The following is a 57,671-nucleotide window of genomic DNA, read 5'->3' on the forward strand; positions in this document are numbered from 1 at the left end:
TGTAGTCAGCGTGAGCAATACACTTGCAATACATAAAGGTTTAAAATACTTCATCTCTATTTTTATTTAGAATAAGGAAAGGGTGTACGTGTAAGTATACTCTTTATCTTCCAGACGATATTCTCTAAAAGGATATTGCCCCCAGCTGTTGAGACCGCCTAAGCCTCTTTGCTTTAAGTCAATATGTAAAAATACCTCATCCTCTACCGTAATGTCTGTTGGATGCTTTTGATCTTTAGACATTCCGGGATCTAAGTCTTCGGTTGAAACATGCAATGCGCTAAATCCTAAAGGTTGTGCTCCGGTGACTTTTAAACCTTTGCCACTTCCGTTAGCAAGACTTAACCAGCGCGTATCGGTATGATATCCTGATTCTTGTGGTCTGATATACGTCCACGTAAATTGATTCTTCACATCATCTTTATACGTACCAAAGAAAGCTGCTTCTTTTCGGTCTGAATAGTTTTCTAAAGGTCCGCGACCATAATACTGTAATTGATCGTAGGCTTCATTCAGTACCATACGCATTCCAAAACGTGGCATTTCTGCAGTTTTTTCATCATTGATTTTGATCGAAGCGGTAACTTTTATGTCTCCTGAATTTTCTATAAAATAGTCTACAGTATAGGCTGCATCAATTTCCGGAAGTTGGTAATGAACAGTAATAGGAAGTCCTTCAGCTGTTTGTTCACCCAACTCACTTTTAGTCACTACAGCATTTGCGGTTGCATCTTTCCAAACCTTTAAACGACCCGGCATACCGTTTCCAAAATCATTATCTGTTGGAGCACGCCAAAAATAAGGCTGCGGAAATTGAGCGATCACTGTAGAAGCGTCTGCCAATTGATATTTACTTAATTTTCCGGTCTTGAGGTCGAATACGCCGGAAACCGCTGAAGCATTGAAAATGATTTGATCATCCTCTTGCTCAAAGCTTAAACGCTCTTCAGTTTCTGAATCCTTGCTTTCAGCAAAATAATCGGTTTCTCCAACTTTAAATTGTTCCTTGGCCAATTCATATCCTGCCGGAACTAAAGCTGAAGCCTCCTTTGTAGTAGCGTAAACATTCAAGAAATATTCGCCACCAGAAGTCTCCGGAAGGTCTAAGCCAATGAGCTCATAAGCATTAGGTGCTACGCTAGTCTCAAAAGTTCCTGTTTCTGTTACCTTTCCATCTTGTAAAAGTTCCCATTTAAAATCGAACTGATCTAAGTTGGTATAATTGTATTTATTCTCGATTCTGAGATTGCTTCCTACCCATTCAAAATCTATATTTTGATAAACTTTTTTCACTTCAACTAAAGAAGGGTGTGGAACACGATCTGCAGTTACAAGTCCATTGGCAAGAAAGTTCTCATCGTTCGGTTGATCCTCTGCACCAAGATCACCACCATAAGCCCAGAACTCGCGACCATCTTCGGTTTCTGCTCGTAAACCTTGATCTACCCAATCCCAGATAAATCCACCTTGCATATGCGGACTGCTATCAATTATATCCCAATAGGCTCTAAAGTTTCCGCTACTGTTCCCCATGGCATGAGAATATTCACACATAATGAACGGTCGCGTCACATCGGTACGTTCTGCATATTCTTTCATATGTCTAATTCCGGGATACATGGGTGCGACTACATCGGTGTTTCGGTTTTGGCCTGCCTGTTCAAAAGTTACAAGACGGGTAGGATCGGTTTCCTTTAACCAGTCGTAGGCATCGTAAAAAACAGGACCATTACCACACTCGTTACCCATAGACCAGAGGATAATTGATGCGTGATTTTTATCCATCTCATACATTCTTTTTATGCGATCAAGATGCGCTGCATACCATTCTTCAGAATACGCCGGATGCTTTGATTTATCAAAATTACCTTGCCATTCTGCTCCCATTCCATGCGTTTCGATATTCGCTTCATCTACAATGTAAAAACCAAATTCATCAGCCAGATCATAAACCTGTTGCCCATGTGGATAGTGACTCATACGCACTGCGTTGATATTATTGCGCGCCATCAACTCAAAATCTTTACGTGTAATTTCAAGATCGGGTACGTGACCTTTGTCTGGATGATGCTCGTGTAGATTTACGCCGTGTACGGTAACTGGTTTTCCGTTTACGAGAAGTTGCGCGTTTTTAAGCTCTACTTTTCTAAAACCGGTACGGCCGGAAGTAGCTGCCAGCGGATTTCCCTTTTTGTCTTCTAGAGTAAGCGTGTACGTGTAAAGTGTAGGAGTTTCTCCGCTCCATTTTTGAATCTTAGGAAGCGATCGCTCAAAAGAAATTGTCCCACCTTTTTTAGGTACTTCTTTTTTTTCTGCGAAAACTAAATTGTCATTTTCATCAAAAAGGGCTACTTCTAATCGTGCCTTTTTGATTTTGCTTTTTTCAAAAGTGCGCATATCAACTTCTGCTGAAAATAAACCGGACGTAAAATCTGCGGTCAAATCACTCACAACTTTGTAGTCCCAAATGGTGGTTTTGGGCATCGCTTGAAGAAAAACATCACGTTCAATTCCGCTTAAGCGCCAGAAATCCTGATCTTCTAAATAACTCCCATCATGCCAGCGAAAAACCTGAACTGCAAGTAGATTTTCTCCTTTCTCCAAAAATTGAGTGATGTTGAATTCAGCCGGAGTTTTTGAAGCTTTGGTCATCCCTACTTCTTCCCCGTTGACAAAAATGCGGGCATATCCTGAAATAGATCCAAAACTCAATAACACTTCTTTATCCTCCCATTTTTCAGGAATACTGAATTGTGTGCGGTAACTCCCAACAGGATTATACTCTTGATCAATTTTAGGAATATCTTTTTTAAAAGGGTATTGAACGTTTGTGTAAATGGGTAGATCAAAACCTTCAGTCTCCCAGTTTGACGGTACTGTTATGTCGCTCCACGAACTGTCGTCAAGATCGGTTTTATAAAAATCGGTAGGACGTTCAGCCGGAGTTTTTACAATGTCAAATTTCCATACGCCATTGAGACTCTTGTAAAGTTCAGATTGTGCCGCATCTCGGGTTTTAGCTTTTTGAGTTTTTTCAAAAAGCACAAAAGATGCACGACCTTCTTCTTTGTTTCGGTCGATAATTTTGGGGTTTTCCCATTCATTTTGTTGTGCGTAAGAGGTCAAAAGACAAAAAACGCTAAAAAGGCTTAAAGCAATTTTTTTCATTAGTTTCATTGAATATTTAGTAGGGGTGATTAGTTTTTTGTGGTTAATTGGTCAAGATTCACTTCAAGGACTTCTACAGGTGTTGCTTCATTTTCTTTGAGTCCTTCTCCATCGATCTGGATTACTTGTTGTTTAAATAAATGCAATTGCTTCTGTGTTTTAAAAAGCTCTTTATCAAAGTTAGGTTCCCAGGCGCCAACACTCTCTACAGTGATATCCTGAACGCTCCAAGCTGTTTCAGAGGCTAACTGTTTTGAGGCTATGCTAATTTTGCTTCCGCGCAGGTCATCTCTAAAAATTAAAAATGCGGTGGTTTTATTGGCTTTTTCCGTTAAAATGATTTCTGGTCTTGAGATCGGAATTTTCTTAGTACCTCCTCCTCCAAGCGTAAAACCTGTTGTTCTAAACCCTGTATTTTCAACCTTCCATACATCATCTTTTTTATAAACCAGATGATATTGTGTCGTTCCTTCGGTATTCCAGTAATTCACGATATACGGATTCCCATCCTGATCTGCGGTCATCGCTGTTTGATTGATCAAACTACTATTCTGTGGAATTTCCCAAGCATATTCTGCAGAGCTTGCTGTGATGGGCAATGCATATGGCTTTTCTGTTGAGGTTACCCAAGTTTTACCGCCATCTAAAGATTTGGCATAAGCGATATCGTGATTGGTCTCTACATCCCAAGTCTCCCGCCAAACCCAAGACAGATGAACGGTCCCCTGTGTATCTACATAGGCTTGCCAATAGGCATTACGCGCATCTTCGCCATCAATAAGATTGCTATGCAATTGCGACCATTCCTTTTGAGCTGTGTCATATTTATTTAGAACTAAAGAACCTCTACCCGATTCACCGGAGCGATACATAAATAACAGATCACCAGACGGAAGATTATAAAATTGAGGGTATGAAATTCTACTTTCTAAATTTCCTGTCATCGGCATTTTTTCGCCTAACTCTAGCGATAATGGTTCTTTACTGCGTGCATAGCGCAATTCATTATTATGGTGATCCCAGCTCACATGCAAATACCCTGCTCCATCAACAGCAATACTTATCGCATTATGCGCATCTGCAGTATTTCCTTTATATGCTGTTTGCTGTGTTTGCCAAATACCATCAGGTAATGTTCGTTGTGCTAAAACCAAAAAGGAATCGGCATCATAATACGCCGTAAACTGTGTGTTTTTATAAGTAGTTATGGCATTCTGTCTAAAAATCACCGTATTTACCGAGTTAGAAGACCATCCAAGACCAACTTCGGTAGTTTTTAAAGGTGTAATTGATTTTGAAGAATTGCAGGAAAAAAGCAGAAAAGCAAAACTTAAAATCAATAGCGTTCTGTAAAAAAGTATTTTCATAAATTCGTTTATAAATGTATTGAAAACATTTATGGTTTTAATACATGTTTTCAAAATAGGCTTTACCAATAAAACAGAATAGCCGTATATTATCACACTATGATTTCTTGTAACTCGTTTTGGGGTTTTACGAAATCGAAATAGTTTGTCGAGTTATTTTACAATTTTCTTAAAACCTTTTCGCTAATTAAGGGTAGGAATTGATTTTTTATAGGGGGCTTACTGTTCAGACCGCTCTGGAACAGGCTTACTTTGTTAAAATCAATTTTAGAAAACAAGGTGGTTAAGTCAATAGAAAAACGATTTATGATTAAAAAAACTGCTTTTATTCTCTTTCTGTTGGTACAAATAAGTATTGGTCAGGAGCTTCCTATAGACCGCCAACTTACCTTTTATAAACTAGATACAGAAGACGGTCTTTCTAATAATCTGGTGCGTGTTATTGAACAAGATGCATTAGGCCTTATGTGGATCGGGACCGCTGATGGGATCAACAGATACGATGGTAATGATTTCAGTGTTTATAGAAAAGAGAATTCGGGACTTACAGACAACTATCTTCAAAATATCGTACACAATACAAACACTGGCAACCTATTAATTGGTAGTGACGGAGGTTTTGATCTTTTTGATCTAGAAAATAATGCTTTTGAGCATTTTAGTGCCGAAAATGCAATCTTATCTAATAGTGTCAATTCATTTGCATTTACTTCCGCAGGTACAATTTATGCAGGAGATTTTGGTATAGGCATTCGTGTTTTCGAGAATCATAAACAAACGCATATTTATAAGCACAATGCTGATGATTCTAAGTCTTTATCCTCTAATGAAATTATTGCTTTAAAAATTCAAAACGATTCTCTGCTTTGGGTAGGAACGCGTAACGACGGTCTTAATAAAATAAATCTTTTAACCGATGAAGTTACTCGTGTTGCACTTAATAATAGATCAGATTTTAGAGTTAATACCCTTTTCATAGACAGTCGTGATCAATTATGGATAGGTACCAATGAAGGGATTAAAATTCTAAACCAAGACCAAGATCTTATAACGCTTAAAAAAAATGCAGCCTATGGTTTATCTGGAAATGACATCACCTGCTTTGAAGAGGACACCTACGGAAGAATCTGGGTAGGCACCTATGATGGTGGCTTGAATCTTATAAACGCCACTAAACAAATTAAAAGTGCCAGCGATCTTAAAATCGAACATTATTTACCTAAAGAAGATGGAAGCAGCGTTTTTAATGCCACGATTTTCTCGCTGAAAAAAGACCGAAACGGTAATATGTGGTTGGGTACTTATGCAGGGATTAATTTTGTTAATCCACGAGGTGAACCGGTAAACCTGATCACCAATAGTCTAAATGGAACAGCACGAATAACGCATAATCGCATCAATGCTATTGCTGAAGATCCTTCAGGAAAACTTTATATAGGTACTGACGGGGGTGGCGTAGATCGCTATGATCCAAAATCAAAAACCTATGATTATTCCGTTTTTGATGAAAATAAGGGCCTCCAAAGTAATCATATTCTTAGCCTGCTCTCAGACCAAAATAAGCAGATTTGGATAGGCACGTATTTAGGCGGTTTGAGCAAATTCAATTTCGGCACCAAGCGTTGGAAGCATTACCTACAGGGCGAACAAAAAGATGGAAATGACGTTCGAGTGCTATTTCAGGCTGAAAACAGTGCGATCTATGCAGGTACCAACAGAGGTGGCCTATTTGTTTACGATAAAGACAAAGATGTATTTGAGTATATTTCAAGTTTAGGTAAAATTGATGTTCGCGATATTGCTCAAGACACTGAGGATAATTTATGGCTCGCTACTTATGGGAACGGCGTTATTCAATACAATCCAAAATCTCAAAAAATTACGCACTACAACACCGAAACTCTTGCCGGACTCACAACCAATGTGATCTTTAGTATTTTGATTACCGAAGAAAACACCATCGTTGCCGGGACAAAACACGCGGGACTTATTCAGTTTCAACCTGGGGCACAAAAGGCTTTAAATCTTAGAGAGGAAGATGGTTTGAGCAATAATACCATCAACAGTATCATAAGCTACGAGGATGAGACCATCTGGCTAGGTACTTTTAAAGGCATTTCCAAATACGATCCTCAAACTCACAAGATCGAAAACCTCACCAAATTTAATAACATACATAAGAGTGAATATAACGCGGGAGCTGTTTTGGCATCAAGTTCTGGCGAACTGTATTTCGGAAGCAATAAAGGACTTAATCAATTAAGACCTGAAAACCTACTCAACACGAATAGTACACAATCTCTGATCATAAAAGACCTTTTAGTTTTTAACGAGTCAGTTGCGATTGATCCTCATAATAGCAAAGCGACCTTGCAAAAAGCAATGCCTTTTAATAAAGATATAAGTCTCGATGCAAACAAAACCGTATTCTCTATAGACTTTACAACGCTTGATTTTCCATTTGCTAATAACACCAATTATTCATACATCTTGGAAGGTTTTAACGAGCATTGGATCGATTTAAAAAATGCAAATCGCATCAATTTCAGTAATATTCCTCCCGGAGATTATACGTTAAAGATCAAAGCTGAAAATGCATCGAGTGGTCCGCTGTACAAGGAGCTTAATATTCATATGCTGCCGCCCATTTGGCAAACCGTACCTGCTTACATTTTCTATCTGCTGAGTATTGTTCTTTTAATCTGGGCCGGACTACGATATTATTCAGAGCATATCAAACTCAAAAACTCGCTTATTCTTGAGAAAAATCAACGTAAGCTGGAGCACGAACTCAATGAAGAACGCATACGCTTTTATACCGGTTTTTCTCATGAACTAAAAACCCCGCTCACCTTAATTCTTGCCCCGCTAGAAACATTGCTTCACGAGATTCAGCATAAACAACATCACAAAAGCCTGAAGCTGATCAAACGTAATGCAGACAGCTTGTTGCAATTCATCAACAAACTATTGGAATTCAGAAAAAGTGAAGAAGGCTTAAGCGAATTGAAATTAAATCAATTCAATTTATCAAAAAATATTTCCACTTGGCTCGCCTCGTACGACCCCTTACTCAAGAAAAAAGAGATCGAGTTGGTAATCACGATGCCTCAGCAGCCCATAACTATTTATTGCGATCTGGAAAAAATACAGGTAATCGTAAACAATCTTTTGAGCAATGCGATCAAATACACGAATCCAAAAGATCAAATCACTATCGAGCTTGCTCAGGATGACATTCAAGTTTATTTAAAAGTCAAAGATTTTGGTCCCGGAATTAAATCTAAAGACATAGAACACATCTTTGAATGGTATTATCAATCTAACTCTTCTATTAAAAAAGATGGAAGTGGGATTGGTCTCGCCCTGTCTAAGCGTTTTGCACAACTGCATATGGGTAATCTTGAAGTCGTGAGTAGAGTAAATCAAGGAAGTACGTTTACTTTGACGCTACCTAAAGATGATCGCTTGTTGAATGAATATCTTCAAAATGATCAAAAAGCATTAAGCAATGCCAAGGTAATAGAAAATCATGTCAACCGCTTCACTAAAGAAGAAAATGTAAAAACAGATATAAATACCCTTATCATAGAGCCTGAATCAAAACGGAAATTGATTTTGCTTATTGATGACAACCCTGATATTTTAGAATTATTAGATTCTGCTCTGGCTCAGGAATATGATCTCATACACGCTGAAGACGGTGAAGCTGGTATCGCACAAGCTTGTAAATATGTTCCCGATTTGATCATCAGTGACGTGATGATGCCGATCAAAAACGGTATAGATCTATGTCATTTTATAAAGCATAAAAAGGAAACCTCACATATTCCAGTGATATTGCTTTCGGCAAAAAGCAATTTTGAAATGATCGAAACCGGCTATACCGAAGGTGCAGACGATTATATGCTCAAACCTTTTAACATCAAGGTACTTCAGGCGCGTATCAAAAATCTTATCGAGAGTCGCGCGCACTTACTACAAACAGCAACTCCTAAAGAAGACGAGACTGAACTTTTGGCCACAGACCAAAAGAAACTTATAGAAGTTGAAAAAGAATTTTTAGCTGAATTTCACCAGATTGTATTTCAGAATATGCAACAGGGTATTAAAACCGTAAGTGTTGTAGCCGAAGAAATTGGGATGAGCCGATCGTCACTTTACCGAAAGATCAAAGCGATTACCGGTAAAAATATCAATGAATATATTAGAAATATTAAGATCGAACACGCAGCTTATTTGATCGAAAAAGAAAAATTTACCATTTCTCAAGCGGCATATGAAGTTGGTTTTGGAGATGCTAAGTATTTTAGGAAGATCTTTAAAGAGCGCTTCGGGAAAACACCATCGGCCTTCAAACCGAATTAATACATTTCAATATCCTGCCTCAGGAAATCCTAAACCTATTGAAGTCTTTGGCGCTATCTGTAAACTACCTCAGGGCAAGCCTCTCTGCCGACAAAGGCAGGCCCAAGACAGTGCAACGAACTTTCAATTTCGAGGTATCCCGATAATTATCGTGACGGAGTATTAAACCCCTTGGCGGTACCAATAAAAAAAGCTCCGCTTCAAAAGAAACGGAGCTTTTTTTACACTCAAATCTGTTCTCATTCTACCGGAATAGTCACCGGAGCTATTCCTTCAAGTGTAGGTGTTACTTCGATAATGGAACCATCTTCAGCGAAGGTTAATTTATCGATACAAACTTCTCTATGAAAGCCTGCCGGTCTTCCCATTGTAATGCCTTTAGGTCTGGTAAAACGGTGATAAACAATATACCAGTCATCTGTTCCCGGCACATTAATAACCGAATTATGACCGGTACCATAAATCTCGTTATCCTCATCTTTTTCAATCACCATATTCTCTTCAGGAATATTGAGCGGCCCCAACGGACTCTCTGCAGTGGCGTAACGCACGCGATAATTAGGGCTTCTGGTGTCATCCTCAGACCACATAAAATAGTATTTTCCGTCTCTAAAAAACACTTCTGTTCCTTCTCTAAAAGTTCCGTCAGGTGTTAACTCGGCTAAAGTTTCTTCCTTATACGAAATCATATCCTCATTAAGCTCTGCTCCTGCCATATAGCCATTTCCCCAATAGAAGTAAGCTTTTCCATCATTAGGATCTATAAATACATCAGGATCGATAATTTGACCTCCTCCTCTTTTGATCGCCTGGGGCTTAGTACCTACAAATGCTTCTCCAGAATCTGTGAAAGGACCAGCAGGATCGTCTGCCGTTGCCAAACCTATAGTTTGTGCCGCAGAGAAATAATAAAAGTATTTCAGCGCACCGTCGATTTCCTTTTCTGCAATACAAGGAGCCCAAGCATTGCGATTGGCCCAAGAAACATCTTTCTTTAGGTCTAAGATAACACCTTCATCCTCCCAGTGTACAAGGTCTTTAGAAGAAAATGTTTTAAAATAGGTTCCGCTCCAGCTATCAAAACCATCACTTGTGGGATACAAATAAAACTTTTGATCCTTTTCTGAATAAATAATTTCAGGATCGGCATAGAATCCGTCAAGTACCGGATTATTTGCTAGGGCAGCTTCAACAGTATATGTCTTTGATGTTCCGTCAGGAAGGCTAAGGGTATAGCTATGAGCATTGGAAGAAAAGTCCTTTGTTCCGGTTTCTAATAATGAAACACCCGGAAAAGTAACTAACTGTGGATCTAAATCTGTCAAACTACTATCAGCATAAACCGGTAAATACATTGTAGCCGTTTCCGCATCAGTTACTATGTTTTGCTGTCTTATGGCTTTTGCTCTAGCTCCTACAAGAAGTGGTAATTCTTCAGAAGGAAAAGCTTTTAAAAGTTGTGCAGCCTCTGATTCGGTCACCGGAATGATCGTCCCGTGACGCGGATGAAAATTCATAGAAACCTTATCTGCGCCCAAAGCTTTAAAGTTTAATAAATCGGTTGACTCTGCGAATTGATATTTCCCATCAACGTACATGTCATACATCAAAATATACTTATCACTATCAATCATTTTAAATACTGAAGAACCTTCTACTGCGCGATCAGTTTGATCTTTATAGCCCTCTTCAGGCACATAACCAGATGTTAAACTGTCTGAAACAGCCACACGAATTCCTTTGGTCGCGGTTCCTTCTGTTTTATAGAACATATAGTATTTATCGTCCTTTTTAATGATGTCTGCATCGATACAGGATTTCTCATCCGGACTGTAAAAAAGTTGTTTGGGAGTGCTCTCTAACGCTGTAAAATCTTCATTAGCGTACGCGTAATAAATGATATCATATCCGCCCGGTTGTAACATAGAGAAATACACCATATACTTACCTGCTTCTGCATCGTAAATGGTCTGCGGAGCCCAAGCTCTACTAATATCACTAAACTCAGAAAATTCTTCAGCAAGATTGATTTGCGACGTTTCCCAGTTTAATAGATCTGTAGATTTTGCCAAAATAATTTCGGTATTGCTCCAGCCGTTATCGGTTTTCAAATCGGTTAAAACCATATAGAAATTTCCATCCTCTCCTCTTAAAATATGCGGATCGCGAACACCACCGGTAGTACTTATACTGTCTGTACTCACAATAGGTTTGTCATCATTTAAGGCGTAATAATCAAAGCCATTTCTACTTAAAGCATAATGCACAGCTTCTTCCCCAGCCCTATTACCAGTGAAGTAAACAAAAAGATACGCGGTGTAATCGTCAGCAGTCTTTGTAGTATCGCAAGAATAAAAGACTTGAGATGAAACGAGCAGCGCGAGGATAAAGACCAATCGAAATTTAAACATGTTATAAAATTTAGAGTGTTTGTATACGTCTCAGAAAGTTCTGAAACCAAATTCAAGCCAATTTTCAAAATTCTAGAATCGGCTTTACAAATAAAATAAAAATAAATGTGTTTTATACATTTATAATGCGAAAATTTAAATTTCCCGTTTTTTATTCCTCATCAAAAGGACTCTAAAAGTTTATTTATAACAAAAAATTTAGGTTTAAAATAGCAAATTCTTAAAGCTCATTTTCATCAATGATGTATTTCAAATGCATAGAATTAGGGCCAAAAGTCCCCATTATACCTATCCTGCACCATCAACCCCCTATTATTAATTGATAAGCCCCCGATTCACAAAACGCATTTTATAGAACATTGAACTCTGATTAAACGCTTATAAACAATTAAACACATTAAGCTAGATGTTCAACTAATACTTATTCTATGAAACAAAACATGTTACAATTAAAATCAATTGCGATTTGCAGTCTTGTAATGTTGTTGTTAGGCTTTTCTTTTGATGTTAAAGCTACAACGATATCGCAACCGCAACAGACTGTTTCCGGTACAGTTACAACAGCGGCAGATGGTATGCCACTTCCCGGAGTTACAGTTGTTGTAAAAGGTACTTCTAACGGTACCACAACTGATTTTGACGGAAACTACGAACTTGAAGTTGCTGCAGACGCTGTGCTCTCTTTTTCTTATGTAGGAATGAAAACGATTGATATTCCTGTAAACGGTCAATCTACGATTAATGCCCAGCTAGAAGAAGATCTAGGGGTTTTAGACGAAATCGTTGTCGTTGGGTATGGTAGTCAAAAGAAGTCTGATGTAACGGGCTCTGTGGCTTCGGTTCCTGAAGAACGTCTAGAAAACCTACCGGTGACTAACGTAACCCAAGCTATTCAAGGTACTACTGCCGGACTAAATATAAGTCAAGGTTCTTCGGTGCCAGGTTCTACCGGATCTATTCAAGTGCGCGGTATCAATTCAATCACAGGAAGTACGAGTCCATTTATTGTTTTAGATGGTGTTCCATTTACAGGTACTTTAAACGATATCAACACTAGAGATATTCAGTCTATTCAAATTCTAAAAGATGCTTCTGCCGTTGCAATTTACGGTACACGTGGTTCTAACGGAGTCATCCTTATTCAAACTAAAAGAGGAACCAGCGGTGATCCTGTGATCAATTACAGCACGTATGGCGCGATTGAAGAATTTGCAAATGTGCTTGAACCTTTAGGTCCTGATGCTTATGTGCAGAAATACGCAGATTTTTTCAGCCAAAATAATCCTGGAGCAGAACAAGATCGTATTCTTGAAAATCAGTCTGAAATCGACAATTACAATGCCGGGATCACTACAGATTGGTTTGATATTGCGACCCGAAGCGGTGTTATTCAAGAGCATAACTTAAGTATTCGCGGTGGAAGCGAGAAAACCAAGTATTTTGTATCCGGAAGTTATTTGGATCAAAAAGGGGTTATTGAAGGTTATGATTATCAAAAATTCACCCTGCGTTCTAATATAGACGTTCAACTCACCGACTATTTAAAGGTTGGCCTTAATGCATTTTTTGCTAATAACAATTTTGATGGTGGTCGCGCAAATTTACTTCTGGCAACCGCTATGAGCCCCTACTCTGTTCCTTATGATGAGAACGGCGAACTCATAATCAACCCTATGTTGCCAGAGTTGCTTTATGAAAATCCATTGTTGGGCTTAACTACAGACCGCGTACAGCGCGAGCGTACTTTATCAGGTAATGTTTTTGCTGAAGTTACTCCGGCCTTTGCCGAAGGTTTGAGCTATAGAATTAACGCTTCGTACACGTTTAATCCGTATTTATATCGCAACTATACCGGTCGTGCTGCAAATAATAACAGAGGTACAGCAAATGTAGGGGGTGATGAAGAAAAAGTATGGATTATTGAAAATATCCTAAAATACTCTAAGAGCTTCGGGAAACATAATTTTGATTTAACCGCTTTATATAGTGCGCAAGCCAATGAGTTTTTCCAAGAGTCTCTTACAGGTACCGGTTTTGTAAACGACCAGTTATCGTACAATAATATTTCGGCAGCAGAAAATATCACCGGTGATACTTATAGCAGTAGATCTACGCTCTTATCACAAATGGGACGACTAAATTATAATTATGACAGTCGCTACCTGCTTACGTTTACGGTACGTCGCGATGGATATTCAGCCTTTGGTTCAAATACCAGTAAATATGGTGTATTTCCATCTGCAGCATTAGGGTGGAATATTCACAAGGAAGCATTTATGGAAAATGCTGATGTCATTAACAATTTGAAGCTAAGATTTTCTATTGGTGAAACGGGTAACCGTGGGGTAGGAATTAACCAAACTCAAACCCGTGCAGGTACATTGCTTTATCCATTTGGTGGGCAGTCCTATACCGGGACTTACATCGCCGGTTTAGGTAACCCAAACTTAAAGTGGGAAACTACGGTTTCTGGAAACCTTGGTGTTGACTTTGGCTTACTAAATAACCGCATTAATGGATCGTTTGAAGTCTATAAATCAAAAACCGAAGATCTTCTTCTTAACCGAAGCATCCCGGCTCTGACAGGTACTACTAGTATTATTGAAAACATAGGTGCGGTAGAAAATAGAGGTTTTGAATTTACTATAAACAGCACCAATATTGACACCGGTGATTTTAGATGGGAGAGCAACATCAACTTCTCTACCTATAAAAATGAGATTCTTGACCTTTATGGCGATGGCGAAGATGACATCCCAAGTAGATGGTTTATTGGTAAATCACTAGGTGCTATTTATGATTACAAAATGGTTGGTGTATGGCAAGAAGGTGAAGACACAGGTAGCTTTAATGCCAATCCAGGAGATTTAAAATTTGAAGACATTAATGGTGATGGAGTGATTGAGCCAGAAAACGATCGCGTATATTTAGGTTCAAGCCTTCCTAAATGGACCGGCGGTTTAACAAATACCTTCTCTTACAAAAACTTTGATTTATCGTTCTTTATTCAGACCGTTCAAGGAGTTTTAAAAGGTAATCCTGATATCAACTATGGGGATGAATTATCAAGACGTAACACCCCTTCTAACGTAGGGTACTGGACACCAGAAAATCAAAGCAATGAATTTCCTTCTCTTGTTTATCGTAATACTTTGGGCTACGGCTATCCTAGAGATGCAAGTTACGTAAGATTAAAAGATGCGCGTCTCAGCTACAGATTTCCTATTGAAAAAATTGAGCGTTTTGGCCTAGATAATTTAATGATCTACGTAGCCGGAAGAAATTTATATACCTGGACAGATTGGATAGGCTGGGATCCAGAAAGTAGCCAATCGTATAGAGGGTCTGGAGATTGGACTAACAACTACCCAGTTGTGAGAACATACTCTATAGGACTTAATGTTTCGCTTTAAAATGGCTAATCGAAAAAAGATACACTTTATGAAAAATATATCTAAACTTACACTTATACTGCTTAGCCTAAATATCTTCATATTTAGTTCTTGCGGTGATGACTTTCTAGAAGAAGAAATTCGTTCTGACTTTACTCCAGAAACACTTAACGATGAATTGGGGTATCAAGCCCAGCTCGTGGGACTTTATCAAATGCTGAGTACTTTTTATACCCGAAGCGGGCAACAAGGTTGGTTATCTGTATGGCAAGCCGGTACAGATATCGTATGGCCTACAGCACCGCAAGGAGTTGAAGTACCGTATTACAAGTACAATCAATTAACTACAGATGATAGTGCAGCATATCAAAGCTGGGAGCTTTGGTACAATATGGTTGAAAATACAAACAGTATTATCGCCAGCATTGAGGCCAATACTTCAGAAGAACTTTCTCAAGAAGAAAAAGATGCAATTAATGCCGAAGCTCGCTTTTTTAGAGCCTATGCGTATAATAATTTGGCAACGCTTTTTGGTGGAGTTCCTCTTATTACAGAGCCGGTTACTGAAGCTCGTTTTGATTACACCCGGAATTCTCTGGAAGAAATAAATGCTCAGATTGAAACAGATTTGCAATACGCTACCGCAAATCTTGCAGATCCTACAAACGCTCCTCAATTTGAAGCACGCGTGCATAAATATGTAGCGCATCAATTATTTGCAGAATTCTACCTAAGATCTGGACAACCTGATTTGGCTGAAGATCAAGCCGATATTATTATAAATAGCAATGCCTTTCAATTAGTTACAGAACGTTATGGTGTGAAAGCAGGTGAAGAAGGAGATCCTTTTTCTGATATGTTCTTTAAAGGAAATCAGCGCCGTTCTCAAGGCAATACCGAAGCTATTTGGGTCTTAGAAAATGAGAACCCTGCAGACGTGCGTGGTGGTTCAAGTGGTTCTCCTCAACAACGTCGTATTTGGGGTGCTGGCTACCATAACGTAAATGGTATGATCCCGGCAGATTCGTTAGGTGGTAGAGGAATTGCACGTATTCGTCTTAACAACTGGGTCATCTATGATCTATATGATGAAGGAGACATGCGTAACTCTAAACATAACATCCACAAGCGATTTAGATACAATAATCCAGATCCTAATTTTTCTGATATTTATGGCGAACTCGTGCCTTATGAAGGGATTGATACGCTTGCCAGAATTCAACCTTATTCGTTAAAATGGGGGCATTTTGATCCTGCAGATGTATTTGGTTTTGGGATGTGGAAAGATTTCATGATTATGCGTTTAGGTGAAACCTATTTACTAAAGGCTGAAGCGCAAGTGGCTCAGAATAATCCGGGTGGTGCTGCAACTACTATTAATATTTTAAGAACACGCGCAAATGCTCCTCAAGTAACTGCAGGAGAAATGAGCCTTGATTTTATACTCGATGAGCGCGTACGTGAATTGCTCGCTGAGGAAAACCGGAGAATGACCTTAATGCGAACCAAAATGCTCGTAGAGCGTGCTACACGACTTAACATTCAAGATGAGAGTATTCCGTTACCTCAAACAATGCGCATTGAAGGACTGCAAGAATTTCACGAGTTGTTCCCCATACCTCTTCGCGAGATTCAACTTAATAAAGAAGCAGAGTTAACTCAGAATCCTGGTTATACTGGGAGTTAATCATTGGGTTAAAATTTGTTTGTGTGAAGCGCTGTGTAAAAACAGCGCTTTTTTTGTTGATGCTCGTTGAACATAGCAGTTCTTTAATTTACTATCGTTATAGTAGCTTGATCTCAAAAGTTTTAAATATCCTTAACGGAAATATGTCCTGCTTCCGCTTAACTTCAAAGTAAATTCTACAAAACGCTGGGCTTATGTTAGACTATTTTGACTCACAAACCTCAAAATTTTTGCTCATTACCATTCTTGCAGGAATGGTCTTTTTCGGCTTGATTTTCTATTTTCTAAAGAAATTGGGCAAAAGCCCTAAGAATATTCTACCAGTCAATTTCGCCGGAAATATGAGACTTCCGCTTGCGCTATTTATGTTGGCGCTTGTGCTCAAAATCATTAAAACTAACGATCGTATTTTAGAATTTATAGAGGAGAACTTTTTGAGTCATGTAAGTACGTTGCTCTTTATTTTAAGTATCACTTGGATTTTAATCGTTATTCTCAAAGCATTTAAAAGAAATATTCTTTTAAAATATGATATGAGTGCTTCAGACAATGTTCACGCGCGTAAAGTCTATACGCAATTTACCGTACTCGAGCGCGTGCTTATGTTTTTAATCATTCTTTTTGCGGTAAGTATTGCCCTGATGAGTTTTGATAGCATTCGCTCTATAGGAGTGAGTATGTTGACTTCCGCCGGAATCGCAGGGATCATCATTGGTTTTGCTGCACAAAAAGCTCTAGGTACTTTGATGGCTGGGATTCAAATTGCGTTTACGCAGCCTATTCGTTTAGACGATGTGGTTGTTGTTGAAGGAGAATGGGGCCGCATTGAAGAAATTTATCTTACCTATGTGGTCGTTAAGATCTGGGACAAACGCCGTCTGGTACTGCCTACCACCTATTTTATCGAACAACCTTTTCAAAACTGGACACGCAATTCTTCAGATATTTTAGGTACTGTATTTATCTACACAGATTACAACGTGCCTTTTGATGCACTTCGCGAAGAGCTCACCAGAATTCTTAAGAACACTGACTTATGGGATGGTGAAGTTAACGTGCTTCAGGTGACTGATACCAACAACGAAATGGTTGAAACCCGAGCGCTAATGAGCGCCATTGACTCCCCTACTGCCTGGGACCTTCGGGTACACGTAAGAGAAAAGCTGGTGATTTTTATCCAAGAGAATTATCCGCATAGTTTACCACGTACCCGTGTAGAAATGCAATCGCGCAAGGATAACGAAAAAGTTGAAAAAGCAACTAAAGAACCAGACAAGTCCGATTTACTCCGTGATAAATAATTTAAAAGTTAAGGGAAAAGGCAAATTAAATAACTGAACTTTGCACTCCCCTAATTATAAAATTATGAGTAAAACCGAATCTGCAGTAAGCGCAACATACTTCAGCATCATAGGCAATACGGTGCTGGCGATCGCTAAAGCTTTGGCCGGGATCTTTGGCAATTCTTATGCTTTGATCGCTGATGCCATCGAGTCTACCGCAGATATTTTTGCTTCACTTCTGGTACTATTCGGTTTAAAATATGCCGAAAGGCCTGCAGACGACAATCACCCGTACGGTCACGGTAAAATTGAACCGCTCATTACCTTTATGGTCGTTGCTTTCTTGGTGACATCTGCAACGGTGATCGCTTACGAGAGCGTTCAAAATATTTTATTGGTAACGCCTCAAAAACCACCAAAACTCTGGACACTCGTTGTTCTGGCAGTAATCATCGTATGGAAAGAAATCTCCTTTAGAATTGTACTAAAACGCAGCAAGGAAACCAATAGTTCGTCACTTAAAGCTGACGCCTGGCATCACCGTAGCGATGCGATAACATCGGTAATGGCTTTTATAGGAATTTCTGTTGCTTTGATTTTTGGGGAAGGCTTTGAGACTGCTGACGATTGGGCAGCCCTCTTTGCTTCGGGTATTATTCTGTATAACGCCTATCTCATTTTCAGGCCTGCTTTAGGCGAAATTATGGACGAAAATCGCTATGATGATATTATCGAATTGGTACGCATCAAAGCATTAGAAGTTCCCGGAGTTTTAGATACCGAAAAAGCATTCATTCGCAAAGCCGGAATGAGCTACCATCTCGATTTACATGCGATTGTAGATGGTTGTATATCGGTTACTGAAGGTCACGAGATCGCGCACCGATTACAAGACTATCTAAAAGAAGAAATTCCCAACCTCAACTTTATCTTAATACACGTTGAGCCTGGGAATCCCTCAGAAATTTAATTTTAACGACACCTTACAAACCTGCTGCAGCGTCTTGATCTAAAAACCAATGCAGCTCGCCTTGCTTAGGTGCAACTAAACTTGCAGGAAATTGCTTATATCCTTCTTGTTCTTTTAAAATAGCGGTTACTTTTTCATTCTTTCCGGCTCCGGTAACTAAGAAAGCGATCGTTTTGGCATTATTCACGATCTTACCGGTAAAGGTTACACGTTTTTGTCCGGAATCAGGATGCTTTGCTACACGGCAATTTTCGGGCATATCCCATAATTCTATGTTGTAAGGAAAAATAGATACGGTGTGCCCATCATCTCCCATTCCTAGCATCACGATATCAAAATAAGGAATACCGTTAGCCTTTGGTAATTGCTCATCAAGTACTTTTGAATAACGCTCGGCTTCTTCTTCAGGATCGTCTTCTCCTTTGATTCTAAAAATATTCGCTTCAGGAATATCAATTTTAGAAATCAAGTGTTCTACAGTCATTTTGTAGTTACTCTCATCATCAGAAGGCGGCACACAACGCTCGTCTCCCCAATACAAAAACACTTTGGTCCAATCGATATCAGTGCCATATTCTTTGGCTAAATAATCAAAAACGATTTTTGGAGTGCTTCCACCGGAAAGTGCGATATGCACATCTTCTCCCGTGGTACACTTTTCTTTAAAAAATTCAGAAAACTCTTCAGCTACAAACTGCTTCGTTTCTTTAATATGTAAGTCCATTTCTGGAATAATTTTAATTAAAATTTCAGTTTAGATAATACAGAATCCGGTCTCATCGGTAAGCAACTCTCCCGGATTTCTCCAGCCATTGCTGTCTTCGATCAAGTCATCAGAATTCTTTGGGCCCCAAGTTCCTGCAGGATAACCGTAAGTAGGTACATCTTTGTCGTTTGCCCAATATTCTAAAATAGGATCAACAAATGCCCAAGCCGCTTCAACCTCATCAGCACGTGCATAAAGGGTCGTATCACCTTGCATCGCGTCAAGCAATAAACGCTCATACGCGTCCATAATATTTTTATCTGAAAGACTGCTGTAGTAGAAATCCATATTCGCACGTTCTACTTTGAAGCCTTGACCCGGTACCTTTACACCAAACTTGATCAAGATACCTTCATCCGGCTGGATACGAATGACCAGTTTATTGTCTTTGTTATTGATATCCTGCTCTTTAAATACTTGGTGATGCGGTGTTTTAAAGTGAATTACCACTTCTGTAACCTTTGTAGGCATACGCTTAGCGGTACGCACATAAAACGGAACATCCTTCCAGCGCCAGTTATCTACAAAGAATTTGATCGCTGCATAGGTTTCTGTTTTTGATTCAGGATCTACGCCTTCTTCTTCGCGGTATCCTTTTACACGTTTTCCATCAATGCTTGAAGCTACATATTGTCCTTTCATCGTGTGATTGAAAAGTGTCTCACTTTCAGTCATCCTGCGTATAGACTTTAGCGCTTTTACTTTTTCGTTATGGATCTCATCGGCATCAGCACTAATTGGCGGTTCCATTACGATCAAAGAAACAATCTGCAATAAATGGCTCTGAAACATATCGCGTAAGGCTCCAGACTTATCGTAATATCCTCCACGTTTTTCTACACCTACGGTTTCAGCATTGGTTATTTCTACATGATGAATGTAATTACGATTCCAAAGTGGTTCAAAAATAGAGTTGGAAAAACGGGTAACCATAAGGTTTTGTACGGTTTCCTTACCTAAGTAATGGTCAATTCTATAAATCTGTTTTTCTTTAAAATACTTCTGCAAACCGGCGTTAAGCTCTTTTGCAGTTTCCAGACTGTAACCAAAAGGCTTCTCAACGATGATACGTCTAAATCCTTTATCGGTCCCTGAACCTTTTGTTAATCCTTGGTCAGAAAGATTTTTTGAGATGGGTTCAAATAAACTAGGCGGTGTAGAAAGGTAAAAAGAGTAATTCCCCTCAAGGCCGTGTTCATCATTCAACGCAGTGATGCGTTTATTAAGTTTACTGTATTCAGAATCGTAGTCATCACCTAAGTCTGAGTAGAACATCATATCTGCAAACTTCTTGATAAACTCATCATCCTTTTTCTTAAGCTTGTCTTTTAAAAACGGGCTTTCGTAAACGACACGCTTTCTAAATTCCTCATCACTCAAATCACTCCTACTCGCTCCTAGAACTGCAAAATTTTCAGGGAAATGTCCTCCCTCATATAAATTGTACAAAGCAGGAATAAGTTTACGGGCAGTTAAATCTCCAGAAGCTCCAAAAATGACCAGGAGCTGATTAGATGTTTTATTCATAAGAATAATTATTTTTCAATTTTTTGATCTGTTAGGTGGTTATTTGCAATTATAACATGAGTTTATAAGATAAAGGGGTAAAAAGTCAATGTTATCATTTAATTTTGGCTATAACCAATACAAAAATAAGGCATCTTAACGGCACACAAGAGGCTTTATAAAAACATTATCGTGTCAAATTAAAAAGAACAATAATTCATTATTATGGAGCATAAAAATTATGATTTTGGACTGGTAGGTCTTGGCGTAATGGGACGTAATTTTATTTTAAACGTCGCAGATAACGATTTTAAGGCTTTCGGTTACGATTTAGATCAGGAAAAAGTAGACGCCTTAAAAGAAGAAGGTGGAGACTTGAACAAGGTTGATGCTTCTACAGAAATAGAAACTTTTGTAGATGCGCTTGCCGCTCCTCGCAAAATCATGTTGCTTGTACCTGCAGGTAAAATTGTAGATCAGGTTATAGAAACACTCTTACCACACCTCGATCAAGGAGATATTATTATAGACGGAGGTAACTCTTTCTTCACAGATACCGATCGTCGTGAGGCTTATTTAAAAGAAAAAGGGATTAACTTTTTTGGAGCCGGCGTTAGCGGTGGTGCCGAAGGCGCACGTAAAGGGCCAAGCATTATGCCTGGTGGTAATGCAGAAGCTTACACGCATATTAAACCAATTTTTGAAGCGGTTTCAGCTAAATTTAACGGTGAGCCTTGTGTGGCGCACTTAGGCCCTAAATCTGCCGGAAACTATGTAAAAATGGTTCACAACGGTATTGAATATGGGTTAATGCAGTTAACCTCAGAGATTTACGACTTACTAAAAAAATCGGTTGGTCTTGATAATGATGAATTGCATCAGGTTTATGACCTTTGGAATAAAGGACGTCTTCAATCTTTTTTAGTTGAAATTACTGCGGAAATCTTCAAGCAAGAAGACGATCTTGGTGACGGAAGATTAGTAGATATGATCCTCGACAAAGCCAAGCAAAAAGGTACCGGTAAATGGACCTCACAAAATGCGATGGACTTAGGAATTCCCGTTCCTACAATTGATGTTGCAGTGAGTATGCGTGAGATTTCAGCGTTAAAAGAAGAGCGTATCGTTGCAGATAAATTGTACAGCCGTCCGGAGCCTAAAGCTATTGATAAAGACAAAATGATAGCCATGGCAGAAGAGTCTTTATATTTCTCTTTTATCATTGCTTATGCACAAGGTTTACATCAGCTGGCAGACGCTTCTAAAGAATATGAGTATGATCTTGACATGTCAGTTATCGCTAAGATTTGGAGAGCAGGTTGTATCATTCGCGCGGGATTATTAGAAGACATTTCAGAAGCTTATACCACAGATAAAGAATTGCCTAATTTACTATTAGCTCCTTCATTTGTAGAAAAAGTACAAGGTACTTTGGAGTCTGTTCGTGAGACGGTAGCTTATGCCGCGCAAAGCGGAATTCCTGTTCCCGGTTTATCAAGTGCTTTAAATTACTTTGAAGCCTATACTTCAAGCCGACTTCCATTAAATGTTATTCAGGCACAACGCGATAACTTTGGTTCACATACATACGAGCGTATCGACCGTTCAGGTATTTTCCATACAGAATGGGGAAAGTAATCAAAGGGTAAAAAAACCTTTAGCGACGCCAATAAATTTGAAAAGAGCCTTTAACGAGGCTCTTTTTTTATTCCTATTTTTAAAGCATCACAATACCCTATTTATGAAAAGAGCTTTACTTCCTCTACTTATTTTGATGTTACTTCTTAATTCCTGCGGAAATCCTCCTCCGCAATTTGATGTTGCCATTCATAACGTGAATATTATAAATCTGGATAACGGCGAAATTGCACAAGATCAATCGGTGTTTATAGCTGGCGATACAATTCACTCCATTGTGAACAGTCGGGATTTGATGACCAGTGCAGCTCAACAACAAATTGACGGAAGCGGTAAATACATAATGACCGGTCTTTGGGACAATCACGTGCACTTTAGAGGTGGTACAGATTTAATTGAAGAAAATAAAGACTTACTCAAACTATTCATCGCAAACGGGATCACCACCGTACGTGATGCCGGCGGCGACTTGACTACAGCGGTTCAAGAATGGCAAGAGCAAATTGCAGCCAACACGCTCGTGGGACCAACCATCTATACCAGCGGACCAAAAATTGACGGTCCCGGTGCGACTTGGGCAGGTTCGCTTGAAGTAGAAACTGATGAAGACATTCAGCAGGCGCTAGATAGTCTGCAGGAATTGAACGTAGATTTTGTCAAGATCTATGACAGTAAGATTTCCGGAGAAAATTATTTAAAAGTGATTTCAGAAGCTGAAAAACGCAAGATGATCACAAGCGGTCATATGCCTTACTCGGTGACGCTTGATGAAACTACAAGTGCAGGAATCGATGCAATTGAACATTTGTATTACGTTTTAAAAGGTTGTTCTTCTGATGAACTTGCCATCACCGAAGCGGTAAAGAATAACGAAGCCGGCTTTTGGACCTCACTGGATCGTGTGATGCAAACCTATTCAGATTCGGTTGCGACACAAGCTTTTAATAAACTGAAAGAACGCAATGTTTTTGTGGTACCTACGCTTCATATTGGTCACACGCTGAGCTATCTCGACGAAGTAGATCATACGCAAGATGACTATTTAAAATTTATAGGCAACGGAATTCAAAAAACCTATGCAGGTCGCATTAACAGTGCAAAAAATGCATCACCCGAGTTTGTGATTATGCGTAAGAACTTAGATTCAGCATTTGTAAAGCTAGCGGGTACTTTAGCTGAAAACGGAGTGGGATTACTTGCCGGTTCAGACAGTGGCGCATTCAATTCCTACACCTATCCCGGGATTTCATTACATAAAGAATTGCAAGCATTGGTTAAAGCAGGATTATCTCCGCTTGAAGCTTTACAGACTTCATCTCAAAACGGAGCCATTTTTCTCAAAAAAGAACTGCCTCAAATCATTGCAGGAGCACACGCAGATTTGCTTTTACTTAATTCAAATCCTTTGAAAGGCATTCAGAATACGCAGGATATTTTTATGGTGGTAAAGAATGGAAAAACTTTTGAAAGTAATCAACTATCAGAACTGCTAAATTCTACGGTTAAAAATTAGGAATCCTTCAATTATTAGATCAAAAACTTCTAAGGACTCAATTTTAAATGCGGTAAAAGGATTTATGGTTGCATTTTACTAAAACAATAAACCTTATCCTTAAATTTAAGCATTACGAATAATCAATCCTCTATGAATTTAAAAACTACCCTTAGCACACTTGCGCTTCTCGTGTGTTTCACTTCTACCACAATTGCACAACAAGTAAAAGCGCCTGTAGATACCACCATTACCTCAACACACAGCGTGACCATCAAAGGACAAAACATTCCGTATAAAGCGGAGCTTGGTTTTCAACCGGTTTGGGATAATTCAGGTAATCCTGTAGCAACACTTAATTATACCTATTATACAAGAACCGATGTAAAAGACAATCAAACCCGCCCGTTACTCATCAGTTTTAATGGTGGTCCCGGTTCAGCTTCGGTTTGGATGCATATTGCATATACCGGTCCGCGTATTTTAAAAATCACCGACGAAGGTTTCCCGGTTCAACCGTATGGAATTAAAGACAATCCAAATTCAGTTTTAGATGTGGCGGATATCGTTTATGTAAATCCGGTAAATACCGGATACAGCAGAATGGTTCCCAATGCGCAAGGCGAAATGCCCAAACGCGATCAATTTTTTGGCGTCAATGCAGATATCTCCTATCTCGCAGATTGGGTGAATACTTTTGTAACCCGTCACAACCGCTGGCGTTCTCCCAAATTTATCATTGGCGAAAGCTACGGCACTACTCGTGTTTCAGGCTTAGCAAAAGCTTTACAACAAGGTAACTGGATGTATTTAAACGGGGTGATTTTGGTATCCCCTACCGAAATTGGCTTTGACTTTGCCGGTCCTGTAGAGATCGCTAACCGTCTGCCCTATTTTGCAGCAGCTGCTTGGTATCACGATGCTTTACCTCCGGCGCTTCAAAATAAAGATCTAACAGAAATGCTTCCGGAAGTTGAAAAATATGCTGTTGAAGAATTACTTCCGGTTTTAGCAAAAGGAGGTTATGCTTCCGAAGCCGAAAAACAACAAGCCATTGAGAAAACTGCCTATTACTCGGGACTTTCAGAAAAAACAGTGAGCCAAAATAACTTGGCTGTTCCTTTTAATTATTTCTGGAAAGACTTGCTACGTGATAAAGAAGGATACACCATAGGTCGTCTCGATTCGCGTTACAAAGGTTTAGACATTGCAGATGCTGGAGATCGCCCTGATTACAACAGCGAGTTAACGTCTTGGTTGCACAGTTTTACACCGGCAATCAACTATTATATGTCTGAAGAGTTAGGCTTTAAGACTGATCTTACCTATGATATGTTTGGAAACGTGCATCCTTGGGATCGCTCTAATAACCACACTGGTGCAGACCTAAGAGACGCAATGGGAATGAACGCTAACTTGCACCTTATGGTTCAGTCTGGTTATTATGACGGGGCGTGTACCTATTTTAATGCGAAATATATCATGAGCCAGATCAACATCAACGGTAAATTTACAGACCGAATGGACTTTAAAGGATACCGTAGCGGACATATGATGTACCTGCGTGCTGAAGATTTAAAAACTGCCAATCAAGATCTCCGTGATTTTATTGAGAAAGCCAGTGAAGGTATTGATCAAGGAGCGATGTATAAATAATTGCAGATCATATTTCGCTTAGCGATAATTTAAGAATCAATTAATAAGACCCATAAACAAGGCACGTGTTTATGGGTTATTTTTGTAAATATGGATTTAACACAAGTAAAACTCGTCGTTTCTGATATGGACGGCACCCTTCTAAACGACGAAGGAAAAGTAAGCCCAAAATTTTTCGACCTTTTTAAACAGCTGCAAAAGCACGATGTGCAATTTATCGCGGCCAGCGGTCGTCAATATTACAGTATCATTCACAAGCTTGAGGCGATAAAAGATGAGATCATTGTAGTTGCTGAAAATGGCGGAATCACAATTAAGAAAACTGAAGTTTTAGATACCTGTACCGTAGATACCGAAACCGTGCATAATCTTATCAAGCAAATGCGTGAGATCGAAGATGCGCACATTGTTTTATGCGGAAAAGAGCAAGCCTATGTTGAATCTGATCACGAACCCTTTATTGAAATTTTTCAGGAATATTATACCAAATTCAAGCGTGTTCCTGACCTAACCGAAATTAGCGACGATCATTTCTTTAAAATTGCTGTATATAGTTTTGGAGGTTCTGAAGAAACCACCTATCCTATTGCTAAAGCTTTAGAAAATGAGGTAAAAGTAAAAGTAAGTGGTGAGTACTGGCTAGACATCAGTCACCTGGATACCGATAAAGGCCGCGCGCTTAAAATTCTTCAAGACCAATTGAATATCTCTAAAGCTGAAACAATGGTGTTTGGAGATTACAATAACGACCTAGAAATGATCGAGCAGGCAGCATACAGTTTTGCGATGCAAAATGCACATCCTAATGTTACCAAAGCTGCAAATTACACTACAAAAAGTAACAATGAAGGTGGCGTAGAGCACATTCTTGAGCAACTCATAGCTGCTAAAGAAGCATTACTCACCAAATAGCGTAAGTACAACTTTGCGGGCACCGCCGTGATTGCGGTGTTCGCAAAGATAAATACCTTGCCAGGTTCCCAGATTTAACCTTCCGTTGGTGACGGGAATAGTTACTGAAGCACCCATCAGCGATGCTTTTATGTGCGCAGGCATATCATCGGGTCCTTCATAGGTATGAATATAATAAGGTGCATTTTCAGGAACCATTTTATTCATATGACTTTCAAAATCCTGACGCACCGTAGGGTCTGCATTTTCATTGATCGTTAAACTCGCCGAAGTATGTTTTATAAATACTTGTAATTGACCCACTTTTATGTTTCCCAGTGCTTCTAAATTCTGCTCTATCTCTTGCGTAATTAAATGAAAACCACGGCTCTTCGCCTGCAAACGTATTTCTTTCTGATAAAATCGCATCCCTATCCCTTTTAATGAACGTACAAATTTATAAAACGCAAAGCGTTCCTGAGGCTACTAAGTGCATAAGAAGAAGCTTTCGAGTTACGATTTTCGCTCGTATCTTCGTAGTCCACTAAATTATCAATAATGGCAGCGATTCAAAAAATCACAAGATTACATGCACAATGGGACACACAGGATCCTTTTTTATTCTGTGCTTTTCACAATGACAAATACCCTAAAGGAAACGGAAACCTAGGACCGGCAACTTCATTAGCAGGTCGCAACCTGGGACAAGATTTTGTTCAGAAAGACGGTTGGGCTATGTATCATGGCTCAAAAGTACCGGGATTTCCAGGGCATCCTCATGTGGGTTTTGAAACAGTAACCATTGCTGAAGAAGGTTTCGTTGATCATTCAGATTCTCTTGGAGCTGCCGGTAGATTTGGTCAAGGCGATGTGCAGTGGATGACCGCAGGGAAAGGTGTTCAGCACAGCGAAATGTTTCCACTTATAAATACTGAAGAAGAAAATCCGCTTTTACTTTTTCAAATTTGGTTAAATCTTCCTGCAGCCAGTAAAAATGTAGCGCCTTATTTCGGAATGATGTGGCATGAAGATATTCCGATCATCGAAGAAAAGGATGATGAAGGTCATGCTTTCAGCATCAAACTTATCGCAGGAACTTATCAAGATCAAAATGCCTTGCAACCCGCTCCCGATTCTTGGGCTTCAAATCCCGAAAACGGTATCAATATCTGGTTGATAAGCTTAGATGCTCAAACAGAATTCAAGCTTCCAAAAGGTGTTGATGGTGCCAATAGATCTGTTTACTTTTATGAAGGGGAAACCTTGCACGCTGAAGGATTTGACATTCCTGTAATGCACCAAATTAAAGCAGATCCTATTCAAGAACTCACGCTTAAGAATGGTGAACAACCGGCGAAACTTTTATTACTTGAAGGAAAACCAATGAATGAGCCGGTGGTACAACACGGCCCTTTTGTGGGGAATTCTAGAAAAGATATCGAGACTGCATTTATGAATTTTCAACAGACTCAATTTGGTGGCTGGCCGTGGCCGACTTCAGAACATACCCACGATCCCGATGCAAAACGTTTTGCACTTTATCCTGATGGTAAAAAAGTAGTACGCTAACTAAGTATTTTTCAATTTTAAACTCTTGATTTCTAGTAAGCAGTTCAAGAATTTTTAATCGAGAAAAACACATCTAATTCTACCGACTTAACATTTTTTACTAATAAAAATGAAAAAATTCTACATTTTATCGATGTAATGTGTAATTTATCGACTATACTTGTATTAAATTTATACTAACCCAACTCCTATGCATAAAACTATTACGTTTTTAGGGAAAATGCTATGCGCATTTTTCCTTTTATTTAATGCAGGAATATCGTCTAAAACTTACGGCCAATGTGCCGGTGAAGATGCATCTATTACTTCCTGCGACAAAGAATCTAATCAATTTATCGACCTTTTTGCAGCATTAGGCGGAAGCCCGGTTGCTGGAGGGGTATGGTCTGACGATGAAAACAGTGGCGGTCTCAATACAGCCACCGGCGAACTCAACACTTGGTTAATTAACAGCGGAGGCACCTTTTCATATACCTATACAGTAGAAGGAGAAAGCGGTTGTTCTAATAACCAATCGACAATAACTGTAACTCTTGCCGGTTATGCCGGAAGAGATAATTTTAATGCGGTTGCTTGTGAGGATGAAACAAATGTTAATCTATTTCAGTTTGTAGGTAGTAACCCCAACCCTACGCTTTTTGGAACCTGGGCAATTACAAGTGGTCCTAGTGATGCTTTAAATGGACCTCGTTTCAACGCGCAACAAGCAGGCCCGGGAAGTTATACATTCACCTATACTGTAGATGCCCAAGGAAGCTGCCCCTCTACAATGAGTACTGTAGTCATGCAAGTGGTAGAAGCTCCAGAATCAGGTACTGTTGACCCTGCTGTGAATACTTCATTTTGTGAAACCGATGACTTAAGCGGAGAAACCAACTTCGATCTAAGAGATGTTCTTATAGGTGAAGACACTAATGGAGTTTGGACAGAAACTACCACCAATGAAATCTCAGATTTTAACGATAGTGTTATTAATATTCAAAGTATCAGAGACAATTTTGGTCCCGGTATTTATAATTTCACATACACCGTACAACCTACAAACCCACTTTGTGATCTTAGCCAGACTACGGTAAGTATCGAGATCGAGGAAGTGGTAGACTTTACTAATGCCGGTTTGGAACTTACTTTTCCTGCGGAAGAAGAGGATGTTATTTGTGAAGACACCTTACCTATTAACTCAACGGCAACTATTACCGGAGATAGCGCAGATATTCCTGACGGAGATTACGAACTTACCTATCAAGTGAGTCCAAGCCCAAATACCGGGATGGAAACCATCACAATTACTATGAGTAACGGTGTTGGTAGTTTTGCTGTAAACCCTAATTTTTTCACCGCTGCTGGAGTAGCTGAGGTTCGTGTAATTTCAATTATAGACCCAAGCACTCAAAACACTTGTGAAGTGCTTCTCGGCGATCTAAGTGACACCTTAACTATTGTTGCCTTACCAGACCTTACCGATACACAAATTAGTGTGGATCAACCCCTATGTCTGGACGAAAATGGCAGACTAACACTATCTGATGCAGGGACGACTGCTGAAGTTGAATTGATGGATGGGGAATATGCATTCACCTATACGTTAGAAAGTTCAACTACTTCTCAAGAATACACACAAACAGCTACTGTTCTCAACGGAGAAGCAACTATTACCTTAGCTGCAAACGCACTTCCTAATGCTGACGACTATACGGTAACGCTTTCTTCGGTTCAAAACAGCACCAGCTGTACGACTCCTGTTGATTTGAGCACTACGTTTACAGTATTACCTAAACCTGATGCTGAAACAATTACGGTAAGCATCAACGATACTTGTGAGGATGATGTGGTTACAGTTAACATTACAGACACTGCAGAAACTCCAAATTTAGTAGACGGAACCTACGATTTCACTTATGAAATTTCAGGAGCTATTACAGTTACCGATCAGATTGCAAGCTCAGTTAGTATCACTGACGGAAGCGGAAGTTTTGATCTTCCACAGGGAATTTTAGCTAACGGAAGCTCTACCCTGACGCTGACTTCGGTTTCTAATTCAACCAGTACTTGTGAGGCAGACAATCTTACGATGCCGGCTGCATCTTTCAATATTGTACCAACGCCAGATGCTACAAATGCGGTATTGGCTGTTGCAGATACCTGTGAAGATGGTGGAGCGAGCGTTACGTTTACCGCAGATGCTAGCTTGATCCTTGACGGAGATTATACGCTGACTTATACCTTGAGCGGTGCAAACACTACAGAAGCTACAACAACAACTGTTACCTTTACATCAGGAAGCGCTTCGTTTGATCTAACTGCCGAGCAACTTGCTGAAGCGGGTACGACCACAGTAACCGTAACCAGCCTTGCGACAGCTGCTCAGAGTTGTGAAGCGACCGGTCTGCCGCTTGCTACAGATTTTGAAGTATTGCCGCTGCCTGCGCTTGAAAACACTACACTTGCAGTCGCTTCTGTATGTTTTGGAGAAAACACATCACTCGAATTTTCAGGTTCTGATCTTCCTGACGGAAGCTATGAGATCACCTACGAATTGTCTGAAGCTAACACCTTTACCGAAACGGTAAGCACTACATTCACTGGCGGTGAAGCTTCTATAGTTCTTGACGCGGCTAACTTAACCGCTACAGGTTCTACGACGGTCACAGTAACTTCGATCACTAATGAAAGCACTACCTGTGTAAGCACTGTAGCTACAAGCACCACATTTGACGTTAATCCTATTCCTGATGCCGAAACGGTAAGCGTTAGCATCAACGATACTTGTGAGGATGATGTGGTTTCGGTTAACATTACAGATACTGCGGAAACTCCAAATTTAGTAGACGGAAGCTACGATTTCACTTATGACATTTCAGGAGCTATTACAGTTACCGATCAGATTGCAAGCTCAGTTATTATCACTAACGGAAGCGGAAGTTTTGATCTTCCACAGGATATTTTAGCTAACGGTAGCTCTACCTTGACGCTGACTTCGGTTTCAAATTCAACCAGTACTTGTGAAGCAGACAATCTTACGATGCCGGCTGCATCTTTCAATATTGTACCAACGCCAGATGCTACAAACGCGGTATTGGCTGTTGCAGATACCTGTGAAGATGGTGGAGCGAGCGTTACCTTTACAGCAGATGCGAGCTTGATTCTTGACGGAGATTACACGCTGACATATACCTTGAGCGGTGCAAACACTACTGAAGCTACAACAACTACTGTTACCTTTACTTCAGGAAGCTCTTCGTTTGATCTAACTGCCGAGCAACTTGCTGAAGCGGGTACGACCACAGTAACCGTAACCAGCCTTGCGACAGCTGCTCAGAGTTGTGAAGCGACCGGTCTGCCGCTTGCTACAGATTTTGAAGTATTGCCGCTACCTACGCTTGAAAACACAACACTGGCAGTCGCTTCTGTATGTTTTGGAGAAAACACAGCGCTAGAATTTTCAGGATCTGATCTTCCTGACGGAAGCTATGAGATCACCTATGAATTGTCAGACGCTAACACCTTTACCGAAACGGTAAGCACTATATTCACTGGCGGTGAAGCTTCTATAGTTCTTGATGCGGCTAACTTAACCGCTACAGGTTCTACGACGGTCACAGTAACTTCGATCACTAATGAAAGCACTGCCTGTGTAAGCACTGTAGCTACAAACACCACTTTTGACGTGAATCCTATTCCAGAACTTGCCACTGGAGACTTGATTGCTTCAGATATTTGTTTAGCTGAAAGCGGGTTTGTAACCGTGGATGCAGGAAGTTCATTAGCTGACGGCGATTATACTATCGAGTACAACCTTTCAGGAGCGAATACCACAACAGGTCTTACAGAAACAGTTGCGATCGCTAATGGTTCTGGTACATTTATTATTCCTTCAACTGCTCTTACAGCAACCGGAAGTACCACAATTACGGCTACTTTAATCAGCAGCACTTTTGGATGTAGTTCTGTGCCCGCATCAGTAGAGGACACTTTTGAAGTATTACCATTACCCGATGCTCAAGGTGCTGTAGTTTCAGCTTCTGATGTTTGCTTTGGTGAAGAAGTGAATGTTACGCTTTCAGGAGCAACAGCTTTGAATGACGGAGATTATATCGTTTCTTATCAAATTACCGGAGCTACAACTTCTGAAATTTTGAGCGAAACCATTACGGTTACCGGTGGCGCAACTACAATCACACTTGACCCTGCTACATTTACTGCAGGTGGCGCGACTACATTCAGTTTATTAGATCTCCAAAATAGTCTTACAAGTTGTAGTGCAATAAACTTAGGAACGGCCTTCACCCAATTTACTGTTGAAGATCCTGCTGTACCTACGATTTCGAGCACCGGAGCGATTTTCTGTATTAATGATGATCCTACCGTTGCTGATCTTGAAGCGAATGTGAGCTCTTCTTTTGCTATCATCACTTATGATGCGGCTTCAGGAGGTTCAGTAATAAGTCCGTCTACTTTATTACAGGCAAACACGACCTATTATATCGCTGCTCAAAATACAGCAACAGGTTGTGAGGGATCGCAACGCCTTGCTGTAACAATTGATCTTAGCGGTTGCGATTCTGTTTTCATTCCTGATGGATTTTCGCCTAACGGAGATGGAATTAACGACGTTTTTGAAATGAAGAATATGGATATTGTTTATCCCAACTACACCATAGAAATTTTTAACCGAAACGGAGCGGTTGTCTTTAAAGGCGATGCTGCTACAGGCTTCTGGAATGGTCAATCAAACCAAAGTCGATTAGGTGGTAACACACTTCCTAACGGAGTTTATTTCTACATAATTAATTACAACAATGGGCAAACAAATCCAAAACAAGGTAAAGTTTACCTCAACCGATAAAAGGATATTTACGATGAAAAATTCAACTTCAAAACTTACGTTTTTTGCAGCATTTGTCCTTTTTTGTGGAAGCATGTTTGCACAACAAGACCCAGAATACACGCAGTATATGTATAATATGAGCGTGATAAACCCTGCTTATTCTTCGGTGAATAAAGCAAAAGTAGGAGCCTTATACCGCGCACAATGGGTGGGAATAGACGGTGCTCCTACTACCGCCACCGTCTTTGGACATTTACCTATGTCAGACAATGTAGAATTAGGTTTAAATCTGGTTCACGATGAGATTGGTGATGTGGTTCAGGAAACCAATTTAAATGCAGATTTTGCTTATAAATTACCAATTCAGGAAAATGCAACCTTGGCCTTAGGTCTTAAAGCTGGTGCTTCTTTTTTTAGTACTGATTTTAGCCGATTACAATTAGGAAGTGGAGCTCCGGCAACAGATCCTTCTTTTGCTCAGAATATCAACCAGACCTACCCTACCATTGGTATTGGTGCATATTACTTTTCAGAAAGCTATTACATAGGACTTTCAACGCCAAACTTGGTAGCTTCAAGACATATTGAAGATGAAAACGGAGTGCAACGCTTAGGTAGTGAGAATACGCATTACTTCCTGACCGGAGGATATGTTTTTGAACCTTCTTCAGAATTTCAGATCAAGCCTTCTTTTATGGCGCGCTGGGTAAACGGTGCTCCGGTGAGTATCGACCTTAACGCCAATGTACGATTCTATCAACGTTTTGAAGCAGGTATTGGTTACCGCCTCGACGACGCTGTTACCGGGATGGTCAATTTTGAGGTAACACCGGGTGTTCGCGTAGGCTACGCTTACGACTATACAACATCAAACCTTGGTGAGTATAACAACGGTAGTCACGAAATCATGCTGCTGTTTGATTTTGATATTTTTGGTAAACTACCTTCTTACCGCAAATCACCTCGCTTCTTCTAACCTACAACTACGACTATGAAAAATTATACGCTACTATTTATTCTACTAGCCGTTTGTCAAGTAGGATTATCACAGAGCAAAACGCTTGAAAAAGCCAATAAACTTTTTGCAAGCCAAGCTTATGCAGAAGCTATTGAAGCTTACACTGCAGAAGATGAATTAGATGCTGATGCAACACTAAATCTTGCTGATGCTTACTATTATATCGCTGATGCAGAAAAGGCAGTTCAATATTATGACCAAGCCTGGGAACTCAATGAGGGCAGATCTCCTGAAGCGCATTTTAGATATGCAGATGCATTAAAACGCAATAAAGATTACGATCGTGCCAATGCAATTTTAACCAATTACACAGGGACCAACGTAGATATCCTAAAAGCTATGGAAGCCAATGATCTTGAAGTTTCCCAGTTTTTTATGCCACAAGTAGTAGATGCTGCTTCGGCTTATGACGATTTTGGTGCTGCGTATTATGATAGGCAGGTGGTTTTTGCCTCTAACAGAAATGCCACAAGACCGTTGTATCCTTGGACGGGTAAACCTTATCTAGACCTGTATTACGGAAAAATAAACGGTTCTGCTATCACAGACGAGGGTGAGTTTCCGGGAGCGATTAACACTGATACGCACGAAAGTAATGCAGTTTTTACTTCAGACGGACAAAAAATGTACTTTACACGTACCAGCAATAAATTCAAAAAAGTTGATGGCGCAAAGGTAGCTCCGCTTCAATTATTCAGTGCCGAATTGATAGCTGGAAAATGGGATAATGTACAAATGTTACCTATTAGTTCTGATGTATATTCGGTAGCGCACCCGGCTTTGAGTGCAGACGAGAATACGCTTTACTTCTCGAGCGATATGCCTGGAGGCTATGGTAGTTTTGATATTTACAAAGTCTCAATCGAGGGCGAAAGCTTTGGAACACCGGTTAATTTGGGTGAAAATGTAAATTCAGACAAGCTTGAACAATTTCCTTACATTTCTGAAAATGGAAATCTTTATTTTGCCTCTAACCGCGCTGAAGGTTTAGGCGGCTTGGATCTGTACAGCAGTGATCCGCAAGGAGATTCTTTTGCTGAAGCCTACAACTTAGGAAGTTCTATTAACTCAAATGCAGATGACTTTGCGTTGATTATTAAAGAGCGCCAAGGCAGCGGATTCATGTCATCAAACCGAACCGGAAAAGATAAAATCTACAGTTTTGAGACCTTTCCTAATTTAAATTATCAGATCATAGGTAATGTTGACGATAAGAAAACCTTAGAGCCACTTCCAGGCGCTGAAGTGACCTTGTATCGCCCGTCTACAGGAACTACTCAAAAAACGATCACAGAAGCAGATGGCAGCTTCAAATTTGAAGTACGCCCGAACAGCTTGTATAAGGTTAAAGCAACAAAAGCATTGTATGCTCCTGTAGAAAAAGAAGTAAAGATTGAATATGCTCAGAATACTAAAACACTAATCAAGCTTCAAATGTCGGCCTACGCAGATACCGAAGATATTGTAGCGGTAAATGATCGTAATCAATTGACTCAGGTCAAACTTGAGAAGATCTATTTTGATTTTGATAAAGCAAATATTCGTCCAGATGCTGCAACTACATTAGATAAATTGGTTGCTTTAATGAAGAAATACCCTGAAATGAATGTTGAAGTAGCATCGCATACAGATCAGCGTGGTCCAGAAGATTATAATTTACAACTTTCTCAACGCAGAGCACAGTCTACTGTTGATTATATCGTTTCTAAAGGAATAGATCGCAGCAGGCTTAAAGCGCAAGGTTATGGTGAGCAAGATCCTATCAATGCGTGTCCTTCGGGAGATTGTACCGAAGAACAATTCGATGAGAATCGTAGAAGTGAATTCACGATCTTGAAATAAGACTTTTAAACCTTAAAACAAAAAATCCCGTTAGCGCAGATGCTAACGGGATTTTTTTGTTTGTTAAAATTAAGAATTATAAACCACTGATATAACTTCCGTAGAGGTCTTTAAAACGCATACCATCGGTCATTCGGTATTTACTCAACTTCTTGAATTCAACCAATGCCCAAAGAATAAACTCTTTCATAAAATACTGATCTTCCTTCGGTAAATCAGGTTGATGTGTATCGATCAAATTTTGCAAGGGTATTACCGAATCAAGCATTTTCTTATACTCTTCTTCGGTTAAATCGTCTAACAACTGAAAGTCGCTTTGGTCAAAAAACCAAGTGACCACCTCATCGTACGGACTTTTCTCATTTTGCTTTTCTAGCTTTTTAATTTCAGGAAAATAAGTCACAAAAAGGGTTTGAATGGCATCACCAATTAAAGTATGTGCAACCGAAGCCGCTCCCTCCTGCTCTCCTTCATAAACCAATTCTACCTTACCGGTAATCGCCGGAATCATCCCCATAAAATCACCAAGACGCACCGTAGTTTTATCATCTCCTGCCATCAACGATCTACGTTCTGCAGTACTTAAAAGGTTTTCAAAAGCGGTGATACTCATACGCGCACTCACGCCGCTTTTAACATCAATATATTCACTCTCTCTAGCTTCAAAACTTATTTGCTCCAAGAGATCTTTAGCCAAAGAAGGCACATAAACCTGTTCTTCATTACGGCCGTCGCGTTTTGCTTCCTGTTCTGTGATCGTACGCGCGATTTCAATATTCTCAGGATAATGCGTCAAGATCTGAGAACCGATACGGTCTTTTAACGGAGTAACGATGCTTCCGCGGTTGGTATAATCTTCAGGGTTTGCTGTAAATACAAACTGAAGATCTAGCGGTAAGCGCAATTTAAATCCGCGAATTTGAATATCTCCTTCTTGCAGAATATTGAACAAAGCCACTTGAATACGTGCTTGTAAATCTGGCAATTCATTAATCACAAAAATGCAACGATTAGCACGAGGAATCATCCCAAAATGCAACACACGGTCATCTGCATAACTCAATTTCAAATTTGCAGCCTTGATAGGATCTACATCACCTATTAAATCGGCTACCGTCACATCAGGAGTCGCTAGCTTTTCAGCAAAACGTTCTTCACGATGCAGCCAAACAATGGGCGTGTCATCTCCCTTTTCGGCGATCAATTCTTGAGCATAGCGGGATAAGGGCTTTAGCGGATCATCATTTAACTCTGAACCTTCAACCACAGGAATCCACTCGTCTAATAATTGTACCATCAAACGCGCCAGACGTGTTTTTGCCTGCCCGCGAAGCCCTAAAAGATTGATGTTATGCTTTGATAAAATAGCACGTTCTAACTCTGGGATCACGGTATGTTCATAACCGTGTATTCCTTCAAAAGAATTTTTACCTGCTTTTATATTGTTTAACAGATTAGCGCGAAGTTCTTCTTTGATACTTCGGCTCTTATAATCTGATTTCTTTAGCTCACCTAGGTTTTTAATTTCTGGTTTACTCATAGTTTACTGTTAGTTTTATCTTTTTCTAGCGTATTCTCTTCTTTCTGTTTGTTTCATAATCCTCAAAGATCATTTCACCAAGGCCTTGCAGACCGGTATAAAATGCTTTCCCTTGATTGGCCTGTGTAAATTGACGCACAAACTTCATCAAGTAAGGATCTTGAGCGATCATAAATGTAGTAATAGGAATCTTCACTTTGCGTGCCTGACTCGCCATACTGTAGCACTTATTAACGATGTACTCATCAAGCCCCACACTGTTTTTATAGTAAAAGCCATCTGGCTCTCGCACACAACTGGGCTTACCATCGGTGATCATAAAGATCTGCTTGTTGGTATTACGCTTACGTCTTAAAATATCCATTGCGAGTTGTAAACCTGCAACCGTATTGGTATGGTAAGGACCTACTTGTAAGTACGGTAAATCTTTGATTTTAATAGGCCAACTGTCATTACCAAAAACGATAATGTCTAAGGTGTCTTTAGGATAGCGTGTGGTTATCAATTCGACTAAAGCCATCGCTACTTTTTTTGCCGGAGTAATGCGATCTTCCCCATACAAAATCATACTATGGCTGATGTCTATCATCAACACCGTACTCATTTGCGCTTTAAATTGCGTTTCTTCTACAACCAGATCCTTTTCGGTAAGGTCAAAATTGCCTATTCCGTTATTGATTTGTGCATTCTTAAGACTTTCGGTCATTGAAACGCGTTCTAGAGCGTCACCAAAGCGATATTCCCGGTACTCACCGGTATGTTCATCACCCCGTCCTACCCTATTGGTTTTATGATTTCCGGCTCCGCCACGCTTCAGTTTACCAAAAATCTGATCCAGTGCACGCTGTCTAATAGCGCGTTCGGTTTTTGCGGTGATCGACATTCCACCATTACCGTCAGGTTCAATCTCCTCGCGGATGTAGCCTTTGTCCTTTAATTCCTGTACAAAATCGTCGAGCGTGTAGTCGTCATTGGTCAAATTGTATTCTTTGTCTAACTCCTTCAACCAATCCATCGCTTCATCAAAATCTCCTGATGTATGCGTGATCAATTCTTTGAAGATCTCAAAAAGTTGATCAAATAAGGATTGCTCCGGAGCTTCGTAGCTTTTAAATACAAATCCCTTTCGTAATGTTTCCTTTTTCATAGTGTACTAAAATTAACGCATTTTGAATTCTAAACCTTGAGAAGTCTCTTAAAATCTAGGTTTCTTTCTAAGTGAAGCTGCAAAAGCGAATGTATAGACAGGTTCTTTTTTTCTGAAAACTCAAAACCAAAAAAACCCTTCATTGCTGAAGGGTTCTAAATACTAATCACTTATGCGCTTATGATTTTGGCATCACCACAGCATCAATTGCATGGATTACTCCGTTTGAAGCATCAACATCGGTCATAATTACTGTAGATTTATTTCCTGCTGCGTCGGTTAAAATTACATTTTCACCTTCTAGTGTTGCTGTCAATTCTCCGCCTTGTACTGTAGGAATTGTAAAGCTTCCGTCATTATCATTGATTGCTTTTACGACATCTGCCGCCATATATTCTCCTGAAACTACATGGTATTTTAAAATCCCAGCTAATTTTTCTTTGTTTGCCGGCTCGACTAAAGTAGAAACGGTTCCTTCAGGTAACTTGTCAAATGCTGCGTTGGTTGGTGCAAATACTGTAAATGGACCTTCACTGTTTAAAGTTTCTGCTAATCCAGCTGCCTTTACCGCGGTCACTAAGGTGCTAAAGTCCTCATTTCCCATTGCGATCTCTGCAATGGTTTCTTGTTCTGGCATGGTGGCTTCAGTTGAAACATCGGTTGTTTCCATTGCTATCTATTCTTCAGTCATCGTTTCTTCAGATGTATTCTTTTCATTGTCTTTACAAGAAGTGAATGCTATAGAAGCAATCACTGCCATACTTAATACTAACTTTTTCATAGTTCAATTTTTTGATTATTAATTTTGTTTAAATATATCCACAGAAACTTAAACAAAACGATTCGATGCTCTAAGCTTTTGTTAATTGTAATTTATTTATGTTAAAAGCTTCAATATTCCTTGGGGTGCACAATAAACATTTGGTTTTTCTTAACTTAGAGCAAACTTTACACAGACTTAATGAAAAAACTATTACTTCTTCTCTTGCTAAGTGTTTCTGTTACAGGAATATCTCAAAAATTAAATCTTGATCTTTTAAAAGATATGCAACCGCGTAATGTAGGTCCTGCCGGAATGAGCGGGCGTATTACTGCTATTGACGCGGTGACAGACAATCCTGATATTATTTACGCAGGTTCTGCTTCTGGCGGTCTATGGAAATCAACTTCAGGCGGTGTTACCTGGAAACCCGTTTTTGAAAATGAAGCTACTTCATCTATCGGTGCGGTTGCGATTCAGCAATCCAATCCTTCTGTGGTTTGGGTAGGAACCGGTGAAGGAAACCCGCGAAACAGCCTCAATGGTGGATTTGGTATCTACAAATCTCTAGACGGCGGTAAAACCTGGAAGTGTATGGGACTTGAAAAGACCAGACACATCTATCGCGTGCGCATCAATCCGTCAAACCCAGATATTGTCTATGCTGCTGCAATAGGATCGCCTTGGGGCGAACACGAAGAGCGTGGGGTTTACCGTACACAAGATGGTGGTAAAACTTGGGAAAAAGTACTTTATGTAAATGATAAAACCGGTACTGCCGAGTTGGTTATGGATCCTACCAATCCCAACAAATTGATTGCTGCGATGTGGGAGCATAAGCGCGATCCTTGGTTCTTTAAAAGTGGTGGCGAAGGCTCTGGTTTGTACATTACCTATGATGGTGGCGATACCTGGAAAGAAATCACTTCTGAAAACGGCTTGCCCAAAGGTGACCTAGGAAGAATGGGACTTGCCATTGCTCCAGGAAAAACTAACGTCGTTTATGCTTATGTAGAAGCTAAGAAAAACGGATTGTATCGTTCTGAAGATGGTGGGGAAAACTGGAAATTGGTAAATGACAATATGAGTGAGATAGGAAACCGTCCTTTCTACTATGCTGAAATCTATGTCGCTCCCGATAATGAAAACCGCGTATATAGTGTATTTACCTATGTAAATGTTTCTGAAGATGGCGGTAAAAGCTTTGAAGAACTGATGCCTGCTTATGGCGTAGATAACGGTATTCACCCAGATCATCACGCGTTCTATATTCATCCTGAAAACACCGATTTTATGATGGATGGTAACGACGGCGGTTTAAACATCTCTCGTGATGGCGGTGAGACCTGGCGTTTTGTTGAGAATATTCCCGTTGGTCAATTTTATCATATCGCAATAGATAATGAATTTCCTTATAACGTTTACGGAGGAATGCAAGATAACGGAAGCTGGCGCGGTCCTGCCTATGTCTGGAAAGCACAGGGAATTCGTAACAGTTATTGGCAAGAGATCTCTTTTGGTGACGGTTTTGACGTAGTGCCAGATCGGGACGATTCACAATATGGCTGGTCTATGAGTCAGCAGGGTTATGTAAGTAGGTACGACTGGATCACAGGAGCTAATTACTTAGTAAGACCTACACATCCTGATCCTGAAGTTGAACTTCGATTCAACTGGAACGCTGCTATTAATATCGATCCTTTTGATAACAGTACACTTTATTTTGGTAGTCAATATGTGCATAAATCCACAGATAAAGGACTTACTTGGGAAGTAATTTCACCCGACTTAACCACCAATGATCCCGAAAAACAAAAGCAAAGCGAAAGTGGTGGTCTTACGATGGATGCTACCGGAGCTGAAAATCACACCACTATTTTAGTGATAGAACCAAGTCCGGCAGAAAAAAATATGATTTGGACCGGTTCTGATGATGGTAAAGTATATTACACACAAAATGGTGGTCAAGATTGGACTGATGTATCTAAAAACCTAAAAGGTCTTCCTGCAAACAGCTGGATCGCACAGATCAAAGCTTCAGCGACTAATAAAGGTGAGGCGCTCTTGGTAGCCAATAATTATCGCAGATTTGATTATACACCTTATGTATATAGAACCACAGATTATGGTAAAAGCTGGACGCGCATTGTAGACAGTGAAGATGTGGGTAGCTATGCGCTGGCAGTTTTGGAAGATAAAGAAGAACCTAACCTGATGTTCTTAGGGACAGACGACGGTTTATATGTTTCTATAGATGCAGGTGCAAACTGGCAAAAGTGGACCAACGGGTTCCCTACAGTTCCAGTAAAGGATTTGATCATTCATCCAAGAGAAGATGATTTAGCTATTGCCACTTTTGGTCGTTCTATATGGATTCTTGATGATATCAAACCATTGAGAAAGCTCGCAGCCAGTCAAGATCTCGTAGCAAATCTAAATATGGATGAAGGCACTGTTCTTGAAGTGATACCGCCTGCAGACACCTATCAAAACGCCTCTCAACAACCTACCGGAGGCCGATTTGGCGGAGATGCAACATATAGCGGAGCAAATCGTGCTAGCGGTGCTTTTATAAAGTATGTCTTTAATCCAAAAGTGAAAGCAGAAGAAACTGAAAAGGATGAAGCATCCTCATCAGAAACGGAAGAAGCTTCTGTAAAATGGGACAGTATCGTACTCAATATTTACGATAATGAGCGTCTCATTCGTACACTTAAAACCAAAGCTCCTGATTCTGCGGGAATGTACAATTTTAGATGGTTTCTTGATGAGAAAGGTGTAGACCGCCCGTCACGTCGCATAAGGGAGCGCAACTGGGAACCCGGTGGTGCCACAGTAAAACCGGGCTCTTATAAAGTAGTTATGAGCTATGGAAGCATTGAAGATTCAGAAACTATAACGGTGAAAAGCGATCCTCGTCTGGATATTTCAGCACAAGCTACTCAAGAAATTTATGAGGCCGAAAAGCATTTGGAAAGCTTAACACAAGTGGCAGCAGATGCGGTTAAACAACTTGTCGAAAGCAAGAATATTGCAGAAGATTTTATTGCCGATCTTAAAAAGGCCGATAAAGAAACCTATAAAGCTCAGATTGACAGTTCTAAAGCAATTGCTGAAAAATTAGAAGAACATATCGCAGTGTTTTTAGGCAAAGAAGATGATCGCCAAGGTATTACGCGTAATGCTGAAGTAACCGTTCTTAACAGAATTTACCTCGCTAGTAGTTATGTAGGTAGCCGTCCTAACGGACTTACCGCTACAGAAGAGCAGCTGATCACTCAGGCTGAAAAAGATCTTGAAGCCGCTTTAGAAAAAGTAAATACCTTCTTTACCGAAGAATGGGCAACCTATGAAAGTGAAATGAAACAAGTAGAACTCTCTCCTTTTAAAGAAATAAAAACTTTTAAAGTAGAATAGTTCTTGTGTTACCAGAATTACAAAATCCCGAAAAAATTTCTTTTCGGGATTTTTTATGTTTATTCCGCTTTGATGATTCCTTGTTGTTTGGAATGTTCGATAGCCTCAGTGCTTTTCTTGAAGTAACAGGTGGCGACTTGCATACCTTCAATATTATTAAGAACAGCATTGATTTTTTCCTTCTTATGATTTTCGGTTTGCCGTAGATATACCGCTCTAATATTCATTGGAAACATTTTACAAATACGCTCGTAGATATAAGCATCTTGCTGCGAATCATCACCTAACAAAACATAAGATTGCTGCGGATAGAATGAAATAATATCCTTGATCTTGATAAACTTGTGATCGTGATTACCTCCTCCAGTTTTAAGAAAATCGGTGATTCCTGTTTTTATACTTTTCAATTTAATGACGGCCTTGGGCAATTCTTGCAATTTGGCAAACTGCACTATAAAGTTGTATAAATTCCATTCGCTGCTGGAGACATAAAAGAAAGAGTTTCGGTTTCCTTCCTCATTATGTCCGCTCGTACTTAATGACTGATAATGCCTCACAACATCTTCAAAGGTTTTACGGCTGTTTACATTGCGCGCCAACATCACATATAGTTTTTTAAAAATGTTTCCGCTGTGCGAAATCAAAAAAGTATCGTCGATATCAGAAATAATGCTCAATTCACTTTCAAAGGGTTTTAAGAATTCGGCTTTTTCAATAATGCCATATTCTTCCTCTACGGGATTGCAGGTAATCTCATAAGTATGCCACCCACTTTTCAGGTCATTTTTATAGGGCACGTTGAACCTGAAAAATCCGTCATCCATTGTTCGCGTAGTCACATCGATGTCTTTAAAACGCAATCGTACACTTACATTCTTGAGTGGCGAAATACGAAACATATGTAAAACCGAAAATGCATGCTTAAAGCCTTTTTTATCAGATTGATACTTGTCTGGCGCCCACGATTTAAAAAGATGGCCAAAAACCACAAGTTCTTCATCATTGGCATAACCACGATACAATTGGAGGTCGAGTTTCACGTAATTGGTATTTTGTTAACGAAATGAGATTTTGAAAATACCTAATTTTAAATCGAAATCGACTTAATGAAAACACAAAAGAATATTTTACTGGTCATTAACCCTATTGCAGGAGGAACTGATAAACGTCCAATCATCAAGGCTTTTAAAGAGCAAGTTGCGGCTCAAAATAAGGAAAGTCACGTCTATGAGACAACCGGTAAAAACGATAAAGAAGCCATTCAAGAGCTCGTTTCTAGCAAGCAACCTGATCGCATTTTGATTTCTGGTGGTGACGGGACGATACGCGAAGTTGCCGATGCCATAAAAGGTGTTTCTGTCACCATTGGTTTGCTTCCGTCGGGGTCTGCAAATGGTTTGGCGACTAATTTTGACATTCCGGAGGATCTTGACAGACAGTTAGCTATTGCGCTTGGCGAAGAATACATCGATATGGATTTGCTTGATATCAACGGCTATACGTGTTTACATATTGCAGATCTGGGCGTTAACGCTCAACTTGTTGAAAACTATGAAAAGTCTGAAATACGAGGCAAACTGGGCTATTTAATACAAGCTTTCCCTACCCTGCTGAATAAAGATTTCCCTTTTAAAGTGAGCATCGACTGTGATGGAAAAATCTACCAAGAAGAGGGAATTTTAATAGGCATAGCCAATGCCAATAAATTTGGTACAGGTGCAACCATTAATCCAACCGGAAAAATGGATGATGGGATTTTTGAAGTTTTGGTTTTCAAAAATTTCAGCGTAAAAGGTATTTTAGAGACCTTTTACGATGATGCCCATTTAGATCCTGACTTTGTGAAAGTTATTCCGTGTAAAGCGGTGAAGATCAATGCCGAGAAACCGATCGCCTTTCAAATAGATGGCGAATTTATGGGTAAAAAAGAAACCATTCACGCAAAAATGACATCAGATAAATTGCGCATTGCAATTCCAAAAAGCTTTAACCACTAGTTAACGCTTTTGTTAAGCTTATCTTTAAATCTTTGGCTGGGCCTGCTCAAAGTTTTATTTTAGTTGCTGAATTAACTAATCACACGTATTATGAAGAATTACGCAATACTTTTTTCTCTAGCCCTAACCTTAGGTTTTACTTCTTGTAAAAATGAGAACAAAGAAAAAGAGACCGAAACTGAAGAAATGACAACCGAGACTACCGAATTACAAGAAGCTCCGGCTGAAGTAAAAAAATTAACGGTAGCCTTAGATTCAAAAAGCGGAAGCACTGCTACAGGTAGCGTTGTTTTTACCGAAGAAGATGGTGAAGTTTCTATGACTGCTGTTTTTGAAGGTTTAGAACCGGGAATGCACGCAATACACATCCACGAGAACGCAGATTGCTCTGCAGATGACGGTACTTCTGCCGGAGGTCACTGGAATCCAACTAAAGAGAAACACGGTAAGTGGGGAGATGCTGAAGGATATCACAAAGGAGATATAGGTAATTTTGAAGCCGATGAAAACGGTAACGGAACAATTACAACAACTACAGATGAGTGGTGTTTAGATTGTGAAGATGAAACCAAAAATGTTGTTGGTAAAGGAATTATCGTACACCAAGGTGCAGATGATTTTACAAGTCAGCCTAGTGGTGCTGCAGGAGCACGCGTAAGCTGTGGAGGAATTATTGAATAATCATATTCACAACATTTGACAAGCAAACTACCTCAGGGCAAACTCAGGAGGCATTGATTAGATACAAATTTTCAGATTCAAGTCAAGTCTCAAAGTATTGAACCCTTTAACGGTAGCAATAAAATTAAGCAGCCTTCGGGCTGCTTTTTTGTGTTATATTTAATACATTTAAAATCTAATAGCCCTTTATGCAACCTGATGAATTAATTCTACGATTACAGCAAAAAGACGAGAAAGCTTTTGAACGTTTATACACGCTGTATTCCGAAAGTATCTTTGGTGTGATCAATAGTGTTCTTCACGACACTGAAGCCTCAGAAGAAGTACTGCAAGATGTTTTTATAAAAGTCTGGGATAATTGTGAATCCTATTCTTCAAAAAAAGGTAGATTTTTTACGTGGCTTCTCAATATAGCACGCAACGCAGCCATTGATAAAACACGGTCTAAATCGTTTAAAAACCAAAAGAAAAACCTTACTCAGGAATATTTCGTAGATATACTTGAAAACAAAAACAGTTTTTCTACAAAGGTTGATGCGATAGGAATTAAAAAGTATATTAAAAAAATAGGCGAAGATTGTAAAAAGGTAATCGACTTATTATTTTTTAAAGGGTACACACAAAAAGAAGCTTCAGAAGAATTAGAGATACCCCTAGGTACGATTAAAACCCGCAACAGACTCTGTATTAACAAACTTAGAGCTATATTGGTTAAATAAAATGGATATTCAAGAATACATAGAATCAGGTATCTTAGAGCTATATGTTTATGGCGCTTTAACTGCTGCAGAAAGTGAAGAGGTTTCTAAAGTGCTTAAACAGTATCCTGAAGTTGAACAGGAAGTCGAACAGATAGAAGCTGCACTGCAGCAACTTGCGACTGCAGCTGCTCCTTACAATCCTGAGGAGATGCTTGCGGTTATAAAATCAAAACTTCAGAATAAAGACGGCGTGGTACAGTTGCCGGCAAGCAGATCGCAACAAAGAACACGTTTGCTATCTTTTATAAGCGTTGCGGCTTCGGTAATATTCCTCATCGGAATTTTTATCTTACTCAACCGTACTAACAACTTGCGTGATGAGTTACGTGTTGTAGAAATCGAAAAAACAAAGCTCGAAAGCAAACTTCAATTTTCTGAAGATGCGCTTACCGAGACTAAAGAAATCTTAGCGGTTATACGAGACCCACAAGTGACAAAAGTTCCTTTAGCCGGGCAACAGATCGCACCAGACGCATATGTAAATGTATTCTGGGACAAGAGTTCAAACAAAGCATATATTGATGCCTTAGGTCTACCCGAACCTCCAGAAGGAATGGTTTACCAAGTATGGTCGCTTACGTTAGATCCATTAACTCCTACGAGTATGGGACTTCTGGAAAACTTTAGTGAGGATGAGAATAAAATATTTGCGCTAGAAAATCCAAATCAATCTCAGGCATTTGGTATTACGCTAGAACCAGCCGGTGGTAGTGAAACACCAACAATGGAACAACTCTATACCTTAGGTGTTGTAGAAAATAATGCTTAGTAAACGACCTCGAGTTATTAAGCCCTTTGGCGGCGCCAATAGTTGAATACTAAAAAGCCTCTCAATTGAGAGGCTTTTTTATGTATTGAATTGAGTGTCGATTTTAATCTGAAGAGCTTTCTTTTGAGATTTGGGCATAAAAAAAGAATCACCTGCCTTCTCCAAAACAAGGTGATTCTTCAACTAACAAAAAATCCAAAAAAACTAATCAACTAACCAATTGATAATCTTCCTTTCCATATTCTCCAAAATAAAAGAGATTTGGATTTTTCAATTGTAAAAAAGTTAAATGCCCAGTTTAACTTATTTAATACATTTACGTAATAGAAAGAAATACGGTTTTCATCAGGTTCACTTTTTTTAAAACAAAAAGCGAATAAAATTTTAAAAAACTGAAAATCAATATTTTAAAATTTAAAAAATCAAATAAAATTTTATGAACCCTTCATCTTCAGGATGGATAAATAAACACCAACCGGTCATCAATCGCTTCCTAAACGCGCAGGAAATCAACGCTTCTGAGTTTTATGAACTTGCGCTAAGATCTGGTTTCCTCTACGGTGTTTCGGTGTCATCGATTACATACGGAAAGAAGGAACCGCTCAAATGGACAGAAATTGAGCGTACCAAACTCAATTTATTTGATTGCCTGTACTATACCTATTTCTATAATCAGCGAGATGAAAGCGATTTCTATACTGAAGTCTGCGCGTTTTATGAACAAATAAACCCTAAACACGCTTCTTACTTCTCTTCATTTTCAAAAAGTAAGCCCGGTGCGGCTACATTAGAAAAAATCATTCAAGAACGCGTACAAACTAATGAAGCGCGTTTTGAAAGAAATTTCAGCAATCTTATAACCAATGCATTACTTTTTCTAGATGTCATTGCATTTGAGCAATATTTAAAGAATAAAAGCGATCTGAAAAACTACGCGGCCGCTCTTGAAGCCGGACTGATGAATATCATCTGGATCGCGCTGATGCAAAAAGAAGAAAAAGAACAATACGATTATTTACTGCTTAAGCTTTTTGAGAAGTCCTTGCGGTATACCAAAGCTATAAATCAAGAGGCGCAGTCACTCGATGATTTATCGCTAGCCCCTTTTCAAACGCTTTTTGAAAAACGTTATGCTTTAGACCTTGGTGCGCTGGCACTTTGGGATGATCATAAATTAGATAAAACCGAATTTCTTTTTTTAAATAGGTTGGGGAACTTGCTTCAATTACCCGAAGAAGTGCTCAAAGTGTCAACCACGCACGTTCTTGATTTTATACATTCTAATCACGATCGCATATCGTATCTCAATTACAGCAATCCGGTACGCCACTTTTACACGCAGACCAGTGATACGGTAAAACGACTTATTTTAAGAAATAAAAAGCGTTTACTTCAAGAACTTTTAGAAAGTAAAGATCTGGTGATGTTGCTGGGACAATCTACCTATCGCGATTTAAATAAAGCTGAAAAAAAGCAGGTAAAAGCACAGCTGCTGGACATTTGTAAAAGCATTCCTTCTCTTGCTATTTTTATGCTTCCGGGAGGAGGTGTTTTACTTCCACTTCTTATAAAATTCATTCCAGAATTGTTGCCAAGTGCTTTCAATGATAATCGCATTGATCCTTCAACAGAAGACAATTCTTGATCGCAGCCTCAAAAGCTTTCTGTTAACAGTTTATCAAATAGACGCAGTATAATAAAGTTATTTAGGAAATTCGCCTATGCTCAAAATTATAACGCGTTCCAGACTATTTATCGCCAACCTCACCGGTAAGATAGGCTTCTACCCTTCCCTTTTTGCTTTGGGAGGTTTGGTTTTTGGTTTTGCCATGTTGTATGCTGAAGATCGCGGCGTTTCTTCATTTTTGATCGAAAATGCACCGCAACTGGTCATCAACGATGCCGAAACAGCGCGCACATTGTTAAGCACATTCATTGGCGGAATTATTTCGCTTATGGTGTTTAGTTTTTCGATGGTAATGATCTTGCTTAATCAAGCCTCTAATAATTATTCGCCACGTATTCTCCCCGGTTTAATTTCAAACAAAAAACACCAGAATGTTTTAGGCTTTTACATCGCAACGCTTATTTATTGCATCCTCATCCTGTTAAGTATAAAACCTACTGATGATAAAAATCAGTTACCAGGTTTTGCTGTGCTGGTTGGGATTGTTTTGAGTATGCTGGTTTTAGCCTTATTCATCTATTTTATTCATTCGATTTCTGAAGCGATTCAGATCAACAAGATTATAGAATCGATTTACAACAGTGCAAAAACGCGCTTGCAGCAACTCATCTCAAAAACAGATGATGCTTTGAGCAAAGAAGATTTTCCTTCAAGTGAAGACTGGGATGCCATTGAAGTGAATCGTACGGGATACTTTCAAACTATTGCGGTTGATGCGTTACTCGAACTTTGTAACACCTATGATTGTAGTGTTGAAGTTAGTGTACCTAAAGGAACGTTTATTCTTCAGGGAATTCCTATCGCCAAATGCAGTAAAGCCCTTGATGACAAGCAAAAAGAACAATTATTAACGTGTTTTGGTTTTTCGCGCAGCGAAATTGTAAGTCACAATTACATCTTAGGATTTAAACAACTTACAGAAATTGCTATAAAAGCGATGAGTCCGGGAATAAATGATCCCGGAACAGCGATTACCTGTATTGATTATCTATCAGAATTGTTTGCGCTACGCCTTAAGAAGGAAGATTTCAGCTTTATCAAAAATCAGGAAAAGCAGGCCGTGATAAAACTACGTACTATTGATTTTAAAGAATTGATCTATTTCGTTTTTGCACCCTTACGGGCTTATTGTAAACACGATGTAATCATGCTGCATAAAATGTTGACAGCACTCTACTTTTTACAACAAAGCCATAGCGTGATCGAGAATTCTGAAACTATAATCATTGACGAAGCAAACCGAATTCTAGAAGACGCCAAGGCAGGAATAACGAATAAAGAAGATCTTAAAGGAGTTTTTGATATCAGAAATAAAATGGCAGCAATTAACAGCACCCAAAAGAAATTAGTTGCATTAGATCATTAGGAAAGCCAAAGTTTAAAATCCTTAACGCGCTCTCTGCTAACGATAATTTCTTGATCATCTGCAGCCTTCAGTTTAAGTTGTAATCGGGAATTGGTATAACTTATAATATCCTGAATCGCATTGATATTGATATAATATTTTCTGCTAACTCTAAAAAAGACATCAGGTGCCAACTCATCTTCTAAGGTTTCTAAAGTGGTGTCCAGCAAGTAATCACGCTTATCTGTAGTACGCGCATAAGTGCCTTTATTCTCGCTGTAAATACAGCATACATCCTCAATATTGATCATTTTGATATGTTGACCAATTTTAACCGTGAATCGTTTTTTATACTCACGTTCCACAGGATTTACACCTAGAAGCTGTCTGATATCATCAAAATTGAGTTTTACATCTTGCTTCTCGGGCTGTTGCTTTTTAAATTTTTCTACGGCTGCTTCTAGTTCTTCATCGTCTATAGGTTTTAATAAATAATCGATGCTATTGAGCTTAAATGCTTGTAGCGCATACTCATCGTATGCAGTCGTAAAAATGATCGCACTGCTAACTTCTACCGCATCAAAAATTTCAAAAGAAAGACCGTCGCTCAATTGAATGTCTAAAAAGATCAAATCTGGATGCTCGTGGTTTTTAAACCAATCGATCGCCTCTTCTACCGAATTGAGTTGCGCAAGTACATTCAACGCCAATGCTTCAAGCATTCTTGATAATCGGCGTGCGGCCGGTTTTTCATCTTCAATAACCAGTACATTCATAATTTACAGTGCTTTTATTCCCATTTATTGATATCAGCTTGTTTTGCCTCTTCGCGTTCCAGAAATTCTTTGATCTTTCGGTTTTCCCAGTTTTTATATGACCTATTGATAAAATTACCTTTATTTACTACAATAAAATGAATTCCAACGCTAATTCCCCAGACTACCAACATAATAACCGGCGACCACCACGGGATGTAACTGCTTATGGCTCCGCGGTCAAAAAGACCAAAATAAAACAGTAAATATGCCGAATTTACCACAACATAAACCAGTAAATGATTGTACCAGCCTTTAAGATCTTGAACGTGTTTTTGCGCACGCTCAAATGAGGATTCTTGCTCGTTCATAACTTTTGTGTTTCTTATTCCCATCTTCCCATATTTGATTGTGACTTAGAATCGCGCTCCATATATTCTTTTATTTTGCGTTCTTCCCAGTCTTTACTAATAAACGGATTCCAGTCAAATGCCTTGGCTGCTTGAAATATTAAACCCAATCCCCATCCAAATGCTGCCCATAAAAACCAAGGATGGCGCAGTTGATCAACCCAATAGTTTAAAGCGGCTAGTGCGCCAATTACGATCACATAGCTGATGAGGCTACCATAAAACTTTTTGATCTCTTTTACTTTTTCTTTAGCCTGAAGGTATCTGTTTTCTTTATCAAAATTTTCCATTGCTGAAGGTTTTAATGATTAATTACAATTCAAAATTGCTAGAATTACAACAGGAATAAAACTTAGTATTACCCGATTGTCATTTTTGATTGCTGAACTGTAGTTATTTGTTTTGATCTTTACGCATAAGCTCTCTTATCTTACGCTCCTCCCAGTCTTTGCCTAAAAATGGATTCCATCCAAAAACCTCCGAACCGTGAAAAAGTACGCCCAATCCCCAACCCAAAGCAGGGAAAATCGCCCAAGGAAAACGTGTCGTATACATATTTAAAAGAATGAGACCGGGAATGATGAGACAATAAAGCCCCAAGTTGATGTAGAAGCCTTTAAGTTCTTCCACATGTTCTTTTGCCATCGCATATTTTTTGTCAGAAAGGTATTGCTCGGTATTCATAACTGCTGTTTTTAATTGACGAGTAAGTTTTGGTATTTTGATTATAAATTCTAATTCTGTTTTGCTTATAAGTACATCCCGTTGTGTCAGGAGTCCATAGCGCTGTCTGATGTTGATAAGCCCTACTCCGCTGCTTTTTGACATCACTTTTTTAGGCTGAAGATTATTACGCACTACCAGATAATCGGCTTCTTCTTCAATACGTATATAAAGCTTATGATTGCCGCTTACCACATTGTGTTTTACCGCATTCTCCAGCAGCAATTGCAAAGCCAGCGGGACCACTTTTGCATCAGCATCTTTTACCGCTTCCGGAAGTTCAAAAACGATACTGTCTTCATAACGCATTTTAAGCAAAGTCATATACGTTTTAGCAAAGGCCAGTTCTTCACCTAAAGAAATGAGCTCCTTATTTTTCTGCTCAAGTACATAACGATACACTTTTGAAAGGGAGGTCGTGAACTTCTGCGCTTGTATCGGGTTTTCTTCAATAAGACTGGTGAGTACATTTAAACTATTGAATAAAAAATGAGGATCTAGCTGATTTTTTAAAGCATCAAATTGTGCCGAAGCCGTACCAGCAATGATCTTTTGCTCCTTTACCTGACGTTCTTTTTTATAGCGATAATAAAAGAAGAAGTAAAAAATCGCATTACAAACTAAAGCCACCACAAGTGGAATACTATAGTCGATGATCTTTTCTTCAGTAATAAAATACGTGATGCTCATACCATATAGCACCACGATAATAAACAACCGAATGAAAAACACCCCAACAACAGTAACCACAACACTTGCCGGAATGGCTTTTACCAGATGATTGTAGGTATAAAGCGAAGTTTTGTATTTGTCAAAGAAAAAGGTGAAGATCTGCATATTTAGCAAATACAGTACCACAGAGTATAGCATGCTAATCCCAAAATCCTCTGCAAGCGCAGCGTTGAATTCCAAACCGCCGCCACCCAGCAGGTGTATCGCAAGAAAGACTACATAAATAGCACAACCTACGATAAATGCTTTACCCAATTCCTTTAAAAAATATGTCATAATTGTTGGTATTCAAAGATGCGCACACCCAGATTCATTCCTGCTTTAAAGGTATCACAATCTTTAAAAATCAAAGCAGTGGTTTGGGCAGGTACATTTAGGCTGTTTCTTTCGCATTGATGAAGTGCTTCAGTATCGTTGTTGATACCATTTACTGAAAGTAAAAGATCTAAGGCCCAGATTAAAATTCTTACCATAATTGTTAGTTTCTTGATTCTTGAGCAAAGATTTAAAATAAGCCTCCTACATTATAAGAAAACGTACTCAACTGTAGTATTTGAAGACTCAACTGTAAATGTGCAGAACGTTAACAATCACACAAAAACTTTTGGCGCTCAGCATATTTAATAATTTTGTTTAAAACCTACACCCTAACCTATGCTTACCCGCAGATTATCATACTGTTTTTCAATACTTTCAATTCTTATTTTAGGCGATTCTTGTGCCAGTAAGCGCACTCAATTTCGCAACGCACAAGACGAAAAAACTCCACTAAGAACAGATAGTTCAAACTATCGCAGCATTTATATGTTGGGCAACTTAGGCGCCGACAAAAAAGGGCCTAATGCATCGCTTCTAAAAGCATTTACAAGCTTTCAAAAAGAACAGGCTCAAGAGGATGATTATTTGATGATTTTAGGAGATAATGTGTATGCCAATAAGCTAGAACAAGAGAATAACAAAAGTCAGTTACAGGAAATAATAAGTCTGATCGAAGACTTTAAAGGTGAAACCTTGATCATTCCCGGGGAAAATGATTGGAATGATCACGGCGTAGATGGTCTGGAAAAAATTGAAGATTTTATCGAAAAACAAATGGGCAAAGACAATCATTTTCAACCTGAAAATGGCTGTCCCATAGAACAAATTACTGTTGACGACGAAAATGAGATTATCATTGTAGATTCGCAATGGTATATTGAGGATTGGAGCAAAGATGCCGGCTTTAATGATAAATGCAACATTAAGACCCGCGAACAATTCATCACCGTTTTAAAGGATGAGGCGCGCAAAGTAAGACACAAGAACATTCTTCTGGTAATGCATCACCCCTTATATTCTAACGGAATTTACGGCGGTGAGATGAGCACGCGTGCGTTGTACAGACCTTCTGCTGAAAATGCATTTGTCCCATTTGCTGGTTTTCTATGGGCGTTTGCAAGAACACAAGGCGGAATTTCAAAGCAGGATCAATTCAATCCGTTGATGAATGACTTGATGACCGAAATTAAAAAAATGGCGATCGATCTGCCACGCCTGTTTGTCCTCTCTGCTCACGAGCATTCTATGCAATACATCGAAAATGAAAACATACGCCAGATCATTTCTGGTACCGGCAGTAAAACCGAATATGCGCGGTTAGGGAAAGACGGTTTATTTGCTTCGGTGCAACCGGGTTTTACTGAATTGCGTTTGTTTGAGAACGGGGCTACTTCCGTACATTTTTATGAGCTTAATGAAGAGCAACAACTTGTAGAACGCTATGCCAAAACCGCCTATGAGCAACCACAGCCGTATCCCGTAGACTCCTTACCGGCAAGATTCAGCACTACAGAAAAGGCTAGCATTTACCCAAAAGAAGATGTTACTGTTTCTAAGCGTTACGAGAAGTTTTGGGGTAAACATTACAGAGATTTATACGGTTTAGAAATCAATGCTGAAGTCGCCGTTATCGATACGCTGCACGGCGGTCTTGAAGTAGAACGTGCCGGTGGCGGACATCAAACCCAATCGCTTAGACTCGTTGATAAAGAGGATCGCGAGTACAATATGCGCGCTTTAGCAAAAGATCCTTTTTCCTTTTTAAAGTCCTCGGGTTATGATAATCTTGATGCTGAAACGTATTTTTCGGGTACGATTCCTGCGCGAATTATTGAAGATTTTTATACCGCTTCACATCCTTATGGTGCTTTTGCAATTCCTAGATTAGCAGGAGCTGCAAACCTCAACCACACGCATCCTAAAGTATTTTATATACCAAAACATAAAATGTTAGGCGATTTTAATGAAACCCACGGAAATCGACTTTATATGGTCGTAGAAAAGCCTGATGACGACTTTAACGGGGAACATATGTTTGGTTTTAACGATGATGTTGAAAGCACAGCAGATTTGTTTGAGGCGATTCGGGAAGATGAAAAAAATCAGGTGGAAGAACAAGATTATATACGCGCCCGTGTTTTTGATATGCTTGTAGGCGACTGGGATCGTCACGAAGATCAATGGCGTTGGGCAGAGCGTGAGGACGATGATGACGTGGTTAATTTTATCGCCATCCCACGGGATCGTGACCAAGTATTTTCAAAGTTTGATGGCTCGTTTATCAAAACCCTGCAAAAATTTATGCCGGGAACACGCGAACTCGGTAATTACGGACCTGATATAGAATTTGTAGAAAAATTCAGTGAAAGCGCCATCAACCTTGATCGCGCGCTACTTCAGAAAACTAATAAAAGTGACTGGCTAGAGGCGGTACGCTATATTCAAGAACACATTACTCCAGAAGTAGTCTCAACAGCCTTTAAAGAAATGCCTAAAGAAGTTCAGGATGAGGATTGGTTGGCTTTACAAAGCGATTTGTTAAAGCGAAAGGACAATCTCACCAGTATTGTAGAGCGCTACTACGACTACTTTATCAAGTTTCAAACCTTGAAAGGTACCGACAAGGATGATCACTTTTACATCACCCGCAATGCAGACGGAAGCACTACCATAAAAGCCTATCGTATCAAAGATGGAGCAGACGGCTATGAGTTATTTAATCGAAACTTTAATCCTGATGAAACCAAGGAAATATGGATTTACGGTCTGGATGATGATGACGTTTTTACAGCTAACGGCCCGGGAACCGGTAAATTAAAAATCGTGATTTCCGGAGGACAAGACGAAGATGTTTACGATTTAGAAAACGGAAAAGGCATAACCCTCTTTGACCAACCCGAGGACAACGAAATCAAAAATTTAGGAGGAGCGCGTAAGCGTTTCAGCAGTGTTTATGAGAATCATATTTATGACTCAGAGCGTCGCCCGGAAAGTGCGAAGAAAATAGGTTTAGCATTGCCCTATAATCCAGATTGGGGGCTTGCTCCGCATTTAAGATTTGCAAGTCAAAAAATGGGTTTTGAACGTCATCCTTTTACTTCTCAATTTGTAATAGATGCTCAATATTTTTCATTGACTCAGGCTGCAATTTTTAAAACTGAATACCATTCGGCAAATCTATTTCCTGAATGGAATCTAAAAATTGCCGCTCTGGCAACTACAAATAATTACACCGAAAACTTTTTTGGCTTTGGAAATGAAACAACAAATACAGCTTCAAATTTTGATACAAATCGGGTATTCTTACAAAAGTTTGAGGCTGAAGCAGGCGTGTATTACATCGGAGAATATGGTAGTTCATTTGAAACGAGCATCGCTTATCAAAATTTCAATATTGAAGAAACACTTTCATCAAAACTACTTAACAACCTGAATAACAACAATAACATCACTTTAAATGCTATTTATTCCTACAAGAGTGTAGACAACTCAAATTTTCCTACAAGAGGAATGCATTTTAAAGCTTCAGGCTATTACAGTGATCATTTAGACAGCGAAGAAACCGTATTTGCTGCAGACCCAAAAATCACGTTTTGGAATGCTATAGACACCTCGAGAGACCTGGTTTTAAAAAGTGAAATCGCCGGTCAATTACGATTCGGTAATGCAATTCCCTTTTATCAATCGGCACAATTAGGAGGTGATTCCGGATTGCGAAGTTATCGCTTAGATCGGTTTACAGGAGATCAGGCGTTGCGCGGTTCGGCAGATTTACTCTACAAAATTAAACCTTTAAAAACGGCTATTTTCCCTATTCAATCCAGCGTATTTGTAGGTTATGATTTGGGACGCGTTTGGTTCAATCAGGAAGCATCAGAGGTTTGGCACGACAGCTACGGTGGCGGAATTAATTTGAATATGGGCGGTTTTTTCAATAGTAGTTTTGGTTATTTTACAGGGAGTGAAGGTGGCAGGTTGCAATTCAGTATTCGTTTTGGAAATTGAGAGTTCTTCCCTAGCTTTTTAGGAATGTAACCCTAGTTACCCAGTGAGTGGACAAGCTACCCTATCTTTGTACAAGAAATTAACAATACGTATCATGAAAATAGAACAAATTTATACCGGTTGTTTAGCTCAGGGAGCTTATTATATAGAAAGTAAAGGTGAAGTTGCGATCGTAGATCCGCTGCGAGAAGTGAAGCCTTATATGGAAAAAGCTGAAGCTGCTCAAGCCAAAATCAAGTATATTTTTGAAACGCATTTTCACGCCGACTTTGTAAGTGGCCACGTGACTCTTGCCAAAGAGACCGGTGCCCAAATTATTTATGGCCCTAAGGCAAACCCTTCTTTTGAGGCAGTTATCGCAGAAGATAACCAAGAGTTTAAATTGGGAGACGTTACCATAAAAGTGCTGCATACCCCAGGTCACACAATGGAAAGTACGACCTATCTTCTCATTGATGAAAATGGAAAAGATCACGCTATCTTTAGCGGAGACACCTTGTTTTTAGGTGATGTAGGACGTCCTGATCTGGCACAAAAATCTAAAGAATTGACACAAGAAGATCTTGCCGGCTTCCTATTTGATAGTTTACGCAATAAAATTATGCCCCTTTCTGACGATGTCATTGTTTATCCGGCTCACGGTGCAGGTTCGGCTTGTGGTAAGAATATGAGTAAAGAAACGGTAGACACGTTAGGCAATCAAAAGAAAACCAATTATGCACTGCGCGCCGATATGAGTAAAGAAGAATTTATTGCCGAAGTGACCGATGGA

The 57,671-nt window shown here is 39.4% G+C and carries 38 protein-coding genes (2 of these 38 running past the window's edge); 22 read left to right on the forward strand and 16 right to left on the reverse strand.

Annotation, left to right across the window (positions count from 1 at the left end; genetic code table 11):
- The 3 genes in view from WA338_RS08390 to WA338_RS08400 are tightly spaced (at most 29 nt apart) and all read right to left on the reverse strand, a layout consistent with a single transcriptional unit that may run on beyond the window.
- Positions 1–54, reverse strand: the 5' end (the start) of a protein-coding gene (locus WA338_RS08390) for a glycoside hydrolase family 97 protein (protein WP_272985300.1). The gene continues 1,905 nt to the left of window position 1, outside the view; 54 of the gene's 1,959 nt are visible here — the first part of the coding sequence; its start codon is at positions 52–54; its stop codon lies beyond the left edge, outside the window.
- A gap of 12 nt (positions 55–66) precedes the next feature.
- Entirely contained in the window at positions 67–3,168 is a 3,102-nt protein-coding gene (locus WA338_RS08395) for a glycoside hydrolase family 2 TIM barrel-domain containing protein (RefSeq protein ID WP_272985301.1), read from the reverse strand.
- 29 nt (positions 3,169–3,197) lie between these two features.
- Positions 3,198–4,535: a BNR repeat-containing protein gene (locus WA338_RS08400; RefSeq protein WP_272985303.1), complete on the reverse strand. Its 1,338-nt coding sequence runs from the start codon at positions 4,533–4,535 to the stop codon at positions 3,198–3,200.
- Between the two features lie 306 nt (positions 4,536–4,841).
- On the opposite strand from WA338_RS08400, the gene WA338_RS08405 reads away from it, so the two are divergent.
- Positions 4,842–8,903, forward strand: a complete 4,062-nt coding sequence (locus tag WA338_RS08405; RefSeq protein ID WP_272985305.1) for a hybrid sensor histidine kinase/response regulator transcription factor — start codon at positions 4,842–4,844, stop codon at positions 8,901–8,903.
- Between the two features lie 239 nt (positions 8,904–9,142).
- Here WA338_RS08405 and WA338_RS08410 read toward each other — a convergent pair whose 3' ends face one another.
- Positions 9,143–11,314, reverse strand: a complete 2,172-nt coding sequence (locus WA338_RS08410; RefSeq protein WP_272985307.1) for a family 43 glycosylhydrolase — start codon at positions 11,312–11,314, stop codon at positions 9,143–9,145.
- Positions 11,315–11,742: 428 nt separating this feature from the next.
- Here WA338_RS08410 and WA338_RS08415 point away from each other — a divergent pair, with 428 nt between their 5' ends.
- The 4 genes from WA338_RS08415 (at position 11,743) to WA338_RS08430 (ending at position 18,646) form a co-directional block, all read left to right on the forward strand.
- Positions 11,743–14,727 carry a SusC/RagA family TonB-linked outer membrane protein gene (locus tag WA338_RS08415; RefSeq protein WP_272985308.1) on the forward strand — a complete coding sequence of 995 codons (2,985 nt, stop codon included), beginning with the start codon at positions 11,743–11,745 and terminating at the stop codon, positions 14,725–14,727.
- A gap of 28 nt (positions 14,728–14,755) precedes the next feature.
- Positions 14,756–16,393, forward strand: a complete 1,638-nt coding sequence (locus tag WA338_RS08420) for a RagB/SusD family nutrient uptake outer membrane protein (RefSeq protein WP_072982872.1) — start codon at positions 14,756–14,758, stop codon at positions 16,391–16,393.
- Between the two features lie 194 nt (positions 16,394–16,587).
- Positions 16,588–17,694: a mechanosensitive ion channel family protein gene (locus tag WA338_RS08425; protein ID WP_272985310.1), complete on the forward strand. Its 1,107-nt coding sequence runs from the start codon at positions 16,588–16,590 to the stop codon at positions 17,692–17,694.
- Between the two features lie 64 nt (positions 17,695–17,758).
- Entirely contained in the window at positions 17,759–18,646 is an 888-nt protein-coding gene (locus WA338_RS08430; RefSeq protein ID WP_336092983.1) for a cation diffusion facilitator family transporter, read from the forward strand.
- Positions 18,647–18,659: 13 nt separating this feature from the next.
- Here WA338_RS08430 and pgl read toward each other — a convergent pair whose 3' ends face one another.
- Together pgl and zwf are read right to left on the reverse strand one after the other, a co-directional pair.
- Entirely contained in the window at positions 18,660–19,370 is a 711-nt protein-coding gene (gene pgl / locus WA338_RS08435; protein ID WP_336092985.1) for a 6-phosphogluconolactonase, read from the reverse strand.
- A 30-nt stretch (positions 19,371–19,400) separates the two neighbouring features.
- Positions 19,401–20,939, reverse strand: coding sequence for a glucose-6-phosphate dehydrogenase (gene zwf / locus WA338_RS08440; RefSeq protein ID WP_009779917.1), 1,539 nt, complete (start codon positions 20,937–20,939; stop codon positions 19,401–19,403).
- 204 nt (positions 20,940–21,143) lie between these two features.
- Here zwf and gndA point away from each other — a divergent pair, with 204 nt between their 5' ends.
- The 4 genes from gndA to WA338_RS08460 all read left to right on the forward strand — a co-directional run bounded on the left by gndA (position 21,144) and on the right by WA338_RS08460 (position 26,616).
- On the forward strand, positions 21,144–22,556 hold the full coding sequence (gene gndA, locus WA338_RS08445; RefSeq protein WP_336092988.1) for an NADP-dependent phosphogluconate dehydrogenase: 1,413 nt from the start codon (positions 21,144–21,146) through the stop codon (positions 22,554–22,556).
- Between the two features lie 103 nt (positions 22,557–22,659).
- Entirely contained in the window at positions 22,660–24,069 is a 1,410-nt protein-coding gene (locus WA338_RS08450; RefSeq protein WP_336092991.1) for an amidohydrolase family protein, read from the forward strand.
- A gap of 132 nt (positions 24,070–24,201) precedes the next feature.
- Complete coding sequence (locus tag WA338_RS08455; protein ID WP_336092994.1) at positions 24,202–25,704, forward strand: S10 family peptidase; 1,503 nt, start codon at positions 24,202–24,204, stop codon at positions 25,702–25,704.
- A 90-nt stretch (positions 25,705–25,794) separates the two neighbouring features.
- Complete coding sequence (locus WA338_RS08460; RefSeq protein ID WP_336092996.1) at positions 25,795–26,616, forward strand: HAD family hydrolase; 822 nt, start codon at positions 25,795–25,797, stop codon at positions 26,614–26,616.
- Here the strand turns inward: WA338_RS08460 and WA338_RS08465 are convergent.
- On the reverse strand, positions 26,602–27,024 hold the full coding sequence (locus WA338_RS08465; protein WP_336092998.1) for a secondary thiamine-phosphate synthase enzyme YjbQ: 423 nt from the start codon (positions 27,022–27,024) through the stop codon (positions 26,602–26,604). The genes WA338_RS08460 and WA338_RS08465 overlap by 15 nt on opposite strands.
- A 129-nt stretch (positions 27,025–27,153) precedes the next feature.
- Here WA338_RS08465 and WA338_RS08470 point away from each other — a divergent pair, with 129 nt between their 5' ends.
- The 4 genes from WA338_RS08470 to WA338_RS08485 all read left to right on the forward strand — a co-directional run bounded on the left by WA338_RS08470 (position 27,154) and on the right by WA338_RS08485 (position 35,852).
- On the forward strand, positions 27,154–28,164 hold the full coding sequence (locus tag WA338_RS08470) for a pirin family protein (protein WP_336093000.1): 1,011 nt from the start codon (positions 27,154–27,156) through the stop codon (positions 28,162–28,164).
- 190 nt (positions 28,165–28,354) lie between these two features.
- Positions 28,355–33,010 (forward strand): gliding motility-associated C-terminal domain-containing protein, encoded by a 4,656-nt coding sequence (locus tag WA338_RS08475; protein WP_336093002.1) that lies wholly within the window; start codon positions 28,355–28,357, stop codon positions 33,008–33,010.
- 13 nt (positions 33,011–33,023) lie between these two features.
- Positions 33,024–33,968: a PorP/SprF family type IX secretion system membrane protein gene (locus WA338_RS08480; RefSeq protein WP_336093004.1), complete on the forward strand. Its 945-nt coding sequence runs from the start codon at positions 33,024–33,026 to the stop codon at positions 33,966–33,968.
- Between the two features lie 15 nt (positions 33,969–33,983).
- Positions 33,984–35,852 carry an OmpA family protein gene (locus tag WA338_RS08485; protein WP_009779908.1) on the forward strand — a complete coding sequence of 623 codons (1,869 nt, stop codon included), beginning with the start codon at positions 33,984–33,986 and terminating at the stop codon, positions 35,850–35,852.
- Positions 35,853–35,928: 76 nt separating this feature from the next.
- Here WA338_RS08485 and WA338_RS08490 read toward each other — a convergent pair whose 3' ends face one another.
- The 3 genes from WA338_RS08490 to WA338_RS08500 all read right to left on the reverse strand — a co-directional run bounded on the left by WA338_RS08490 (position 35,929) and on the right by WA338_RS08500 (position 39,209).
- Positions 35,929–37,392, reverse strand: coding sequence for a magnesium chelatase (locus WA338_RS08490; RefSeq protein WP_336093006.1), 1,464 nt, complete (start codon positions 37,390–37,392; stop codon positions 35,929–35,931).
- Between the two features lie 25 nt (positions 37,393–37,417).
- Positions 37,418–38,539, reverse strand: coding sequence for a vWA domain-containing protein (locus tag WA338_RS08495; RefSeq protein ID WP_009779906.1), 1,122 nt, complete (start codon positions 38,537–38,539; stop codon positions 37,418–37,420).
- A 178-nt stretch (positions 38,540–38,717) separates the two neighbouring features.
- Positions 38,718–39,209, reverse strand: coding sequence for a fasciclin domain-containing protein (locus tag WA338_RS08500; RefSeq protein WP_336093009.1), 492 nt, complete (start codon positions 39,207–39,209; stop codon positions 38,718–38,720).
- A 291-nt stretch (positions 39,210–39,500) separates the two neighbouring features.
- Here WA338_RS08500 and WA338_RS08505 point away from each other — a divergent pair, with 291 nt between their 5' ends.
- Positions 39,501–42,716: a VPS10 domain-containing protein gene (locus tag WA338_RS08505; RefSeq protein WP_009779903.1), complete on the forward strand. Its 3,216-nt coding sequence runs from the start codon at positions 39,501–39,503 to the stop codon at positions 42,714–42,716.
- A gap of 59 nt (positions 42,717–42,775) precedes the next feature.
- Here the strand turns inward: WA338_RS08505 and WA338_RS08510 are convergent, their stop codons facing one another.
- Entirely contained in the window at positions 42,776–43,756 is a 981-nt protein-coding gene (locus tag WA338_RS08510; protein WP_040532658.1) for an App1 family protein, read from the reverse strand.
- 66 nt (positions 43,757–43,822) lie between these two features.
- On the opposite strand from WA338_RS08510, the gene WA338_RS08515 reads away from it, so the two are divergent.
- The 6 genes from WA338_RS08515 to WA338_RS08540 all read left to right on the forward strand — a co-directional run bounded on the left by WA338_RS08515 (position 43,823) and on the right by WA338_RS08540 (position 49,977).
- Positions 43,823–44,713: a diacylglycerol/lipid kinase family protein gene (locus tag WA338_RS08515; protein WP_273016203.1), complete on the forward strand. Its 891-nt coding sequence runs from the start codon at positions 43,823–43,825 to the stop codon at positions 44,711–44,713.
- A 90-nt stretch (positions 44,714–44,803) separates the two neighbouring features.
- Complete coding sequence (locus WA338_RS08520; protein WP_009779900.1) at positions 44,804–45,394, forward strand: superoxide dismutase family protein; 591 nt, start codon at positions 44,804–44,806, stop codon at positions 45,392–45,394.
- A gap of 188 nt (positions 45,395–45,582) precedes the next feature.
- Complete coding sequence (locus tag WA338_RS08525) at positions 45,583–46,113, forward strand: RNA polymerase sigma factor (protein ID WP_009779899.1); 531 nt, start codon at positions 45,583–45,585, stop codon at positions 46,111–46,113.
- A gap of 1 nt (position 46,114) precedes the next feature.
- Complete coding sequence (locus WA338_RS08530; protein WP_009779898.1) at positions 46,115–46,924, forward strand: anti-sigma factor; 810 nt, start codon at positions 46,115–46,117, stop codon at positions 46,922–46,924.
- Between the two features lie 436 nt (positions 46,925–47,360).
- Positions 47,361–48,569 (forward strand): LETM1-related biofilm-associated protein, encoded by a 1,209-nt coding sequence (locus tag WA338_RS08535; RefSeq protein ID WP_009779897.1) that lies wholly within the window; start codon positions 47,361–47,363, stop codon positions 48,567–48,569.
- Between the two features lie 76 nt (positions 48,570–48,645).
- Positions 48,646–49,977 (forward strand): DUF2254 domain-containing protein, encoded by a 1,332-nt coding sequence (locus WA338_RS08540; protein WP_009779896.1) that lies wholly within the window; start codon positions 48,646–48,648, stop codon positions 49,975–49,977.
- Here the strand turns inward: WA338_RS08540 and WA338_RS08545 are convergent.
- The 5 genes from WA338_RS08545 to WA338_RS08565 all read right to left on the reverse strand — a co-directional run bounded on the left by WA338_RS08545 (position 49,974) and on the right by WA338_RS08565 (position 53,049).
- Entirely contained in the window at positions 49,974–50,732 is a 759-nt protein-coding gene (locus tag WA338_RS08545) for a LytR/AlgR family response regulator transcription factor (RefSeq protein WP_009779895.1), read from the reverse strand. The two genes, WA338_RS08540 and WA338_RS08545, sit on opposite strands and share 4 nt — an antisense overlap.
- A 14-nt stretch (positions 50,733–50,746) precedes the next feature.
- Positions 50,747–51,106: a 2TM domain-containing protein gene (locus WA338_RS08550; RefSeq protein WP_009779894.1), complete on the reverse strand. Its 360-nt coding sequence runs from the start codon at positions 51,104–51,106 to the stop codon at positions 50,747–50,749.
- The gene (locus WA338_RS08555) at positions 51,097–51,411 is read right to left on the reverse strand and encodes a 2TM domain-containing protein (RefSeq protein ID WP_009779893.1); all 315 of its coding nucleotides are present in this window, start codon (positions 51,409–51,411) and stop codon (positions 51,097–51,099) included. The genes WA338_RS08550 and WA338_RS08555 overlap by 10 nt, the downstream gene beginning before the upstream one ends.
- A 103-nt stretch (positions 51,412–51,514) precedes the next feature.
- Positions 51,515–52,852, reverse strand: coding sequence for a 2TM domain-containing protein (locus WA338_RS08560; protein ID WP_273016195.1), 1,338 nt, complete (start codon positions 52,850–52,852; stop codon positions 51,515–51,517).
- Positions 52,849–53,049, reverse strand: coding sequence for a hypothetical protein (locus tag WA338_RS08565; protein ID WP_009779891.1), 201 nt, complete (start codon positions 53,047–53,049; stop codon positions 52,849–52,851). The genes WA338_RS08560 and WA338_RS08565 overlap by 4 nt, the downstream gene beginning before the upstream one ends.
- 181 nt (positions 53,050–53,230) lie before the next feature.
- Between WA338_RS08565 and WA338_RS08570 the strand changes: the two genes are divergently transcribed.
- Positions 53,231–56,899, forward strand: coding sequence for a hypothetical protein (locus WA338_RS08570; protein WP_273016193.1), 3,669 nt, complete (start codon positions 53,231–53,233; stop codon positions 56,897–56,899).
- Between the two features lie 94 nt (positions 56,900–56,993).
- On the forward strand, positions 56,994–57,671 hold the 5' end (the start) of the coding sequence (locus WA338_RS08575) for an MBL fold metallo-hydrolase (RefSeq protein WP_273016191.1). Its footprint extends 738 nt past the window's final position; only the first 678 of its 1,416 coding nucleotides appear in the window; it begins with the start codon at positions 56,994–56,996; the stop codon falls past the right edge of the window.

This window comes from Leeuwenhoekiella sp. CH_XMU1409-2, assembly GCF_037029365.1.
Lineage (GTDB): Bacteria > Bacteroidota > Bacteroidia > Flavobacteriales > Flavobacteriaceae > Leeuwenhoekiella > Leeuwenhoekiella blandensis.

Excerpts from the sequence above, each read along its gene's own strand:
- WA338_RS08395 (WP_272985301.1), bottom strand. The coding sequence starts at position 3,168 with ATGAAAAAAATTGCTTTAAGCCTTTTTAGCGTTTTTTGTCTTTTGACC.
- WA338_RS08400 (WP_272985303.1), bottom strand. The coding sequence starts at position 4,535 with ATGAAAATACTTTTTTACAGAACGCTATTGATTTTAAGTTTTGCTTTT.
- WA338_RS08405 (WP_272985305.1), top strand. The coding sequence starts at position 4,842 with ATGATTAAAAAAACTGCTTTTATTCTCTTTCTGTTGGTACAAATAAGT.
- WA338_RS08410 (WP_272985307.1), bottom strand. The coding sequence starts at position 11,314 with ATGTTTAAATTTCGATTGGTCTTTATCCTCGCGCTGCTCGTTTCATCT.
- WA338_RS08415 (WP_272985308.1), top strand. The coding sequence starts at position 11,743 with ATGAAACAAAACATGTTACAATTAAAATCAATTGCGATTTGCAGTCTT.
- WA338_RS08420 (WP_072982872.1), top strand. The coding sequence starts at position 14,756 with ATGAAAAATATATCTAAACTTACACTTATACTGCTTAGCCTAAATATC.
- WA338_RS08425 (WP_272985310.1), top strand. The coding sequence starts at position 16,588 with ATGTTAGACTATTTTGACTCACAAACCTCAAAATTTTTGCTCATTACC.
- WA338_RS08430 (WP_336092983.1), top strand. The coding sequence starts at position 17,759 with ATGAGTAAAACCGAATCTGCAGTAAGCGCAACATACTTCAGCATCATA.
- pgl (WP_336092985.1), bottom strand. The coding sequence starts at position 19,370 with ATGGACTTACATATTAAAGAAACGAAGCAGTTTGTAGCTGAAGAGTTT.
- zwf (WP_009779917.1), bottom strand. The coding sequence starts at position 20,939 with ATGAATAAAACATCTAATCAGCTCCTGGTCATTTTTGGAGCTTCTGGA.
- gndA (WP_336092988.1), top strand. The coding sequence starts at position 21,144 with ATGGAGCATAAAAATTATGATTTTGGACTGGTAGGTCTTGGCGTAATG.
- WA338_RS08450 (WP_336092991.1), top strand. The coding sequence starts at position 22,660 with ATGAAAAGAGCTTTACTTCCTCTACTTATTTTGATGTTACTTCTTAAT.
- WA338_RS08455 (WP_336092994.1), top strand. The coding sequence starts at position 24,202 with ATGAATTTAAAAACTACCCTTAGCACACTTGCGCTTCTCGTGTGTTTC.
- WA338_RS08460 (WP_336092996.1), top strand. The coding sequence starts at position 25,795 with ATGGATTTAACACAAGTAAAACTCGTCGTTTCTGATATGGACGGCACC.
- WA338_RS08465 (WP_336092998.1), bottom strand. The coding sequence starts at position 27,024 with ATGCGATTTTATCAGAAAGAAATACGTTTGCAGGCGAAGAGCCGTGGT.
- WA338_RS08470 (WP_336093000.1), top strand. The coding sequence starts at position 27,154 with ATGGCAGCGATTCAAAAAATCACAAGATTACATGCACAATGGGACACA.
- WA338_RS08475 (WP_336093002.1), top strand. The coding sequence starts at position 28,355 with ATGCATAAAACTATTACGTTTTTAGGGAAAATGCTATGCGCATTTTTC.
- WA338_RS08480 (WP_336093004.1), top strand. The coding sequence starts at position 33,024 with ATGAAAAATTCAACTTCAAAACTTACGTTTTTTGCAGCATTTGTCCTT.
- WA338_RS08485 (WP_009779908.1), top strand. The coding sequence starts at position 33,984 with ATGAAAAATTATACGCTACTATTTATTCTACTAGCCGTTTGTCAAGTA.
- WA338_RS08490 (WP_336093006.1), bottom strand. The coding sequence starts at position 37,392 with ATGAGTAAACCAGAAATTAAAAACCTAGGTGAGCTAAAGAAATCAGAT.
- WA338_RS08495 (WP_009779906.1), bottom strand. The coding sequence starts at position 38,539 with ATGAAAAAGGAAACATTACGAAAGGGATTTGTATTTAAAAGCTACGAA.
- WA338_RS08500 (WP_336093009.1), bottom strand. The coding sequence starts at position 39,209 with ATGGAAACAACCGATGTTTCAACTGAAGCCACCATGCCAGAACAAGAA.
- WA338_RS08505 (WP_009779903.1), top strand. The coding sequence starts at position 39,501 with ATGAAAAAACTATTACTTCTTCTCTTGCTAAGTGTTTCTGTTACAGGA.
- WA338_RS08515 (WP_273016203.1), top strand. The coding sequence starts at position 43,823 with ATGAAAACACAAAAGAATATTTTACTGGTCATTAACCCTATTGCAGGA.
- WA338_RS08520 (WP_009779900.1), top strand. The coding sequence starts at position 44,804 with ATGAAGAATTACGCAATACTTTTTTCTCTAGCCCTAACCTTAGGTTTT.
- WA338_RS08525 (WP_009779899.1), top strand. The coding sequence starts at position 45,583 with ATGCAACCTGATGAATTAATTCTACGATTACAGCAAAAAGACGAGAAA.
- WA338_RS08530 (WP_009779898.1), top strand. The coding sequence starts at position 46,115 with ATGGATATTCAAGAATACATAGAATCAGGTATCTTAGAGCTATATGTT.
- WA338_RS08535 (WP_009779897.1), top strand. The coding sequence starts at position 47,361 with ATGAACCCTTCATCTTCAGGATGGATAAATAAACACCAACCGGTCATC.
- WA338_RS08540 (WP_009779896.1), top strand. The coding sequence starts at position 48,646 with ATGCTCAAAATTATAACGCGTTCCAGACTATTTATCGCCAACCTCACC.
- WA338_RS08545 (WP_009779895.1), bottom strand. The coding sequence starts at position 50,732 with ATGAATGTACTGGTTATTGAAGATGAAAAACCGGCCGCACGCCGATTA.
- WA338_RS08550 (WP_009779894.1), bottom strand. The coding sequence starts at position 51,106 with ATGGGAATAAGAAACACAAAAGTTATGAACGAGCAAGAATCCTCATTT.
- WA338_RS08555 (WP_009779893.1), bottom strand. The coding sequence starts at position 51,411 with ATGGAAAATTTTGATAAAGAAAACAGATACCTTCAGGCTAAAGAAAAA.
- WA338_RS08560 (WP_273016195.1), bottom strand. The coding sequence starts at position 52,852 with ATGACATATTTTTTAAAGGAATTGGGTAAAGCATTTATCGTAGGTTGT.
- WA338_RS08565 (WP_009779891.1), bottom strand. The coding sequence starts at position 53,049 with ATGGTAAGAATTTTAATCTGGGCCTTAGATCTTTTACTTTCAGTAAAT.
- WA338_RS08570 (WP_273016193.1), top strand. The coding sequence starts at position 53,231 with ATGCTTACCCGCAGATTATCATACTGTTTTTCAATACTTTCAATTCTT.